Source organism: Rubrobacter marinus, assembly GCF_011492965.1.
Lineage (GTDB): Bacteria > Actinomycetota > Rubrobacteria > Rubrobacterales > Rubrobacteraceae > Rubrobacter_F > Rubrobacter_F marinus.
Map to the genome: position 1 here is coordinate 172583 of NZ_CP045122.1, position 54895 is coordinate 227477.

Genomic DNA, 54895 nt, shown 5'->3' on the forward strand with positions numbered 1-54895 from the left:
AGGCCAAGACTTCGTACGTGTTACCAGTAGCGTCCCAATCCAAGCACCCGTAGGCTTTGAGGGTCGGCAGGTAAGAAGTAGTAAGCTCCGGACCACCAATACCGCAGTTCCTCGCGTGCGTCTTGACCCTACGGAGGCTTAGCTGCTCCGTAGTATCGCCCGACAGCGTGATTAATAGGTTGCCACACTTCCCCGCAAAGTCGATGTTCTCCAGATGTGATAAGCCGGGGTGGCTCGGGTTAATCTCCGACAGGTGCTTGCTTGTGTTGACTATCCAAGCCCCACGCCTTGAGGGGGAGAGGTCCATAACATTAGTATAGCTTAGACATATTCACGCAGCCGAGGTGGGCCCGGAACTGCTGCTTAGAAACGCGTCGCGCTCCCGGGCCTCGGCGACGAGGCACTCGACCAAGTTCGTCACGGAGGTGTTGCTGTTCTTCGGCAGCTCCGTGAGCACGACGACCGGGATGCGGCCCTCCTCGTCGTAGATCCTTACGCGGCATACCCCTCCCGGGCTTCAAAGTCTGAAGAAGCCGTGCTCGTAGTCCATGATCTTCTTCATCTCGGGTCCTCCGCCTCTTGTGCGCTCACCGGAAGACCGTCCGGAACCCCGACGGGTGAAGCGAAGGAGGGGGGTGCCGGAGCCCCGGACGATCGCCCGTCTGGGCGTCCGGGGCCACGGCCCCGCCGGGCGGATGTCGCTGCCCGCCCGGGGCCTGTTGGGTTTAGGCGGCCCGCCGCCGACGTCGCTGCTTGCGCGGCGGGGCCTCGGTCTCGAAGGGCGCGGGGTCGAAGAGGGAGACCTCCTCGAAGGGGCCAGCCGGGATCTCCGAAACCGGCCTGGGCCGACGCGCGGGTGCTGGGAACGCCCGCGGCGTCTCCGCGCTGGTGCTCGAGGCGGCGCCGAGCGCGGCGAGGAGGGGCGGCATCTTTCGCCAGGCGGCCAGGACCTCCTCCTCCGGGACGAGGTCCTCGGCGGCGTTGAGGCCAATGCCGCGCCGGCGCATCTCGCGCAGCTCCTCGTTCCAGTTGACGGGCTTCTCGTCCCTGGGCAAAAACTCGCCGTCGAAGGCCAAGTCGCTGGAGTCGCCCTTCTTCTGCAGCACGCCCCACTTCGTCTGGGCGATGCTTTGTCGCGGGATGATCACGTAGATGTTGACGGGCTTTTCGCTGGTGAGGCGGTGGACCCTCTCCACGAACTGATCCAGGACGAACCACGAGTCCGGCAGGCCGAGCAACGCGACCGAGGAGGCCGCCTCCAGGGAGTGCCCGAGCTTGAGGGCCTGCACGCCCGCGCACAGCACCTGCGCGTCGCCCTCGGCGAACTCCCGCACGGCGCGGGCCCGCTTCTTCGGGCTCTTGGTTTGGGTGGTGCGCTCGGCCCCCTCGCCCCTTACCTCGGTGATGTGGTTGGCGCACACGCCCTTCTCCGCGAGCGCGCCCGCAACGAACGGGCCGAGGTCCTTCAAGCAGGAGCCGACGAGCACCTTCTCGCCGCATCCCGCGCGCTCGAGGACGATCTCCAGGAGCTTGAGCATGGCCGGGGTCCAGTTCGACGGTTCGCCCAAAGTCGCGCGCGCCGCGGGCCACTCCAGGGTGGCCGGGTCCCACCCGGGCATCGTCGCCGCGGCCTCCAGCCTCCAGCGCTGGCCGAGGCCCGCCGCCCACTTCTCCACGAGGCCTTCCCTGACCAAGGGGTGTCCAGGGTAGCGCCACGCGAAGTAGTCGGGGAAATTCTTCAGCCAGTAGGCGTGCATCTTCTGCTGCAGGACCCCCATCGGCACCTCTATCGGATGGTACGTCAAGGGGACCAAAGGCTCGCCGGTCTGCTCCTTGCGGCAGCGGCTGACCGACGGCTGGGTGATGCGCCAGAACTGGGAGACGTTCGTGAGGATCGGGAGGGTCTTCTTTCGGACCTTCAGGTGCTCCTCGCCGTCCTCCCTGCGGCCGTGCAACACCTCCTGGACGTTGAACTCCTCGGCGTAGCGCTGGCTGCCGTCGTAGCCGTAGGGGAAGGCGACGCTTCCGCCGCCGAACGCCCACCAGAAAGCCCAGAAGGTGTCCTTGGCGTAATTTTTCTGCGGCGTGCCGGTGCCGCCGTAGTTGTGGGCGCCGCCCTGGCGCCTGGTGCCGCGGGCCAGAGCCCTCAGGGCCTCGGACTTCTGGGAGTCGCCGCTTATCTCCGTGAGCTCGTCGACGCACTTGACGCCGTCGCGGAAGGCATTGGTGAGGTGGGATGCTGCGGGCTTGACCCTGAGGCGGGTGTGGACGTAGCCGCAGCCCTTGAGGACGCATCCGGCGCCCCCTCCCCCGGACTCGCACGCGCGACCGTGGGTGACGCAGTACTTCGTTGCGGTGCAGACCTCGCCGTTCCAGCCGGCGTCGGTGTCGGCCGCGCACTTCGGGCAGCGGTCGTGGGTGGTGACGGCGGCGGCGAGGTCCGGGTCGTCGAGGTAGTGGACGTAGGGATCCGCCTCTTCGTGGCCCTTTGCAGCGTTCTTTGGGTCGGCCTCGGGTTGGGCCGCGCGTCGCTTCTCCTGCTTGTAGTCGTACAGGCGTAAGGCGAGGGCCGTGCGCCCGTCGACGATCGCCTCCGGGAGCGTCTCGCGCTTGCGCCCGACGCGGGAGAGGGCCTCGAAGTGCGTGATGAAGCAGCGGGTCTCTTCGGGGTTGTCGCGGATCTCGCGGGCCACGCGGCGGGCGTCCTGAGGGCTCCCGATCACCTCGAAACGCTCGCCGAAGAACTTCTCCCGCTGGGCCTGCCATTGGGGTATGAGGTCTTGCGGGACGCAGAAGAGCTCCTGCGGGGCGGCGCCCAGGCGGATCTCGGCCTTGGAGATCGTCATGAGCTGGTAGCTCTTCCCCAAGCCTTGCTTGTGTCCGAGGACGCCGCGCCTCTTGACCAGGAGGCGCGAGTCGTGGTCGAGCTGGAAGGGCTTGAGGGCAAGGTCGGTGCCCTCGAGGCCGTAGTCGCGCTGAATGTCCGCGAGGACTCGGCGGTTCTTCTCGACGAGCTCGGGGTGGCGGCTCGCAACGCAGCCGGGGTCGGGCAGCTCGAAGTGCTCGAGGAGGTACGCCGCCGATTCTTTCGACTCGTCGAAGGTGTGGGCCCGGTTGCCGGAGTTGTCGTGGGTCCCTATGGTGATCTTCAGGAGGCGCCGGATGAGGGTGAACTTCCGCTTCTCGGGGTGCCGTCCCTCTTCTCGACGATCCTCTCCTCGACCTCCTCTTCGGGGCGCGACTCCGTCCTGAGGTCGTACTCCTTCCCGGCGACGAAGCCGTGCTCGGGTCGTCCTTGGTGCAGCGGATCTTCTCGAGGTCCGTGAGCCAGCCCAACCTCATGTGGCTTCGGACGGGGAAGAGGGGCGTGTTGATGCGCAGGGCCTCGGCTACGGCGCGCTCGGCGCGGGCCTTGAGCTCCGGGGAGAGGGAGAGGACGCCCTCGGCCTCCAGCTCCGCGAGGGCGCGGTAGCTTTTCGGGTTCTGGCCAAAGTAGCCCGCGTTCTGGCCGTGGAGGTGCTCGACCTCGTGCTTGCGCTTCCTCTCGGAGAGGACGAGCCTCGCGTAGGGACGGGGGAGGGCCACCACCTTCTGGCCGCGCAAGGAGACGTCGTGATCGCCCCTGAGGGCGTCCCTCCCCTCGGCGTCGGCGCGGGTCCTCCGGCGGGCCTCCTGGGCGACGGCGCGGAAGGCGGTGGGGAGCCCTTCGTCCCCGTTGCGGAGGACGATGCCGCAGCGCTTGGCCCTCGCGGCGGTAACGTCGTAGGCCAGGTCCGGAAGGTCGTTTTTGGGCGCCGAGAGGCGCAAGGGCTCGGGCCGCACGCGGTTGCCGGGGGGCACGAAGAAGGCGATCGAGCACGGCAGCGCGACGCCGTCGAAGAGCGCGCCACTCACGTCGACCACGGCGTAGATGCCCCGGGCCTCCGGCAGGGGCATGATCTCCCGCGCGAGGCGCTCGGTTCCGAGCACGATCGCGCCCTGGCCCAAGGGCGCGAGCAGGTCCAGCGCCCAGAGGTAGGCGAGGATCGTGGAGTTTTTCGCGGCGGCGGAACGGGAGGCGTCGCGCCAGGGGAGGCCGAACGGGGGGTTGGCGACCACGGCCGGCCAGCGGAGGCCCGCCGCGCGGAGCATGGGAACGACCCTCTGGACGTCGCCCCAGGCCGCGCGGTAACGGACGCCACGGGGCTCTCCCGCACCTCCCTGGTGCGCGTCCGTTTCCCCCGTCCTCCGGGTGCCGGCTTCCGCCGTCGCGGCTCGGACGTGGTCGCGGTCTATCTCTATGCCGTAGCGGGCGCGCACGTCGAAGTGTGCGAGGAGGTTGCCGGCACCCGCGGTGGGGTCGAGGACGGCGTCGACGGGGCCGAAGACGTCGGCGACGAGCCGGGCGGCGGGTTCCGGGGTAAACCACTGCTGGAGGCCCACGGTCGAGGAGCCGCCGCGGTGCTTCTTCAGGACGGAGCGGGAGGAGTCTAAGACCTCGTCGGTCAGGGCGCCGCCGAAGAGCGAGCCGTGCTTCTCCGTGGGACGCTCCGGTTGCGGGGACGTTTCTTCGTGGGGGACGGGGTCGAAGGCGCGTTGGGTCATCGGGCCGGGTCGCTCCTTTCGCGAAGTCGTGGGGTGCTCCTTGCGCGAGAACGGAGGCCCGAAGGGCCGAGCGTCCTCCCCTTTCGGGGACGCTCGGCCCGGGGTCGATGGGGGACGGGTTGTTGCGGGATCAGAAGAGCATCGGCTGGGCGCCGTCGCGCCCGTCGGGCGGCCGCTCGCGAGGCTTGGGCCGCGCGGCGGCTGGGCGCCGCCGGGTGGGGGCAGGACCGCTGGGCGTCGAGGCCGGGTTTTCGGCGGGCGCGCTGCGGGGGCCCACGCCACCTCGGCGGCCGGCGACGCGCGAGGTGTGGTGGACCGGGTTCTCCACGTTGCTCAGCGGGCTCCCGGAGGGGGTCAGGCACGGGGATCCGGGTGCCTGCCCGCAATCGGGACAAGCCCTGGTTCGGGGCTCGTGGCCTGCTTGGGGCCGTTCTTCTTTTGCGCTCATCGGGGGGAAGTCTCCTTCGGCGGGTGGGACGGGACGTCGGGCGAAGTAGCTCCGGCGGCGCCGTAATACTCCGGCTTCTCCCGAAGTGCTTCGGCGTAGAACAGATCGGCGAAGAGGGGGTACTTCTTCTCCAGACGGGCCTTGAGCCTCTTGCGCCTGATGCTCTGCTTCGAAGCCAAAGGGAGCTCGCGCCGCGGCGGCTCGACGAAGCCCACGCAGTGGGACCAGCCGGAGCCGAGGCCGCCCAGATTCTCCAGCTTCTCGAGGATGGCGGACGGGGTGGAGGAATCCTCGTAGGGGACCTCGACGTAGAGTTGTTGCCGTTCCATCCCGTCGGGGGGGTCGGTGTAGGGGTTGCCCCATTCGACCGCGTGTTGCCGCTTGAGGGTCGTGGCACGGCGCTCTACGGGACAAACTCGGGTAGATCCCGCGGGTGCGCGCCCAGGCGAGCAGGTCGCGCAAGGGTCCTCGGGGCCAAACACGTAGACCTCGACGTCCCAGTCGTCGAAGTGCACGGTGGTCTTGAGGCCGCGGGCACCTGCCTCGTCGAGGAGGTCGGCTTGCTTCTTCGCGTTCTCGGCGATCTCCCGGGGCTGTTCTCCGAGAACGCGCATGGAATGGAAGAGCGCACTGGGCACGGTGGGGCTACTCCTTCGGTTCGATGGCGGCGCTTGGATCGATCGTCTCGTCGGTCGGGTTCTCCACCTCCAGACGCTCGAAGACCACCCCGAGCTCATCGAGAGCGAGCCGCGCTTCTACGACTGCCTCCTCGGCCGAGTAGTAGGAGAAGCCGACGAGGGCCGAGAAGGACTTGCCGGGGAGGAGGATCTCCGCCTCGTAGGGGTGCGAGCCGTCCGACAGCATCTCGCCGACCCTGACGGTGGCTTTGAGGGTTTGTGCGTGCACGTTATGTGCTCCTCTTCGTGCCGGGGACCGCGGACGTCGTCGCGGGCGTGACACGGTGCTCCGGGGGAACGAACTTCTTGGCGGAGGTCCCGCGTGGCCGCGGGCCGGCCTGCGTGCCCTTCGTGCGGCGGCAGCGGGATCTGCTGCGCCTGTTGAAGCGGGCGAGGGCGCAGACGTGACGGGTCGGCGTGTCCCCCTCGGCCCCGGAGACGACGTGGGGACCGGAGAGCCAAAACTCCGTCCCGGAGCCGTCGGAGCCGAGGTAAGCCGCTCTGGGCCGCGCCGTCGCGGGCGACCCCTTTCGTGCGGTTGCATCGGGAGGGAACTTCGGGGACCCCATCACGGCCCCACGCGCCCGAGGAGCGCCTTGGCCTCCCTGGCGGCGACGTCGAGGTTCGCTCGGGCCTCGGTGGCCTGCATCTGCAGGAGCTCCTCGTACTCGGCGACGTTCTCCTTGAGCTTCCTGACGCGCTCGACGAAGCCGCGCCCGCGCCGCTCGGAAACGGGCTGATCCTTCTTGAGGAGCGAGCTCATCTCCTTGATGAGGCTCTCGGCCTCCTTCTTGACGAAGAACTCGAGGCTCTCGGCCAGGACCTCGCGGTACTCCTCGCGGTCGACCAGGGGCACCTTCATAGCCATCGAGGCGCGCGCCGTCCTGGTGGGGGCGTCCTCCGCGCGGGAGCGGACCTCCTCGACGAAGAGGAGAATCTTCTTCGCGTAAGCGGAATGGTCGCGGGGGACGAAGTACATCCCGCCGGAGTTGCGAAGGGGCACCGCGTTCGCCTCTAGGAGAACCCTTCCTAGGACCCGGCGCGCGGCCTCGCCGTCGTGGCGCCGCCTCTCGAAGTCGTAGTAGCTCTTCAGGTTCGCGATCGCGGCCACCTCGACATCCAGGAGCTCGTCGTCGGGGACGTCCCCGTCCTCGTAGCGGCGCTCGACGAGCACGGTCCCGTCCGGGGTGCCGTTGCGGTAGCGCGGGGAGACGCGGGCCACCGAGCGGTACGAGAGCCTGGCGTCGTCCGCGTCGAGGATCTCGGTGACGAGCTGCTTGACGCCGCGCGAGGCCGTCCGGAACAGCGCGTTCGCGTAGAGGGCGGCCTCCGCGTTTGCGGAGTCGTCGGGTCCGGCGCAGCCACCCGGGATGCGTCGGTGCTTGGCCTCGGCCGCCTCGGCGGCGCGGCTCAGGGCCGAGGACGGGTTGGGCAGGTGCGGCGTGAGGCGCTTCGCGTCGAGGTTCGCCGCGGCGATGGCGGCGGCGAGGGTCTCCGGGGTGAGCCGGACGGCGTCGGAGACGGAGTACCAGACGAGCTCCCCGAGGAGGACGTCTTCGGAGGCGGAGCCCGGCCCCTTGCCCTCGGGCTTCGAAAGACCGTCGCGTGCGTTGGGACCGAGGGCCACGAACCCCGAGTCGTTGTCGGGGTTCTGGCTCGTGTCGAAAAGGTCGAGGGCCACCTGGTTCATGGCGCGAACTCCTTTACTTGAGGGTGGGGCCGTGTCCGTGCTCATAAGGCACGGCCCCACCGCGGTCCTCAGGATCGGAAACGCGGGGTCGCGCAATCGGCCGGCGGGTGCTACAAGCTGTCGAAGACCTCGCCGGCGGCGTCCCTGGCGCCGCTCGCGCGGGCGAGGTCGTGGGCCTCGACGACCTTGTCGCTGAAAGGCTCGACGGAGCCGGCCCTCGCGTCCTCCCCGACCAGGACGGTCACGAGCTTGAAGCCGCGGGAGGTCTTCTCGGCCTCGAGCCCGGAGACGTCCTCCTCGGCGAGTTCGCACCTGCCGTCGGTGACGAGCAGGAGGTCGGGGATCCCCTCGCCGGGCTTGGGGCCCGCGGAGACGAGCTCGAGGGCCCGGGAGACGGGGGGCTCGTACCTCGTCCCGCCGTCGGCCTCGACGGTGCCCAAAGCGAGGAACTTCCTGACGTCCTTTTCTCCGGGGGCGAGCTCGGCCTCGAGGACTATCCGGGCGTTGAAGAAGATGGCGTGGACGCGCCGGGCCGCAGTTCCGGCCCTGCCGGCGGCGTGGGCGAGCGCGAGCGCGACGGCCGACGCCCACTCCATCGGCGAGCCGCTCATGGACCTACTCGAGTCGATCATCGCGATCACCGGCCCGCGCCCGACCGGCTCGTCGGTGGATAGGGAGTAGGAGGGGACGCTCCTCTCGGAGAGCCTGCGGTAAAAGTCCAGCTTCCTCAGCGGGTTCTTCGTGCCGAAGGCCGCGGCGAGCTCGGAGGGGAGAGCGCGGGCCATGTCCCCGGAGGTCTCTATGCCGTGGATCTGGTCGCGGTTGGCCCTAGTCTTGCGGCGCTCGGACGCGCGGCGGTGGTTACGCATCCTGCCGAGGAGGTCGGCGAGGTCGCGCATCCTTTTCGTCCGGAGCTTGCGCGCGATCTCGAGCCTCTCGCCCAGGGGCACCGTCCGGAGGTCGGCGGGCTTGAGCCCCCAATCCCTCAAGGCCCGCGCGTGTCCCGCCGCCTCGGCGCCGGAGGCCTCGACGGCCGCCCTCGCGAGCGCGCGGAGCCCCGCGGCGAGCCCCGCCGGCGCGTCTTCGTCGCCGGGGCCTCGTTCCGCCTGGCGGTCCATCCACCCCTTGAGCTCGGGGCGGTTAACGAGCTCTTCCAGAAAGCGCCTCGCGGCCTCGATCGTGGCCAGGGCGCTCGCAACCTCGTCGGTTGCGGTGTCCAGGCGCGCGATCATCGTCCCCTCGTCCTCGCGCAGCCGCTCCAGGAACGGTCGGTTCGAGCGCAGGTGGGCGGGGTCCACCTCCGACGGGTCCACGAGTTCGGGGACCATCTTGAAGAAGGAGGCGAAGAGGTCAAGGAGGAGCGGGGCGAAGGTTACGGGGGCGTCGTCTCCGGCCCTCCCCACGAGCGCGCGGAGCTCGGCTTCGGCGTCGAGCATCTCCTCGAAGAGGCGGGCGTCGTAGCGGTCTATCGCCACGTTGTTCTTGACGAAGCCCGGCGCCTCGCCGCGGCGCTCGGAGAGGAACGCCCGGAGGCGCCCCAGCTCGTCGGCCCCGTTCAGATCCCTATGCACTTCTGGGTCACCTCCTCGTTCATGGCGGTCGTCTTCTGGAGGAGTTTCGATATGGCGGCGGGATCCGCGCCCGAATCCTTGGCGGCTTCCTTCAGCTCGAAGAGCCTCCTCGCGGCGTTCTTCAGCGCGGTGATGGCGTTCATGCCGGCCGTCGTCTCGTCCTCGCGCGCCTTCTCGGCCTCGGGGGTCTCGGCGTCGCCGTGCGCCTTCGCCGCGCGGTGGGCCTTCATCGCGGCCGTGTAAGAGTCGTGGGCGGCGTCGAAGAGGCGGTGGGCGTGCGCCGCGTGCGGGTTGGCCTCCTTGAGGACGATGCGGGTTACCTCGGTTATGTGGTCGGGGTCCTCCCAGAGGGCGTGGGAGAGCACGGCGAGGTCGCCCCGGACGGCCGAGGTGCGTCCCTCCAGGTACGCCTGGGCCTTCACCAGCGGGACGAGCGCGGCGCGCCGGCGGTCGGACGGGACGATCTCCCGGTCGGCGAGGGCGACGAGGATGTCGTCGATCGCGTCGAAGACGGGGGAGACGTCGACGCCCCTGGCCTGCTCTGCGGCCTGCTCGATCTCCTCCTCGGTGACGATGGGGGAGAGGGGCGCCCGCCGCTCGTTCGAGTTCGCCCGCTCCATCATCTTGCGCTGGCTGGCGCGGTCCTTGAGGTAGGAGACCTCGTAGCGCAGCATGAAGCGGTCGTGGAAGGCGTCGAGGTTATCGTCTCGGCCGTCGGGGAGCTCGTTCGAGGTCCCGACGACGAGGCGCAGGGGGACCGCCCTCTCCGGCTCGGTTCCGTTCTTGAAGACGCCCTCGTTCAGGAGGGTGAGGAGCCGACTCAGGACCGTGGGGTTGGACTTGTAGATCTCCTCGAGGAGGCCGACCTTTGCCTCGGGGAGCATGCCGGCCGTGTTGCGGCGGAAGGTGTCCTCCTCGTAGCCCTTCGCGGAAACGGGCCCGAAGAGCTCGTCGAGCACGGAGTCGCGGGCGAGTTGGGCGCGGAAGTAGGGGTCCTGGCCCTCGGGGACCCCGGACCATGCAACGGCGTCGCAGAGGAGCCTTGCCAGGGCGCTCTTGGCCGCACCCTTGGGGCCGAGGAAGAGGACGTGGGCGCGGGCGATCAGGCCGATCAGGAAGCCGCGTATCTCCTCTTCGCGCTCGAAGACGCGCGAGGAGATCGCGCGTTCAAGCTCGAGGAGCTTCTCGCGGGGGTCCTTGTAGTCGTCGATGCTAGCCGGTTGCATGGGGCGTCCTCCTCGTGGTCTCGTGATCTCCGAAGAAGCCCGCCCGGGCCGCGCTTGGTGGGAAAGGGGAAATGGGTGATGTAGGAGGGGTGCGCGGTGGCCGGGCGGACGCCCGCAAGGCGGCCGGCCAGCCGCGCAGTTTCGGTAGTGGTAAGGCGAAAGGGGCGCGGGGACTTGCCCAGTTCCGGCTCCGGAGCTCAGGCGCCGCCTAACGGCGGCGCAGAACCGAGACGATCCACTCGGAGTCGGCGACGGTCACCGATCTCGTGATGGGAAAGAAGTCGGGGAGGAGGGTCTTGTAGGAGCCCTCCCCGGCGTCGGGCACGAGGGGGACGTGCAGGCCGAGAGCCTCCAGGACCTCGCGGGCCCTTGCCGGCGGTGCGGGGAACCCGGCCTCGCTCGAGACGACGCTTATGAGGTGCGGCGGGTCCTCCTCCGCGAGCCACTCGACGGTCAGGTCGTCGTAGCCGTGGGCCCTCAGACGGCGCAGGACGAGCCCGACCCTGGTCTCGTCGGTCCCGGAGATCACCAGGTCGACGTAGTCTCCCTCGGAGTTGGCGTCTTTCCCGTAGCGGAAGGCCAGGGCCTCCGGGTCGTGTGGGTCGGCGTGCTCGCGGGCGATCTGCTGGGCGACGGCCTGGCGCGTGGCCTGCTCTATGACGTAGAGCGGATCGTAGGACTCGGTGCGGGTTACTGTGATGGTGAGCACGGTCGGGTTCCTCGCAATCCTTTCGGGTAGGGTGCGGCCGCGGCGTCCGGTCCTCGTGTGTTCAACGTGGCCCGGAGCGCAGTTCTTCCTCGGCCCGTCGCCCGGAGAGGATGATGGCCGCCTTCTGCCTGGCGGCCTCCTCCTCGCGGGCCTTGTGGTTCGCGTGGTGGGGGAGGGGACCGCCGAGGGATCGAAGCCCTCCAGGGGTGCGGCAGTGACCGGGGCCCGCTTGACGGAGACGAAGGGCGGGGCCCCGCAGTGGGGGCACCGCACGTCGCACGGGCCGAGTCCTTCCCTTTCGATCCTGGCCGCCCGCGCCACGCGACGCTTCAGCTCCTTGCGTCGTCTCCTCGCCTTCGACGCCGCGCCGTGGAAGTCGAGCTCGGGTTGGGTCGGGAGATCGGGGCCGTCTTGCCCGCGCATCAGCACCCCCGGATGGTGGGCTCGGCCTCGCGCTTCTCACGGTCGTAGGCGCCGTTGGCGACGGAGCGGACAGCCCCGAAGGTGCGATCGAGGTGGTCCAGCACCTCCCCGTCGCGAGCATCCGGGGTGCCTTCTTCGCCCGCCAGGACCTCCGGCAGCTTCGCCCTGGCGAGTTCGAGGTGGCGCACGAGGTCCTCGGCAGCGAGCATCCTGCGTCCCTCCGCCTGGGCGTCCTCCAGCTTGTCGAAGAGTACGACCGCGGGCTCGTAGCCCAGGCGGCGGAAGCTCGCCTCGAGGGCAGCGACGGCGGCCTCCGGCGTGGCGCCTTGCTCGACGCCCATAAGGAACGGCATGGCGCCCCAGACGACGCCGGCGCTGAAGTTCGGCGGATCGCCGTGGATCTTGTGTACGAGCACCCCGAGGGTTTTGGGCTTGCTCATCCCTGTCCCTCCCGGCCGCTGGCGGCGCGCGCTGCTGCTACGACGTAGGCCGCGACGTCGCTGTTCTCGGGGTAGGCGCGCGCGAGCCGCTGGAGCGCCCGCTCCTGGGTGTCCTCCTCGCCGGGAATCTCCAGTCCGAAGGCCTCGGCGTAGGCGCACAAGGCCTCCTCCGCGCCGGCGTGGCGCTCGGGGCTTGGGGTGCCGTCGGAGAGCGTGGCCTCGTGCCACGCGAATCGCGCATGGACGATCCCCTCGCGGAGCTCTCGCGCCTGCCGGAAGCGCTCCGCGCCGGGTACGTCCCCGTCGCGCGGGGCGGGGGGCACGGTGGGGTCGTGCTTGCGGTACGGGGCGTGGTCGTCCACCTCCTCCGGGAAGACGTGGCTCTCGAAGTCGTCGGCGAAGCGGACGAGGAAGGTGAGGGGGACGTCCCGGTCGAGGTCGAGGTCGTAGCCGACGACGGCGCAGGCGTGGCCACGGCGGTCGGCGAGGACGTGATCTTTGCCCACCGGCCGAAAGACGCCCGTGAAGTGGTACTCGGTGGGCCGGAGCGGGTTGTTTTCTACGGGCATGCGTAACCTCCGCGGTGGATGGTCGAGTGGAACGGCTCGCGAGGGTGCCCTGCAGGGCGACCGCACCGCACAACTACTAAAGTAGGCCCTGCGCCTTCATGCTCAGATAGCCGTCGCCGACGATCAGGTGGTCGAGGATCTCTATACCGACGACCTCGCTTACCTCGACGAGCCTGCGGGTTGTTTCGCGGTCCCCGTGGCTCGGCCGAAGGTGCCCGGAAGGGTGATTGTGGGCGAGAATCACGGAAGCCGCGCTCGCCTTTATGGCGGCTTGAAGACCTCTCTGGGGTGGATGGAGCAGGAGGACAGGCCGCCGACGGCGATCGTGGGGCTCCCGATCACCTCGTTTTTCGTGCTCAGAAGGAGGCAGACGAAGTTCTCCCGGTCGAGGTCCTGGAGGCGGTCCTTGAGCAGGGGGTAGGCGTCCTCGGGGCAGGAGATCGTGGGCCGTCCGGGCTCCTTTCGGGCCGATGCCAGGCGCTTGCCGAGCTCCACGGCGGCCAGGATCTTGGACGCCTTCGCCTCTCCCACTCCAGGCGTCTCGAGCAGGTCGTGCAAGGAGGCTCCCCGGAGCCCGACGAGCCCCCCGCCGGGGACCTCCGAGAGGACGGAAGCCGCGAGATCGAGCGAACGGCGGTCGGCCGCCGCCCCTCCAAGGACGATCGCGAGGAGTTCCGCGCTCGAGAGCCCTCCTGCGCCGACCTCGAGGAGGCGCTCGCGCGGGCGAAGCTCGGCCGGAAGTGCCCCCGAAAGCCGAGGCTCTAAGGCGGCTCGCGCCCCGCGCGCCCGGTCGTTGCGCGAGGAACGGGCGGGGACGCTCTTCGGCGCTTCGTCGCCCCCGTACGCGAGCGCTAGGGCCTCCTGGACGTAGTGATAATCCTGGGCCCTCGTCGGGTACTCGTTTTTCGGCATGTTGTCCCTCCCTTTCTTCGGCGGCCCTCGCCCGGGTTACTGCTGGCTAATTCATGGCTCTACTCTGCGCAGAGCGGCGCGGGGTACCCCCCGGCCGCCCTCGTCCGGGAACCGGGCGACCGGGGGGTAGCGTCTGCCTCGCCGAACCGCCAAGCCCACCCGCGCTTGACGCGCCCCGTCCTCGGCCTTAACATTATGTTTCGATATTCGTTCAAATATGGGAGGATACTCATGGTCGACAGACCGGCCGAAGGGCACGGCGAGGTGGATCGGATCGCGGGCGAGGGCGTGTGCGAGGTGGACCTGATCCATCCCGGTGCGGTCCTTCGCGTGCGCGAGGCGCTTCCCGACGAGGGGGCGACGCGGCGGGCGGCCGAGGTCTTCGGGGTGCTCGCCGATCCCACGAGGGCGCGCATCGTCTGCGCCCTCGCCATAGAGGAGCTGTGCGTGTGCGACGTGGCGGCGGTGGCGGGGCTTTCGGTGAGCGCCGCTAGCCACCAGCTCAAGAGGCTCCGGGACCGCGGGGTGGTGGGCTACCGCAAGGAGGGCCGCCTCGCCTTCTACCGCCTCGTGGACGATCGGGTCCGGGGCCTCATGGAGGAGGGCGTGGGGCACGCCATGGCGGGTGCGGCGTCCGGCGCCGCGGCGCGGGGGGCCTGAAGCGTGGCGGGAGCGACGGCGGTGGGCAGGCGGGAGACGCTGCACCGCAGGGGCGTGCGCCTGGAGGTCTTCACCATCGCCTGGAACGTGGTCGAGGCGGTGGTCGCCGTGGGCGTCGGCATCGCCGTGGGGAGCGTCGCCCTGGTGGGCTTCGGGGTGGACTCGGGGATCGAGGTGATCTCGGCGGTGGCCCTCCTGTGGAGGCTGTTGAAGGCGGGTCCCCACGCGAGCGTCCCGGAGGAGAGCGCTGCCGAGAGGAAGGCGCTGTACCTGGTGGCGGCGACGTTCTTCCTCCTGGCCCTGTACATCCTCTACGAGGCCGTCGGCGCGCTCCTCTCGGGCGAGGGGCCCGATAGCTCGACCGTGGCGCTCGTGCTCAGCGTCCTGTCGCTCCTCATCATGCCCATCCTCGCTTACCTGAAGGGCAAGACCGGCCGCGAGATGGGGAGCCGCGCGCTCGTGGCGGACTCCAAGGAGACGTGGGTGTGCTCGTACCTGTCGCTGGCCCTCCTCCTGGGCGTCGGCCTGAACGTGGCCTTCGGGTGGTGGTGGGCCGACCCGGTGGGCGCTTTGGCGATGCTGCCGGTGATCGTCTGGCAGGGGTGGGAGACCCTCGGGGAGGCCCGCGAGGTGGAAGAGGACGACGACGATGACTAGCCGCCTCCCTTTCGGCCGGGGGACGCGCCCGTTCCCCTCGGCCGTCGGGGCACTCGTGCTCGCCGGCGGTGCGGCCCTCCTCGGGTACGCGATCTGGTGGCGAAAGAACCCCTCGGCCTGCCCGTACTCCCAGCGCCTCTGGGTGGAACTGCCTCATCCGTTCATCACCCGGGCGCGGCTGGGGGAGGCCCTCGCTCTCGAACCGGGCGAGCGGGTTCTGGAGGTCGGTCCCGGCACGGGCTACTACGCCGTGCCGGTTGCCGGATGGCTCTCCGAGGGCGCACCCAAAGGCACGCTCGACGTACTCGACCTCCAGCAGGAGATGCTCGACCACGTGGCGGCCAGGGCGCGCGAGCGCAGCCTCTCGAACGTCGTCCCCACCCGCGGGGACGCGACCGCGCTCCCGTACCCGGACGCGGCCTTCGACGCCGCCTACCTCACGGTGGTCCTGGGCGAGATCCCGGACCAGGTGGGCGCTCTGCGCGAACTCGGGCGCGTCCTCAAGCCGGGCGGCCGGCTGGTGGTGGGCGAGATCCTCGTCGACCCGCACTACGTACCGTTCTCCGCCCTCAACGAGCGGGCGGAGGCGGCGGGCCTCTCGTTGGAGCGCAAGATAGGCGGCCCGCTAGGCTACTTCGCCCGTTTCCGCCCGCGAGGATCGTGAGCGTGAACCTCCCGCGGCTGCTGCTCGACGCGCGGAAGGCCCGGAGGGGAGGCCCCGCCGCGATCGCGCTTCGGCGCCGCGCCCGCCTCGCCGAGATGGTGGCCTTCGCGCGCGAATGTTCGCCCCACTACCGCGAGCTCTACCGGGGCCTGCCGGAACGGGTCGAGGACGTCGCGCTGCTGCCGGTCACCTCCAAGGGGGATCTGATGGCGCGCTTCGACGGCTGGGTCTCGGACCCGGAGGCGACGATCGAGAAGGCGCGCGCGTTCGCCGACGACCCCGGCCTGGTGGGGGAGCGGTTCCTGGGCAAGTACCTCCTGGCGACCACCTCGGGCACCACCGGGACCCGCGGGATCTTCCTCGTGGACGACCGGGCCGTCGCCGTGCGAAACGCCCTCCTCCTCTCCCGCGGGGTCGGCGCTTGGCTCGGGGCCCGAGACCTGGCGAAGATCCTCGCCGGCGGCGGGCGCACGGCGACCGTGATCGCCACCGGCGGCCACTTCGCCGGCCTCGCCGGCGCGTCCGGGACCGTGCGCGGGGGCGGCCGGTGGCGCGGCGACGCGGTCCGGGTCTTCCCGGTGCACGCGCCCCTGCCGGAGTTGGTGTCGGGTCTCAACCGCTTCCGGCCCGCGGTTCTCGCCGGCTACGCGAGCGCAATCGCGCTTTTGGCCGGGGAGCAGGAGGCGGGGCGACTGCGCATCGACCCGGCGCTGGTGTTGCTCGCGGCCGAGGGGCTGGCGGAGGGCGGGCAAGAGAGGATCGCGGGGGCGTTCGGCGCCAAGGTCGGCAACGTATACGCCGCCACCGAATGCCTGCACATCGGCCACGGCTGCGCCCACGGGTGGCTGCACGTCAACGCCGACTGGGCCGTGCTCGAGCCCGTGGACGCCCACCGCGACCCCGTCTCGCCGGGCGAGTACTCGCACACGGTCCTGCTCACGAACCTCGCCAACCGGGTGCAACCGGTCCTCCGCTACGACCTCGGGGACGGCGTCCTGATGAGGCCCGCCCCCTGCCCGTGCGGCGACCCGCTGCCCGCGATCCGCGTGGAGGGCCGCGCCGCCGACGTGCTCACCTTCCCCGCCGGCCCCGCCGAAGGAGTCGGGAGCGTCGCCGTCCCGCCGCTGGCGTTCGGCTCCCTGGTCGACCGCACCCCGGGCGTCGAGCTGTTCCAGATCGTGCAGACCGCGCCGACGCGCCTCAGCGTGCGCCTCCTGCCCGCCCCCGGCGCCGACCCGGAGCGGGTGTGGCGGGCGGTGCGCGCAGAGGTCGCGCGCCTGCTCTCCGAGCACGGCCTCGGCCACGTCGCGGTAGAGCGCGCGGAGGAACCGCCCGAGCAGTCGCCCGGCGGCAAGTACCGCACGATCGTCCCGATGACGTGACGCCGCGGGACCTACGGCGGGTTTCGTCGAGGTCCTCGACGACGGGAGCGACCCCTACCGCGAACGCTTCGACACCTCAGCGCGGCGAACGGCGACCTTCGGGCGGGAGCACGGGGCGCGTCCGACAGCCACGCTCCCACCCGCGCGAAATTGAGGGACGCGGCGGCGAGCGAGTGCTGCAGGTGCGTCTTCTTCAAACCCCTGTAGCGCGAACGCCTCAGACCGCAGGACCTTACCGCTCGCGAGATCGTGCCCTCTATCCCGCTTCGAAAGGCGTACTCCTCGGCGTAATCCGGGTCCTCCCCCCGATCGCGGGCGAGCCTGAGGGCCTCGTAGTGCTCCCGGGACCCGATCGTCAAACGCCTTCGTGGGCGCCCATGGTTCGGGGTCCCGCCCCTGGTACCGACGCACAGCCGGTTGCTCGGGCATTCGCCGCAAACCGACCTCGAGAAGGTGATGTCGAGCACCCTCTGCGCCCGCCTCGTGCGTCGTTTCCAGGTGGAGCTCTCCTTCCCCTCGGGGCAGGTTGCCACCTCCCTCTCCCAGTCGATCTCGAAGCAGGCGAGGTCGAAGCCCGTCTTTTGCCGCGCCTGCCAGCCGTAGTTGGACCGCGGCGGGCCGAGCAGGTCCAGCCCGTAGCGGTCGTGCCCCTCGAGGATCCACCTCGCGTCCATGTAGCCGGAGTCCACCACGTGCCTCGCCGGCAAGAGGCCTTTCCCTTCGAGCGCGCTATGCACCGCCGGCGTCGCCGCGACGTCGGGTACGGGCGCCGCGGTGGTCTCGACGTTGGTGAGGAGGCTCGGCGCCCCCTCGTCGCAGGTTTCAGTCAGGTGGACCTTATAGCCGAGCCAGCCGCCTCCGAACCGCCTTGCGGACCGGCACTCGGGATCGTGGGGCGACTCGACGCGCACGGCGGCGGGCGGCAGGCCGTCCTCGTCGTCCCTGAACCGAATGCCCTCTCCGACGCGCGAGAAGTTCTGCAACCAGACGCGCCTTAGGGTCTCCACGGCCGGCACCTCGCGCAGCCACGCCGGGGAATCCTCGCCGGCCAAGGCCTTCGGGAGCGCGTCTCCGTCGAGCCCTACTTCCTCCGCTTCGGCCCGGCGCGCCGCCTCGCCCCTGGGCAGTCTGAGGTCGTCGAAGCGCCTGGCGTAGCGCTCCGCCCACTCGGGCCTCGCGCGCTCGCTCAACCACCGCGGGGCGACGACGGCCAGGGCGTTCAGGGCGAGCCTCATCGTCTCGCCCACGAGCTCCAACCGGCTCAGGAGCCTCGCCGCCGAGAGCACCCGCGTGGAGTCGGTGCGCTGGCGACCGCGTCCCTTGACGAGGCCCATCCCCACGAACCGTTCCAGGAGCGTGTCGAAGAGGAGCCCCTCGGCCCCCTGCTCGACGAGCCTCGACCGGAATTCCGAGAGCACCGAAGCGTCGAAGCCGGGGTCGTCCAGCGGCATGGAGAGCGCGTCCTTTCAGTCGATGCGCCCCCTCACGGCGTCTGCCGCCTGCCTGTCCGAGAGCCCCTCGGCGAACTGCATGATGGTCACAAGCGCGAGGCGCCAGGGCGAGAATGCGGGCCTTCCGCGCCTCGGGAACAAGAAGGCGAAGGTTTCGTCCTCGAATATGGCGCCCAGATCGTCCCTCATCTTCATGTAAGTGTTGCCCTTCGAAAACGCGGCGCGGGCGACATCGGCGGTATCTTTGGGGACGGGCTCCACGGGGCTCGGGTGCAGGCACATGAGTTTTCCTCCGACGAGCTGACTTTTGCGGGTGCGCCCTCAACATGGTGAGGCGCACCCGCGCAATTCGCCAGCAACAACCCCGGGAGGGGCCGCCGACGGGGGGGCTCGAGGACGGTAGGGGCGGGACGCATACTTGCGCCCGTTTCTCCGGCAGATGCGCCCGATGGCGGCGAGGAGGACTCCTGATGCGCGAGGCGCTATCCTCCCGGCCACTTCGTTCCGCCCCTCGCCGGCGGCGCCTAGGGCTCGGGGTGGAGCGTGTCCACAAGTCTCCTGCCTCGTCGGCGAGCGCTCACACCGCGACCTGGTCGAGCTCGTCGATCGCGGCGTAGCTCTTGACGTACTTGCGCCGGGCGTCGAAGAAGCTCGATGCGTGCAGCACCGTCCCGTCCGAGAGTAGGTCCTGCAGGTAGTCGTAGATCAGCGCCGCCGCCCACAAATTCGTGGCGTGGCGCTGGGGGCTGGAGACGACGATCTGGCCGCACGGCACCTCGTCCGGGACGCGGTCCTCGGGCCCTCCCGCGGATTCTATGAGGTCGGGCATGACGTCGGCGGGGAAGTGGAGGAGGGTCTCTCCGCCCTTCCTGACGCCGCACACGACCTGCCCGCTCCACCCGGACTCGCGTATCTTCCTGAGCTCCGAGCGCGAGAGGGCGGCCGGGTCCTCGGGGAGCTCCACCCCTGCGTTCCCGGCGTCGACGTAGACGACGTCGTCGTAGGAGGAGAGCTTCTCGTGGAGGATGCGTCGGGTATCGGCGTTGTCGACGCAACCGACCACGATCCCGCCCTCCGGCGCGAGCTGCTTTAGGTCGGTCCCCTCCTTGACGTAGCGGGGGTAGGCGCGCACCTCGAGCCCGTAGGCCGCCGAGGCTCGGTCGGCGAGGACGATCGCTTTCGGACGGCCTACGTCGGCGGCGACGAAGTCCTGCCGGACGATGTTTTTCCGCTCCACCGCGTCGCCGTCGCACAGGAGGATCTCGGGGACGTGTCCCGGTAGGGTCTCGCCGAACAGCGGCGGTACGCCTTCTGCGGCGCGGCGCTGTTCCTTGAGGCCCCACACGAGGCGGCAGGCGTTTTTAATTACAAAGCCGCCCGTGCCGCCGCATCCGACGATGGTCAGTTGGGTCTCCGCTTCGGGGTCGAGGACCCGCACGGGCTTCGCTCCTTTGGCCAAGGCCGCTCCTCCTCTGCGTGGGTCGGCTTCTTTAGGCGTAGGGCTGGTCGATGATCGACCAGACGGCGGGGGCGGGGGTGAAGATCTCCTCGGCCCGTAGGGGCAAAAAGCGGGTCTCCCCGGAATCGAGGCGGCCACAGGGGTAGCGGAAGACGCCGACGGGCCTCTCCCGGTCCACGTGCCCGACCACGCCGTACACGCCGAGCTTCTTCTCCGAGGCGTCGTCGTCGCGGCTGAAGAATGGGCTCATGGAGTGGTGGGAGTGGATCTCGGCGTAGACGAGGTAGCGCTCGTCGTCGGGCAGCGGCGTGTACTCGACCCTCCCACGGTCGGCGACGTCCCCCTGCCAGACGAGGTGGTACTCGCCCTCCTCCGAGTCGTAGACCACGATGACGAGCGCCTCCTTGTCCGGGCGCTCCTTGAAGATCTCGACGATCCTCTTCAGGTGCCCGGCCGGGCACGGCGGCACCGTCGGGAAGAAGCCCTCCGTGAGGCTCGCCCCGCCCTCCACGCGCGCGCAATAGCTGCCGAGCGGCGAGGAGCGGACCTCGTAGACGCCGTCGAGGCCGAGGATCCTGAACACGGGCGGGTACGGGCCCGCGTCTTCGTCCGGGGCTTCCAGCAAGACCGACAGGGCGGAGCGGGGGCCCACGGCCCCCTTTTTCTGGGCCTTCCTGACCGGGACTAGGCGGTTCTTCTCCTTGTCGTAGCGGAGCTCCGTCTCCTCGTATTTGAGCTCGGGGAAGTCGTCCTCGCTCATCCAGTCGAGGACCTCCTTGGCCGTCATCTCCTTCGGGAGGGTGAGGGTGTGGCGCTGGTAGCGGACCTCCGTCCCCTCGGCGTACTTCGTCGGGGAGGCCGATGTCGCCTTGGACGCGCTCTTGCCTGCGGCTGCGCCCTTACCCTTCTCGGGCTGCTTCTTTTCGGGCTGCTTCTTCTCGGGTTCGGGCTTCTTGGGCGTCATGTCGAAGAGCGCTTCGGGCTCCATCGTGCCCTGGGGCGCGCCCTGGGCGGTACCCTGGTCCTTGTCTTGCTCGCTCAACTCTTTCTCCTTCTCTGCTCGTGCAGGTCCTTGAGGGTCATGGCGCACGGCTCCAGCCAGTCGTGGAGGATGCCGCCCCGTTCCTCTATCCTTTGGAGGAACGGGCGGTAGCCGGCGACGGGTGCGTTTCGGGAGAGGTCGCGGGTGTAGCCGTCGGCGTTGTTGGGGACCGAGACGAAGCCTTCTACGGCCTTCTCGGGCACCTCGGCGAGGTCCATCTCGAGAAGCCTCATCGTCGGCCAGCAGACGCCCTCCAGGACCTCCCGGTTCGCGCCGTCGATGTTGAAGGTGAACGCCGAGTACACGTTGCTGAAGGGCCACCTGAACAGCTCCGTTTCGGCGTTCGGCTCGCCCTGGAGGTCCGGCGAGCAGAGCGCTAGGGAGAGCGCCGAGAGGCGGCGGGTGCGGGAATCCCAGACCGCGCGGTAGGCGATCGCGGGGAGCCTCACCTCGTGGGTGGTCGTCTTCTTGCCGCCCTCGACGACGACGAGGTGCTCAGAGGGCCGCGTGGCGCCCGAGACGACGTAGGAGGAGCCGGATGGGCGCTCCACGACGTCGAGCAAGACGGCGCCTTCGGGCAAGCCGGGGATCTTGAGCGTCCGCACCGGCTCCTTCTCCAGCTCGGTGACGACCGCGGAGCGGTCCAGGGCCGTCAAGAGATCCACGTAGTCGACGACCTTCGCGGTCACCACGCCCCTCGAATCGGTCACGAGCGCGCGCGGCAGCCGGCGCGGCTTTATGAGGAGCACGACGGAGGGCTCGACCCCTTCGCCTGAGATTCCTTCGCCGCAGAGCGCGAGCTCCATCTCGGTCCTGAGGCCGCGTTTGAGCTTTCCTGCGTCCATGCCTCACCTCCCATTCCTGTATGAGCCACTCGAAGAGCTTGTAGTGGACGGCGTCGTGCCAGGCGCCCATCTCGGCGGCGAGGACGAGCAGGAACGCCCCCTTGGGCAGGAGCTCCCGCCCGCGCTTGGCCTCGGGCTTGTAGTGGTAGAAGCGGAGGTCCGGGCGGAGCCGCTTCAGCCCGCGCCTCAGGCGGGACAGTTCGAGCCAGTCCCCGCGGATCTCCGCGACGAGGACGTCTTCTGTGTAGCCGCCCTCGTAGTCTTCGGAGGTCAGGGGCTTGCCGGTGGGGCAGAGGAGGTCGGCGAGGATGCCGTCCTCGTCCAAGGGCTCGTCGTAGACGTACTGGTGGAAGAACTCCCCGTCGAGGTCCCACCCGAGGGTCGGAAGAACCGAGCGGAGCTGGCCGTCGAAGACCGCGACGGGGTCGCCGCCGGTCCAGGCCATGTCCCCCCAGGCCCATCCGACCTCGGAAAACCGCTTGCGCTCCTCCGCACCCACGCGCCGGAGCATGTCGCGGGCGAAGCGGAAGTCTTCCACGGCCGCCGACAATTCGCCCTGGGCCTCGTCCCAGAGCCCCAGGAGCTCGGCCCTCGCGTAGTGGGTCACGGGAGCTCACCCCCTGATGCTACGGAGGGGTCCTCGGCGGGCTCTGTCTCGAGGAGCGCGTCTCGTATGCCGGCGAAGGTGTCGTCGTCGCGCACGTGGTCGGTGAGCCTCAAAAGGGAGTTCAGCCTGCGGCCCTGGGGGTCGGGGTGGTACTCGTCCGGCGGCTCGTCGTAGGCCTCGTGGGCGAGGATGCGGTGGGCCTGGTCGAGCGCGGCGTCCGTGAGGTCGAGGACGCAGCTTGCGAGATCGCCCGGGGTGCCCGCCGGGGCGTCGAGGTCGACCTCGCCGTTCGTGAGGTCCAGCAGGAAGTCCGCGCCTTCCCCGAGCCTTGCGAGCTCCCCTTCGTCGCCGGGTTCGGGGACCGCGAGCAACTCTTGGACGAAGCGGTCGAAGCCGAAGGTGAGCACCCGGTCGGCCTGGCTCCCCGGTCCGGTCGCCCCGGAGACCGCGACGCGTTCGGTCCGTCTCTTTGGCTTCTTTTTGGGCGCGGCCTTGGCCCTGGTTGGCATTGCGATCCGATCCTCCTCCCCGCGGCTACTGCGCCGGCGTGGCCGTCATTCCCTTCGCGGCGCGAGGGGGGAATGACGGCGCGGGCTCCGGTTGTAGGGCCGCAGCCACGTGCGCTGCTCCGTGACGGTTCGCGGGCGTGGCTCCGTCAAAGAACCACGGCCATGGCCACGCGCTCGAGCTCGGCGAGGTCCTCGTCGAAGGCGTCCTCCTCGACGCTTTTCGAGGTGTAGCTCGTGCGGCCGTAGGTCTGGAGCTCCTCGCCGGGGATCGCGTGGACCAGGTTCCACTTCGTGCCGTCCCAGAGCCTGGCCCTTCCCCACGGCTGGAACACGTGGGCGTTGTGCTCGACCTCGTACTTGAGCTTTTTCCCCTCGACATCGAGCACGACCTCGCGGAACCAGCTCTGCGAATGCCTGTACGTCTTGTCCGGGATGGGTCTACCGCGCAACTCCACTGCCGCTCCTTTCCCGATCGGGGCGTTGGGGGTCGGCGCCGTCGCTAAACGCTCACGCGCGGGAGCCCGCCCTGGACGCGGCGTTCCCTGCTGCTCGTCGCCTCGTCGGCGCGGCGCGTTCGGCACCTGTAGCAGTAGTCGTCCTTGTTGTGCCTGCTGAGCTTCTCGGGGCGGCCGATCTCCGCCACGGCCGGGCAGTCTTCTCCGCTCGCGCACCTCTCGGCCTTCTTGCGCGTTTCCTTCATGCTGCTCCTTCTCCCGGATCGGGCCTGGGTTTGGGGGCTCGGGGACCGTCGCGCTCCTATCCTTCGTCCGGCGACCGCCGGGCGAGTTGCCCGTCGAGGTCCTCTTCGGGGACCCCGAGCCAGCGCGAGAGCGACGCCCTCGCCCGTTCGACGGCTCCGTATTCGTCCTCGATCGGCTCGATTACCGTGGTGGGGCCTGTCGCCTCCAGCCTCAGGCGGGCGACGGGCTCCAGCATGATCGCCGGGAGTATGGCCCGCTCGGCCGTGGGAATGCGGTTCCTCAGGCGGGCGGCCGCGAGGGCCGCCCGGGCCGCGTAGGGCTTCGGGAGGTCCTTGTCGTTGCGGGCTTCCCCCGCGACGTAGTAGACGAGCAGCCTGTCGCCTATGCTTCCAGGCTCCTCCCCCACTATCGCGCTCCCCGGAACCAACGGGGGTATCGTGCCGTCGGCGAGGACGCCGGCTACCGGGACGAACAGGACGAGTCGCTCGTCGGCGGCCGCGCCGGCCGCTCCTTCCCCGCTCCGCTCGGCGGACCCCATTCGCAACCGCGCCTCTTCGGTCTTGCGCCGCATGAGGGCGTCGAAGGCGCTCCCCGCGAAGTCATCGAGGGCGCCGACGCGACCCCACACCTCGTAGAGGTGCTCGCCGTAATCCCCGCGGAGGACCAGGGTCGTACGGGTCAGCAGGTTCACCCACGCGGCGACCGCCGCGAGCCCGGCGAGCAGGAGGTGCCAGGGGGCCTCGGGCCGGTAAGCGACGAGTGTTGCGGCGAGCGCGGCGCACTCGAGGGCGGCCAACCGGCGGGGCGCGGTGGCGTAGGTGTACGGGGGTTCGCTCGAGGCGAGCGGCAGACGCTCCCCGCGCACGATGATCTCCTCCGATGTGAGGACAATGCCGCCGGCGGAGTCGAGAAGGATCGTGCGGCTAATCGGGGGATCGTAGCGGGCGAGTGTTCGGAACGGGGGCTTATCGGTCACGAGGCTCCTCCTGCGGGGTAGCGTTCGTTTACGTACTCTTCGTCCCTGGACTCCTCGATCATCACGTACACCCGGAGCCCGGTCGGGGACTTGACCTCCATGTCGAAGAAGGTGCCGTTGCTGTAGCCGTGGCCCTTGACGATCTCCAGGCCTTTGCTCTCGGCCTTGTCCGCGAAAGCGTCTCGGAGGTCTTGCATCGTCAGTTCGTCCATGCTTCTCCTCTTTCGGGGGCATGCGTTTACGGGCCCGCTGGCGACCGCGCGGGCCCTCGGCTTCCGCACCGGCGCGCGTGGAAGGGACCGGGACGACGCGCCGGGGTCTCGTGGGACGATGGGGCTATCTGGCCGCCGGCTCGAACGGCCGGCGGCGCTTAAGAAGGGGTCGCGCTAGCGGGGTCGGCGGCCGCTGGGATCCAGGGGCTCCCAGCGCGGGCCGGGCAGCTCGGGGTACCGCTCGAGCTCGGGCCAGGCCTCGGCCTGGATGCGGATCCAGGCGCGCAGCACGTCTTCCGCGATCGTCGCCCCCGTCCCCTCCATCGGGGCGAGGAACTCGTCCGCGAAAGCTTCGGCGAGCCTGAAGGCGGTGCGGCTGGTGGCGTTGCTCCGGCAACGGACCGCCTCCTCGCCGTCCTCGCCCGGAGGCAAAAAGAGGGTGAGTACGTTGAGCGCGAGCTCCAGGCGCTTCTTGGGGTCGGCCTCGGGGCCGAAGTCGTAGTGGAGCTTCGCGCCGCGGGGGAGGTTGTGGGCGACCGTGCGCGGGACGTTCGCGTGCACCCTAAGGGGTCGGGTCGGGTCGCGGTAGAGCAAGACTTCGGTCAGGCCGTCCATCACCGGGGCATGGTACACGTTCTCCCATGTGCTTCCCACTGCGCGCTTCCCTCCTTTCCCCTTTCCGTCGCGAGCCATGCAGGTTCGGTCGCCAGGCCGGTTGCTCTTCGAGGTGCGATCTCCTCAGGCCTTCTGCCGGGACGGATCGCGCATCGGCATGATCAGGTACGAAAACCCCGCCGCGTCGAGCACGGCGTTCGTCGTCGTCGCCGTGCTCGTTTCGCTCTCGGCGCCTTCGCCCTCCTCCTTCTCGCGGCCCGGCTTCGCGCCGCTCGCGCCTTCGGACGCGGCCTCCCCGGGCCCGTCCGCGCCGCACAGGATCGCGGTTTTCTCGGGGTCGTTGAGGCGGAAGAGGACGCGCTTGGCGGGCACCGACGACGCCCCGTCGAGGAGGTAATGGGGGTTGAAGCAGGCGGTGAACTCCTTGCCCTCCCCGACCTCCGCGGCGACCTTTTCCACGGCTCCCCCCGTCTCGGAGCTCTCGACCGAGACGGAGAGCTCCCCTCCCGTGAGCGTCCCCTCCGGGTGGGAGAACGAAAGCCTTATGGGCACGGGCGGGGTTTGCCGTCCGGCGAAGAGGTTGACGCGCTTGAGGGAGTCCAGGAGCGCGGCCCTCTCCACCGAGAACTCCTCGGCGAAGGCGTCCGGGAGCATCCTTCGGTACTCCGGGTAGTTGCCGTCGATGAGGCGGGTCGAGAGGGTTACGCCGCCCACCCCGAACATAGCCGCGTTCTCGGTGACGGCGACCCGGACCTCCTTGGCGAGGTCCGAGAGGCGGGCGACCTCCTTGAGGGCCCTCCCCGGTATGATCGCTTGGCCGGCCTCGCTCGATGCCCCCTCGAGCCTTGCGGCGTTCATCGCCATGCGGTAGGCGTCGGTGGCCACCATCCTGACGCGCCCGTCCTCGAAGGATACGAGGACGCCGGTGAGGACCGGGCGCTGCTCGTCCTTGGAGACGCAGGGGAGGACCTTCTGGACCGTGTCGGCGAGGTCGCCGATGGGGACGGCGAACGAGGAGCCTCCCTTAGCGCCGCCGTCCCCGCTCGGGAATCCCTGCGGGACGGGGAAGTCCTTCGGGTCGTAGGTGCGGAAGTCGTAGACGTTCTTCCCGTGCGCGAGCGTGGCCTTGCCGTCCTCGGCCTCCAGGGAGATCTCGCCGTCGGGGAGGGAGCGGACCACCTCCAAAAGGACGCGGGCGGGGATCGCCGTCCGGCCTTCCTTCTCGATCTCGGTGCGCCCGGCGACGGAGATGGAGAGCTCCGTGTCGGTGGCGCTCATCTTGAGGAGCCCCCCCTCGGCCTCGAAGAGGACCGCGGAGAGGATCTGTATCGTCGAGCGGTTCGAGACCGCCCTGGTCACTATCTGCAGAAGCTTGGCGAGCACGCCCGCCTGCGCCTTGATCTTCACCCTGCTCGTCCCTCCCGTGAGGTCTCTGTGCGTTTACGGTCCCTGCGTGGCGGCGGCCGTTCGCCGGTGCCCGGCCGCCGCCTCGCCCGACGAAGCTCGGGCGGCGGCCAGGGGCCCCACGCCGCCGAACCTGCTCTGGCCGACGGGTTCGAGCGGCGGGACGAGCGAACCCTGGGCCCCCTTGAAGTTGTCGCAGGCGGCGCCCGGCAGGGACCTGAGGTATGAGAGCTCCCCCCGGGACTCGAACTCGAGGAGGAGCGACTGCGTCGCGCCGTAGCCGTCGAGCGCGAGAACGAGCCCAGAGAAGGCGCGCCTCCCCTCGGGCCCGTCGGCCTCCAGGAGGAGGTAGAGGCCGCCGTCGGCGCTCCTCATCCTGGCGTGGGGCACGCCCTCTTCGCCGGCGAGGCGTTCGGCGAGCTCGAGCCGCGCCAGGCGGAAGGCGCGTGCCTCGGGCGGCTGCTCGTCGGGGTCCTGGTAAACGTAGGCGCGTATCATCGCCAACCTCCTCTGGGGACTCCCATCCCGAACGTCCTAACCCGAGGCCGAGGTCCGCACCACGCCTTTCGGCGTGAGCCAGATGGTGAGCGGGTCGTAGTCGATCTCTATCAACGAGCCGTCGACGGCCCACGAGTAGCCGAAGCCGCCGGCGTGCGGGTTGTCGATGTCGCCGTCGCCCACCATCACGGCTTCGAGGATGGTGGCGAGGGGGCGTTCTTGGCCTCCTGGCGCTCGTCGTGGCTCATCTCCTCGTTGGCGTTGCACGCCGCGAAGTAGTCGCCGAGGACGTCGAAGTCCCGACCGTTGTTTATCTCGACGGCCGTGAAGTGGACCGGCTTGCCTCGCTTGTCCTTGAGGGCGGGGAGCTCGCGGACGGCGAAGGTCACCTCCAGGCAGCCGTAGCGGCCCTCGTAGACCTCGCGGTGGTGGAACGTGGTCTCGTCTTGGAGCATATCGCCTCCGTTTTGGTCGGGGTTCTCACACGTCGTAGCGGTAGACGCGGCAGGGGGCTTCCACGTCGACGCTATTGTCCGCCCGGGCGTAGTCCCCGGAGAAGAACCAGAAGCGTCCGGGTCGGACCTCGCCGGTGGGCGAAAGCTCCGTGGTGGGCATCGTGGGGTTGAGCGCGCCGGAGAAGCTCGCGTAGCCGTCGCCCCCAGGTAGAACGATCCTTCGGGGGCGGTCTGCACGGCGCCTACGCCCTCGCCCCAGTCGTGGGCGATCCTCTCCTCGCGGAAGCCCTCGGCGCCGAAGGGTCGGGGAAGATCACGAAGTCTCCGACCGACGGGCGGTCCGCTTGGCCGCGCTGTTTGCTCCTGCGGGCGAGCAGCTCGTCGTTGGAGATCACGGGGGCCCTCCTCGGGTCGTAGTTGCTTTTGGACGGTGACCGCGGAGCTTCGGCCCGCTCACGCGGCCGGGAACACGTTTGGCGCTCCTCTCTCTAGCGGATGGGGGCCGGGGAGTCGGGCTCGACGTAGCCGGCGTCGTAGGCCCTCGCGTAGCGCGGGTCGTCGCGCTTCACGTAGACGCCCGGGCAGGGCGCGAGTCGGTCGGTGTCGAAGACGAAGAACTCGTCGGGGGTCTTGAAGGTTGCGGTGGAGGAACCGCCTCGGTGGCCCTGGACCATGACCAGGTGCTCGCAGCGGGCAGCGATCTTGTTGCCGCTCATCCGGACCGGATCGCCGCAGTATGGGCAGAGAAGTCGATCGTCAGGGGCGGTTACGTCTTTGGGCACGGCTCGGGCTCCTTCTCTTCGGCGGCCTTCGGGGCTTCCCCCCTCAGGGGGCCCGACGGCCGCCGCGCCGCCCGAACGTGGTCCGCGCGGCGCATATGGGCGCGGGCGTCTCGGGTGAAGCGGCGGGGGGCGTGCGGGATAATCGGTATCCGCTCGCGCGATGGTCGAACCCCGGGCGGGGAGCGAGCTCGACGGGAACGACTCCGAAAGGCTGGTTGGCATTTTGCTCGACGGCAGACCCCTATCCCGGCAAACCCTGGCGGACGTCGAGGCGTTCTTGACCCAGGGTCGTGCGGAGGACCTGACGCTGGACTACAAGCGCGAGATAGGCAGTTCGCCGGGCGAACGGGCCGAGATGTGCAAAGACGTTTCCGCCCTCGCCAATTCGGAGGGCGGGATGATCGTCTACGGGGTGGACGAAAAACCCGACCGGACGCCAAAGATCCCGTTGTTCGGCACGGCCCGCGCCTTCGGCCGGCAGAACGTCGAAGAGTGGGCGGCCCAAGTTCTGCAGGGCGGGGTGCAGCCGCGCATGGTCCTCGATGTTGAGGCGTTCCCGCTTTCGGGCGACCCGAGCCGGTGCCTGCTCGTGGTCAGGACGCAGCCGAGCCCTTCCGCGCCGCACATGGTCACGCTCAACGGCGACAACCGCTACTACGGCAGGTTCTACAGGCGGGGCAACTTCGGGAACAGGATCGCCGAGGAGTACGAGGTGAGGGAGATGATGGAGAGGGCCCGCAGGTTGTACCTGGGACTGGAAGAGGAGCTCTCGCGCAGGGGGTACGGCGACCCATCGTCGGCCACCTTCGGGGACAGCCCCTACAACCGCCGGCTCGCTGCCCGGTCCCCAGAAGGAAGAATGGAGGCCGCGACCCGGTGGGCGAGTTTTCTCCTGCTGCCGACGTCGCCCGGCGGCACGGCCCTCGCCGACCGCGCGGGACTCGTGGACTGGCTCGACCCCAACGAGCATAGGTACGAGCCGCATCCTAGGGACCTGTACCTCCCCACGGCCGTCCCGAGGCCCGTGCTCGGCGGGGTGGCGAGCCTTAGCATCGCCTACGAGGACGGGAGGCCAGTCGGTGGCCGGGCAAAAGACTACGTGCGGGTGGGGTTCGACGGGTCCGTGGAGTACGGGTTCGCGCCGGCGAGCGTGACGGCGCTGCCGGACGGGACGGAGGTACCGTACTTCATCGGGACCAGGATCGCGGCGAAGCTCTGGCAGACCCTGGGCTTCGCCGCCGCCGTGAGGTCGCAGCTCTCGCTAGCGGCGCCGCACCTCTTGAGCGTCAACCTCGCCCGGACCGAGGGCGCCATCCTCGCCGGTTTCGCCGACGGTTGGGAGGACCCCAGGGGAGACTTTTTGGAGCTGCAAGAAGCGCCGAGGTGCCTGGAGCCGAACGCGCAGATCAGGCGGGAACTGCGGGCGGAGGACTTCGCGGAGATCTCGGCCGCGACCGCCACCGACCCTCCGCCGCAAGTGAGGGAGCTTGCCGAGGAGGTCTGCTTCGCCTTCGGCATACCGCAGCCCGTGCTGTTTCCCCGGGCCTGAGCGAACTTTGGGCGGCGATCGGGGCTCGATCCCCTCGCGGAGGTACTCGACCTCGCGGAGGAGCTCTTGCATGCGCCTCGCGCGCCGCACGACGTCGGCGTCTCATCGGGCGAGTACCTCCGGTTGACGGCGCCTTTGCGGCGCGTCTGCGGGGGCCGCTTCCTTGGTTACACAGTAACGGTCGGCGCCGACGGGTCCGGGCTCAGAAGGGCAGGTCGTCCTCGTCCTTCGGTTCCCAAGAGATCTCGACGGCCTCCCCGTCGTCCTCGGGGCCTTCCAGCGCCCGCTCGGCTACATCGGGAACCTCCACGCAGACGGCGTGGGCGAGCTTTGCAGGGCGCTCGAGACGACAACGCCCGTAGTCCAGAACATACGAGAGCGCGCCCCGAAGCTCGACCATCCTGCGTACAAGTTCCTCCGGGGCGGGCTTGTGGGGCCCGGGCTCGGCGTGGTCGAGCGCCTCTCGGCAGATCCGGGGCCACTCCTCGTTCAGGAGGCGCGCGTGCGCCCCGTCGTCGTACCCGGGCGGGGGAAGATCACCGGCGCGCTTCGCGGACACCACGATCCGGACGAGCGCCTCCTCCAGGAGTACCGCCGCCGCGGGGGTGGCGCCGTGGTCCAAGACCTCCCGGCGGAGTTCCTCCCCGCGGTAATACTCTTCGGCGTCCTCTGCGCTGTAGCACTCGGACGAAAAGTGCGGCCCCGGCATGCAGCACCGCGCCCCCAGGACGCAGCCGAAGCCCTCCGCGTCGTCGTCGAAGGAATCGTCGTAGAGGTCCTCGTGCTCGGAGCAACCCGGGACCCCGCAACACTCGCACTCGGCGTCGCCGTAGGCGACCTCCACCGCAGCGGCCTCGTCCTTGTCGTCGTTGGATCTTGCGAACATGAATCCTCCTCGGGCCGGGGCATAGCCCCGCATTTCTCCGCGCGCAGCTGACTCAGCGACCGAGCCTATGCCACCCGAAGGTCCGCCGCGTCTTTGTTCCGTAGTGCAGCTCGTGGCGCCTCCGGCGGATGGCGTCCTCGCGCCGCTTCCGTTTCCCGAGCCTTCTCGCGTCCTTCTTGTACGAGGACCGCTTCATGGGGGCCACCCCCGGTCCCCTCAGGCCGCCCCGGCGAGCGCCGGGGCGTCGACGTCGGGACGGGCTGCGTTCGGTCCCGCGAAGAACTCGCCCGGCTCGATGGGGAAGAGGACCCTCACCTCGGTGCCCGGGGATCCTTCGCCCGCGAGCTCGAGGGCGCGCCGGATCGAGGGGGCGCTGACCTTCGCGGTGCGGGTCGAACGACCCGTCCTTACCTCGACCGAAACCGTGATCATGGCGGCCACCTTCCTCTCGTCGTTCGTCCCCGCCGCCTACGACGACGTCGTCGTCCGGCGCCACGGGGTGTGCTTTGCCCGACAAAGCGCGCACCCCGCGGCGATAAAGCAGCGCCTCACGCAGCCTCTTCGTCGTCCTCGAGTTCCCGCTGGAGTTGGTCCCAGGCCGCGGCCGGGATCCTTCTCATCGCGGCCCGATGTCCCGGCGCGTACCACAGGCCGGTCAGCTCCTCGACCTCCCGCTGGGTGAGCCCCGAGCCGCGCTTCTCGGCCGCCTCGGCCTCCTTGCGCCCGAGGTGCTCCAGGCAGCGGGCGTACTCTTCGTTGCCGTCGGGGCGCCGGCGGTGGGGCCGGTAGTATCCCCGGCTCTTCTTGCGGGCCCAATCGAGGAGCGCTTCGGGGGGGTCGGCTTTCTTGGAGGCCCAGGCGAGTATCCCGATCGCCTCCTCACCGGCTCGAACTCGCACGCCTCCCTCACCTCGACCACGGAGAACGCGGGGAAGTCCTCCGCGAGGACCTCCGCCGTGCGGTCGTCCACGCGGACGCGGCGGCTGCTGCCGCGGAGCCGACTCGTGGGCCCGTCCCCGGATCCGACTCGTCGCTGCACGGTCGCGCACCTCCCCTTTCCGGAAGATCGGCGCCCGCCCCAACGACGAGACGGGCGCCGCCGGGCGGCCCCCGGCGAAGCCGACCGCGGGGGCCGCCCGGCGGCCCCTTCGCCCGTCAGCATGCGCGGTGGAAGACGAAGGTCGATTCTCGTGGGGCGTTGCCGTAGGATTGCCTAAGGAGAAGGCAGGCGACTCGAGCGACGCGAGGGAGGACCGGTCGGGATGGCCAATCACCCATTGAGGCTTCGAGACGTGCCGGACGGCGGCGACAGTTCGGGGGTCTACTACGGCGACGAGGGTTCCCAAGACCCCTTGGAGAAGTGGGACGCCCGCAGCCCGATCGGGGACTTCTATGACTTCGCGCTCTACTACTTCGGCCGAGCCGTTCGCGACCGCGCCGCGGCCGAGGCGCGGGACGGGGAGGAGGTCGTGGCGAGGTTTCGGGAGCCGGAGGACCGCGCCGCGCAGGATCGGGGCTCCTGGACGGAGGAAGACGAGCGGCTCTTCGAGAAGGCCGTTCGCGAGGTGACGGCGGAGTTCTTCCGGGGTTGTACGGACCTGGTGTGGATTGCGCCCGGCCTTCGTGTCGAGCGCGGATCAGAACGTCGATGAGAGAACGGGCGAACCACCACCGCTACGACGACGTCGTAGGAGGCATAGAGCCCATGAACCCCAAACTGACGCCCGAGGACCTGGCCGTGCAGGCCTTCGGCCCCGGCGCGGCCGACTTCGGCGCCGGCTGGCGCGCCAACACGATCCAGGCCCGTCGCACGATGCGCAGGTCCTTCCTCGACGCCGACCAACTCCGCCTAATCGACGAGCTCGGCCTGATGGTCGGCGTGCTCGCCGACGACGTCGAGGCGCTGCGCGAGGACCTCGCGGCGGCAGCCGCCGGCGAGAGGGCCGTGCTCGGGTACATGCACGGGGAGAAGCCGTCGCGCGAGGGGACCGGGGCGGGGGAGGAGATCCTCGTGGTGCGCCGCCCCGCCGGGTATTGGGCGCGCTTCGCCGCCGGGCGAACCCGCCGCGAGATGCTGGAGCGCTTCGGCACCGACGAGCTTTCGCTCCCCTTCGGGTTCGGCGCCGACCCGGGCTACGCGCTGAACGACGTCCGCCGGCGCAACCCCGGCGCGGCGGTGGAGCTGACCGAGGAGGCGACCGACCGATGAGCGAGGCGGCGGCGCATGATCCGCGGACGGTCGAGGCCGCGGCCGGAGAGCTGCGCCGGCTCTACGACGAGGAGGGCGCAACGCTCGACGACATCCTCAACGGCGAGGCCGGGGCGTGCTGGCCAGGAGACCTGCGGCGGAGACGAGGCCCTCGCCACGCGCGCCTTTATGGCCGTCCACCCCGGCGCGGTTGCCTTCGCGCCCGATCCTTCGGGCAGGGATCGGGTGGGGGTCCTCTTCCGCCGCGGCCGGAAGGGGGAGAGGTCCTGAGCGACCGAGGCTACGGCTACGCCGGGTGCCCGCACCCCTCGGGGCCGTCGTTGCGGGTCCGAACCGAGAGGGAGGCGAGCGCGTGAGCGAAGGAGAGGGGGGCCGGGACCCGACGACCCCGACGAGTGGCAGGACGCCGTGGACGCCGCCCGCGCGATCGTCACGCTGGATGCCGCCCGGGCTTACGGGCTCGTCCGCGGCGGCGCCGAGGTGGACCTCGAGCGCTGCTTGTGGATCCTGGAGCGCGGCGAGGAGTTGGGGTACGTCCCCTCGAGCGTCGCCGTCCACACCGCCATGATCGAGTATTTGGGGATGGAGTACCGGGGGCCGACCCCGTGATCGGCCGGCTCGATCGCCGACTCGCCCGCCTCGACCACCGGATCTGGGCTGCGCACGGGAGGGTCGAGACGGCTTACGCGCTGAACCTCGACGAGGCCCATAAGCAAGAGGCGTTCCGCGCCCTCGACGCCCTGCTCGCGGAGCGCGACGCCCTGCGGCGGGAGTGGTCCGCGCCCGTCCGACGTGAGCGCCCGCGTCCTCCGGTGAGGGCGCTCTTCGGTCCCGGTGAGGATGAGGTGCCGGTATACGACCCGGGGGCCCTCGTCCTCTGACGCCCTCCTTCGGGGGCGGTAGGGGTGGAAACCGGGCCGAAAATAGCGCAACGTATCGCTTTGGTGCGGGCCCGAACGCGCATCGCTACCCCCGTTGTCCTCGTCCCGCGCCGGATCGCCATCCCGCTCCCAGGACGTCGAGCACTACGCCGAGGAGGGCGGCGGCCTCGCGTTCGAGGCGCTCCAGATCCTCCCGCGCCTCCCCAAAAACCGCGCGCGGGGGAGGGGCCAACAGCGCGGCGCGGATCACGAGGCGTGCTCCGACGAGGTCGTTGGCGACGAGGTCGAGCAGGGCCTCGTCGTGCGGCCCGCCCTGCTCGAGGAGGTCCGCGACGTCGGCGCGGCGATCCTCGATCAGCCGGAGCTGCTTGGCCAGGCGGGGTGAGTGTGCGGTGTTCTCGCTCATGGAAGTCACGTTACCGGAGGGGGTCGGGAAGAGCGTCATACTGTAGGGAGGATCTTGGAGGCGTCGGGAGCATTCGAGGTGGGAGCGAAACTTGGGGTAGTCATCCTCCATAATGCGCGTAGTATCGTTTACGAGATCGGCTGCGAGTGGAGGGGCGACAGGCTTCCGGCTACGCGGAGAATGCATGGCTTTACCTGGGCCTCCCGTGCTCCGTAAGTGTTGCTGATACGAGGTCGAGAATCAGTAGGAGGATAATGAGGTCGGGAGATCGAGATCTTATCGGTACCTCAGAATCGAGCAGCGCGCCCGCCAGTAAGGTAGAGGCGCCGCCCACTGGGGCGTCCCGCTCCCGAGTGCGAGGAGCCGGGTAGGGCGAGTATTCGTACGAAGCTTACCGCCTCAACATGGATACATACGAACAGCTAAGTCTCTCGGGTACGGTCGCACGCGTGCGCGTAGTCGAGGACGACGGGCGACGCCTCTACCTGGAGTTGAGCAACGGCAACGTTGTCACCGTCACCAGGCAGGAGCCCTTTGAGTTCGAGGTGGGATCCGTGGTGTTCGTTCGGCTCGAGCAGGGTCAAGAGAACATAGGGGCTGCGCCCGACGAGCTCTGGCCGGAGGAGTCGTGGGTCGGGGTGGTCCGCCTAGTGCTTGCCGATAAGATGGTCGTTGACGCCAGCGGTCGCTGGAGGTTGGTGCCGACGCCAGATCACGTCGAACTCCGCGAGGGGAACACCGTCGAGGTACGGGAATCGAGCGGGGTCGTCCGCGTCCTCTCGGAGAAGCCGGTCAAGTACCTCGATCCGCCGACCGTCGACGACGCCGTCATCGATAAGTTCAAGCGCAAGAAGGGGGCCAAGCGGGAGACGTTCGACGACTTCGGTGGGCTCGGGGACGTGGTCGCTCGCGCCCGAGAGCTCATCGAGGTACCGCTTCAGCGCAAGGAGGAGCTCTCCAAGATCGGCGCTCGACCGATCAAGGGGATCCTCTTCACCGGACCGCCCGGCACGGGCAAGACCCTGCTGGCGAGGATCATCGCGGACAACACGGACGCGGAGTTCTACGAGATTAGCGGGCCGGAGTTCCTCAGCAAGTGGTACGGCGAGAGCGAGGAGATACTCCGCAAGATCTTCGAGGACGCGGCGAAACAGGAGAGGGCGATCATCTTCTTCGACGAGATAGACAGCGTCGCGGGACAACGGGACGACGGTTCGCACGAGGCCTCGCGCCGCGTCGTCGCCCAGCTTCTCACGTTGATGGACGGCTTCACTTCGAACCGCAACGTCGTGGTCATCGCCGCCACCAACCGCCCTCAAGACATCGACGCCGCGCTGCGACGGCCCGGACGCCTCGACTGGGAGATTCATTTTCGTCCCCCTGATCGCGACGATCGTGAGGCCATCCTTCGGTCCACGAGCCCGCCGTCTACCGCTCCCCTCCTTCCCCACGCGTGGGTAGCGGAGAACACCGAGGGGTGGTCGGGAGCGGAGCTCACGGCGATCTGGGGCGAGGCCGCCCTGCTTGCCGCCGCCGACGGAAGATCAACGATCTTCGTCGAGGACTACGTCGAGGGGTTCCAGCGGATGGCGGCCCGGAGGCGTTGGGTGGCTCAAACGTCATCGGGCGGCGACGCGGCATGAGCATCGTCGACCGCGTCAAGCTCTGGTTCCGGCGGTGGAGGCGCAAGCGGGCGTTCGAGAAAGAGAAGTCGCCGCTTCGGGAGTTCGTGTACCTGGACGAGGTGAGCGTCTTTAGCCTGGTTGCGTCGAGGCTCGGCGCTATCGCCACGGAGTTCACGGATAAGGAGACCGCGTCCCTGCAGAGCGAGATCAAGGCCAACATCAGCGCGGGCGGAACGGGTGTCGCCAAGGCCGGTCTGGACTCCCGCCTAACGTCCGGGCAGACGCAGGAATCGCAAGTGGTTCGGAAGTCGATCGTGCAAACCACCTTCAAGGAGTTCTACGAACACGAGCGGGACTCCCTCGCCGTGCGTCTGGTGGCAGAGGACGGCGAGGTGCCCGAGGTGAAAAGCCTCGATGACTTCGACAGCAAGGTGAAGGGGTTAGAGAGCGGCGGCTGGATCACGGGTGCCGAGAAACTCGCGCGGGGCCAGTTGGTGGAGGCCGAAGTTCAGCTCGAGGCGGAGAACGTCTTTCGCATGAGCGCCGTAGTCTCGGCAATTCAGGACATGGTCCAGGACGACGCCGAAATGTTCGGGCTCGATGGTAACGAGGGGATCGTCCAACTCAGATCCATCAGCCGCGTCCTGGAGAAGCTTCTGGTTGGTCTCGTCCCTGTTCGTGGGTGCGTCGTGGATTACGAGGTGGCCCAGATCGGGAGACGGGAGTTGATCGTTCATCGCGGGCTCCTGAACCAATTGATGAGCACGGAACACGTTTCGAGCCGCCCCTTGTACGTGGTCGGGGTCACCGAGCAATCGCTGTTCTGGAAAGACATCCGACGGGTGTTGTTCTCCAACGCTCGCTTTCGGGTGCTATGTAGAATCTCTCAGGGCGGCCTGCAAGACTCGTGGACCCCGGTCAAGCTGTTTCAGGTCCTGCAGTCGGTGGTACCACGCCTCGCCGACCCGCTCGAGGAAGCCCTCGGATCGGGCGCAGCCGCTTTGGCTGACGGTGGAGAGCCTAACCAGAGCACGGATCAAAAAGGACAGCTCATGCGCGAGGCGTTGGTCTCGTACGCTTCGTCTTTGGCTGATCACTACGGTTTTAACCTCACCGAGCAGGATTCGGCCGAAGTCGATCTTCTGGCCGGGCAGCACTGTGCTTCTTTTGGCACCCTAACGGAGAGACGCCAGGCGTTCGGCGCGATCACGTCCTTCCTCCACGAACGCTTCGACTTTCCGCGAGAACCCGACACCGCTGCCGCGTACCGTGGGGTCGCGCTCAATGACGCGGGCTTCCGCTACTCCGGGCAAGTTTCGCCCCTGGCCGCATCCGAGGACGTATTACGGACCGCCGCCTCTGCTCGAGGGCGTTTTCTCGATTCCGAGTTCGTGGCGATCTACTGGTGAGCGTACGTCCGAGGTAGGGGAGCAGGCGATCCTTCTGTCTTGTTTGCTCCGTGGAAGATCGAACAAGCCGGAGGTCGACGACGTGATCATGCCGCAGACGCTGGTCTTAGACTTGTTCTTGGGTCGTGTGCAGGGGGTCGGGCGTAGGGCGGCGCGAGCGCGCCCAGTATTCGGCACCTCGACCCCGTAGTATGTTGGCGGTCGTGCCGACGAGCAGGGGAGTGCGGATGGAGCTGCGGTACCTGAGCGACGCCGAGATCGCCGAAGCGGACGGGGAGTACTGGTCGGAGGGATACGGGCGCAAGACGCTTTACGAGCGGGCGCAAGCGCGCGTCTTCGTCGAAGGCCGCAGGGTGCACACGCCCTACGGGTTCACGGTGAGCGTGAAGGCCCCGCGAGGGAAGCGTCAACGGTTCCCGGTCGAGGCCGAGGCGATCTCGGACGAGGAGATCCGGGACTTTCTGTACGCCCTGGGGGACGAAAGGCGCAAGGGGAGCGAGGTCACCGTGGAGCACGAGGTAGACGGAACCTTGGCCCTCTATCGCGTCAAGGGCGAGAACGCCGCCGGGTTCGCCTGCGAGCTGGCCTCGGGGGAACCCGTGGTCTTCAGGCAGGGCGAGCGCGTGTCGCTCGACTCGGTCTAGAGCGCGCCGGGGAACGATGGCTAAGCCTAGGAACTACTCGTGGTGCCTGCACTGCGAGCGCGCCGCTCCGAACAAGGACTGGGGATTCAAGGAGTGGCCGCGATGCCCCTACCCGGACTGCGACGGGGGTTTCGGCGATCGTTGGGAGTGGGAGCGCGTCCGGGAGGTGAACCCCGAGTACCCGCCGCTGCCCGAGCGGGGGGTCGCCTACGGCATGTACGGCCCGTAAGGGCTACGGGCGGCGTGACGGCCTGGCAGGAACACTCTTCCCGGTCGATCACGCTATCCTCAAGGTCGCCGACGACGTCGAGTAACGGGGGCGGCGTTTGATTCGCCCGCTGTCCGCTCGAAGATCCTTAGCCGGCCTTGCTGCCCGGTTCGCGTCGGTTCAAGGCCGCCTCCCGCGCCCCCGATCGGGCGCCCTGGAGAGCCCGGGCGAGGGTTCCGATGCGCTCGACGAGGAAGGAGAAGCCGCGCTTCTCGTCCTGCTCCACCCGTCCCTCTAAGAGGTACGCGTCCGTCCCGTACAGGACGTGCCCGAAGCGGCGGTAGCAGCGCTTGAAGATGGTGCTCTGCAGGAGCCCCGACTCGTCCTCGGTCAAGAGGAAGTGCACCAGGGCTCCGCTCCTGGTCGGCGGGGCCTGCAGGCACTCGAGGACGCCCGCGGCCCTGGCCCGGGTGCCGTGCGGCAGGTCCCTGAGCTCTTTGCCCGGCACGACGCCCAAAGCGGCGAGGGCCTCGCGGTGGGCGGCCAAAGGGTGGCGGCGTAGGTTCAACCCCAGGACGCGCGACTCCTCCCGCTCGAGGTCCCCGCCGTCGCCCGGCCGCGGGAGGTAGGCGACGCCCGATCCCCTGCCCTCGCGCGACTCCCACCAGCTCGCGGGGTGGGGGAGGGGGAGCTCGGCTTGCGCCCCTCGCCGGCGCTTCGCGGGCAGGCCGCGCGTCTCCTCGAGGAGCGCCACGCGGGCCTCGCCGGGATGCTCGCGCCGGTGTCTGAGGCGGTCGAGGAACCCGGCCCGGATCAGGTTCCTTAGGGCGTCGCGTTCCACCGAGGTCCTGCGGTAGAGGTCGGCGACGGAGGCGAAGGGCGCCTTCTCCCGTTCGGCCAGGATCGAGGCGAGCGCCTTCTTCGATAGCCCCCGGCAGTACGAGAGGCCGGGCCGCAAGGCGCGGCCGTCTTGCTCCACCGAGAAGCCCTCCGCCGAGCGGTGGAGGTCGGGGGGGAGCACCCGTATGCCCTTCCTGCGGGCCTCGTTGAGCAGAACCCTCGGGGAGTAGAAGCCCATCGGCTGGGAGTTCAGGATGCCGGCGAGGGTCTCGGCCGGCCAGTGGGCCATCATGTAGGCCGATCCGTAGGCGATCTCCGCGAAGGAGGCGGCGTGGGCGGCCGAGAAGCCGTACCTGCCGAAGCCCTCCACCCACCTGAAGACCTCCTCGGCCTTGGCCTCGGGCACGCCGCGTCCCGCCGCGCGGCGGACGAAGGCGCGCCGGACCTCGCGCATCGCCCCCGGCCCGCGGTCCTTGGTCATGGCGCGCCGCAGTTGATCGCCTTCCGCCAGCGAGAAGCCGGCGACGGCGCGGGCGACCTCGAGGACCTGCTCCTGGTAGATCAGCACCCCGTAGGTCTCCCTGAGGACCTCCTCGATCTCCGAGAGGGGGTATGAGATGCGCTCCCGGCCTTGCTTGCGGGCGACGTAGGAGGTGACGAGGTCCGCCTCCAAAGGGCCGGGCCGGAACAGGGAGATCCCGGCGACGACGTGGGGCATCCTCCTCGCCCCGAGCCTGCGCTGCAGCGCCATCTGCCCGGGGCTCTCGAGCTGGAAGAGCCCGACGGTCTCCCCGCTCCGGATCAGGCGGTAGGCTTCCTTGTCGTCGGCGGGAAGTTTGAGGGGCTCTATCTTCCGCCCGAGCCTGGCCGACACCGTCCGGGCGGCCTTGTCGAGGGCGGTGTGGGTCTTGAGGCCGAGGAGGTCGAGCTTCGGGAGCCCCACGAGCTCGAGGTCGTCCTTGTCGAACTGGCACCTGATCAAGCCCTCCTTACCACTCGGTTCGAGGGGCACGATCTCCGAGAGGTGCACCCCGGCGGCGCCGAGCACCAGGCCGCCGAGGTGGGTGCCCGGCTGGTGGAGCTTCCCCTCCAGCTCCCCCGCGAGTTCCAGGAGCAGGGCGTGGCGCTTCCGGTCCTGCAGGGGGTGGCCGCGCATCGGCGGCGAGGAGAGGGCGGCGTCCCACTCCGACTCGTAGTTCACGAGCCTGTCGCGGTCCCTGATCCGCCTGGGCACGTTCCTCGCCAGCGCGTCGGTCTCCGAGGGGGAGTACCCGAGGGCCCTGGCCGCGACCCGGACGGCGCCCCGCAGGGAGAGCGTGTTCGCCGTGGCCGCCACGGCTGCCCCCGCCGATCCGTGGCGGCGCATCAGCTCGTCGCGCACCCTGTCGCGCCTCTCGCTGCAGAAGTCGAGGTCCACGTCCGGGGGGTCGGTCCTGTGCTCGTGCAGGAACCTCTCGAAGAGCAGGCGGTGGGCGAACGGGCAGGGGGTGGTGAGCCCCAAACAGCGCGCCACCAGCGAGTTCGCCGCCGACCCACGTCCGGTGACCGGCGTCCCCAGGGAGCGCGCGATCTCCGCCGCCTCCCTCGCCACGAGGAAGTAGCCGGAGAAGCGGTGGGCGGCGATAACCCCGAGCTCCCTCTCGAGGCGGCGCCTCACCTCGGCCTTGGAGGGAAACGCATCCGTCCCCCCCCCGAACGCCGCAGGGTACAGCCTCCTCGCGCCGGCGAACGCCAGGCGGGCCAGAGCGCCGTCCTCCGTGGTGCTCCCCCCAGGGAGACGGGCGCTCGGGACCAGGACGCCGCGGCCGAAGCCGCCGAGGATACCCACCGACCCCGCGCACCTCTCCGCGATCGCCAGGGCGTTCCTGACGGCCTCGGGCCTGTCGGCGAACAGGCCCGCCATCTCCTCGGGGGGACGCAAATAAAGCCGGTCCGTGGGCCGGTAGCCGGGCGGCGGGAGGGGGAGAGGGCCCTCGCTGCGGCGAGGGCTTCGGAGAGGCGGTGGTCGCGGGGGCCGAGGTACGTGACCTCGCCGGCGGCGACCGTCGGCAGGCCGCACCGCGCCGCCAGGTGCTCGACTACGCGCATCCGCCTCCTCGACCCTTCGGTGCCGTCGTCGGAGAGCTCGACGTAGACGTTGCCCCGCCCGAAGGCCTCCGCGAGCCCGGAGAGGACCTCCGCGGCCCTCGCCCTAAGAGCGGGGTCGCGCGAGAGCACGAGGGAGGGGACGAGGCCGAAGGGGACGGCGCCCGTGAGGCAGACCAGTTCCCCCCCGGCCGAGCCAACGTGCTCCAGGAGGGCACCGAGGCCGCAAGACGGGTTCCTCCTCTCCGCGGCGGACGGCCAGGGCGCGCCCTTTCGGGGCAAAAGGTAGCCCGTCAGGAGCCGCGACAGGGAGCGGTACCCCCGATCGGAGGCCGCCAGGAGCACGACGTGGCCGCGGTGCTCGGCCTCGCCGTGGCCCCGCTCCTCGAGCCGCACGCCGACCTCGACGCCGACCATCGGGGAGAGGCCGTGCTCGCCCGAGGCCCTCAAGAACCTCGGCACGCCGTAGAGCCCGTCGCGGTCCGTGATCGCCAGGGCCCCGTAGCCCATCCTCGACGACGCCTCCACGAGTTCCTTGGGCGTCGCAGTCCCCAGGCCGTAGGAGAAGCCGCTCCTCACGTGGAGGTGGGCGAACCCCAGGCGGCTGCCTCCCCGGGGACGGCCCGAGCGCGTCAATCGAGTACCCGCACCAGGGACCAGGACCCGGCTTTGGGGCCCGAGCGGTCGAAGGCGAGGTCCACCGCCGCCTCGCCGGCCTCGCCAGCACCTCCCAGGAGCACCCTGAAGCAGAGCCGGTGGGTACCGCCGTCGGGCCGCCACCAGCCGCCGACCTCCCGCCAGCGCTCGATCACGCCCCGCACCCGCCGCTTCCTCGCCCGCACCCCCCAACGGCGCCGGCGGCACCCCGCGCCCTTGGGTTGCACGCGCACCAGGTACGCGCTCCCGTCGGGCCTTTCGAGGACGTGGCAGGGCTCCCCGGCCGGTCCCCTGACCCGGGCCTCGCTGGCCTTCCTCAGCCAGGACGCGCTCTCCCTGATGTGCTCCGCGATCTCCTTCTTGGCCGCCCGCCCCAAGAACAAGGGCTCCTCGAAGCCCTCCGGCCTCAAGGGGTGACGCCTGATCTCCGAAGTCGTCGCTCGTTCCCCCAAATCCCTCCCCTCCTTTCGGTTCAAGGAGGAGCGCCGTACCGTCCCGCGACCCTTGCGCGTCGCGGGTGCGGGCCGTTTTCGGGGTGAGAAGCCGTGCCCTTCCCGGTATAATCCAGGGCGAGGGCAGGCGTCTCCGTCCCGCTCTACACCTCCCCGGGACCGGCATGGTTGGTGGCCGGACGGTCCTCGGGGGCCCGGGGTGGGGCGCTCCTCTCGTTTCTTACCGTTTTCGCTTCCTCACTGTAGCGCCGCCCTAGTCCCCGCGTCAAGCAACTGTTTGACCAAGGACGCATTCGTTGCTATGGTGCTCGTCATGGGAGAAGGTTTGCACCCGAGCCGGCTGAAGGTCCTGGAGTACCTGGCCCGCACGAAGCGCGGGGGCGAGGAGACGCCGTCGGAGAGGGAGATCGGCCGCGCGGTGGGCCTCAAGAGCTCGCAGACCGTCCACCACCACCTCAAGGCCCTGGAGGCGGGAGGCTACGTCGAGCGTACTTCTTCGGGAGAAACCAAGGGGCGCACGACGAAGAGGCGGCCGATACGGATCACCCCGAAGGGCTGGGGGGCCGTGGGGACGGCGCCGCTCTTGGGTCGAATCGCGGCCGGGCGGGGCCTCGAGGCGGTCGCGGACGAGGAGGCTTACTCTTTGGCGGCGGAACTCCTGGGGTCTCGCTCGGGGAGGCGGCGCTATCTACTCCGGGTGGTGGGCGACTCCATGGTGGACGGCAGGATCTCCGACGGGGACCTCCTCGTCGTCGAGGAGGACGAGGATCCCGAGGACGGCGCGGTGGTCGTCGCCCTGCTAGGGGGCGGCGAAGAGGTCACGGTCAAGAAGCTCTACAGGGAGGGCGACTCGGTGCGGCTGAAGCCGCAAAACGGCGAGCACGAAGACATAGTCGTGCCGGCCGCGGACGTGGTGTTGCAGGGGAGGGCGGTCGGGGTGATCCACTCCTTGGGAAGGGGGCTCTGATGTTGACGGCGGGGACGATGAAGGAATGAGAGGCTCGAGACCGAAGCCCGAGTTGGCGTTGGCGTTCTCGCTGCACTCCGGGCCGGGCACGTACGCCCTTCTGCTGGGCTCCGGGGTTTCCAGCGCCGCCGGCGTGCCGACCGGTTGGCGGGTGACCCTGGACCTGGTCCGCAAGCTGGCGGCGGCCGAAGGCGAGAACCCGGCGGATCCCGAGGCTTGGTACCGCGAACGCTTCGGCCGGGAGCCCAACTACTCCAATGTCGTGGACGAGCTGGCCACGACGCGGGACGAGCGCAGGGCGCTCCTGCAGGGCTACTTCGAGCCCGACGAGCGCGACCGCGAGGAGGGCAGGAAGATGCCCACCCAGGCGCACCGCGCCGTCGCGCGGCTGTGCGCGGGAGGTCACGTGCGCGTGGTCCTCACGACGAACTTCGACCGGCTCCTGGAGAGGGCGCTCGATGAGGAGGGCGTCTCCCCGGTGGTGATAGGCACGCCGGACGCCGTCGAGGGGGCGCCGCCCTTGCAACACTCGGGCTGCGTGGTGGTAAAGGTCAACGGCGACTACCTCGACACCCGCATAAAGAACACGCCCGACGAGCTCGCCGAGTACGACGAGCGCATGCAGGGGTTGCTGGGAAGGGTCTTCGACGAGTACGGCCTCGTGGTCTGCGGGTGGTCGGGGACCTACGACACGGCCCTAGTAGACGCGCTCAAGCGCGTGGGGGGCCGCCGCTACATGACCTACTGGGTTTCCCGGGGCGAGCCCTCCGAGACCGAACGGGAGCTCACGTCCTTCCTCCGTGGCACGCCGGTCGAGGCCGAAGGGGCGGACCAGTTCTTTGCCGACCTCCTCGAGAAGGTCGAGGCGCTCGAGACGTTCGGCGGCGAGGACCCGCTGTCGGCGCCGGTGGCGATAGCAACCGCGAAGCGTTACCTCGACGACCCGGTACGCCACGTCCGGCTCAGGGAGCTTGTAACCTCCGTCGGCCGAGAAGCCAGGGAGGGGCTGTTGGGGGACGGACGCTTCGCCCTGGACTGGAGGCCGGAGGCGACCGACCGGGAAGGCGAGATGGCGGGGTTCGCCGCGGAGATGAAGAGGCGCGTCCTCTCCTACGAGGGGGCCTGCGAATCTGCGGTAGGGGTCGCGGCCGCCGGGGGGTACTATGCGGACGAGCGGCAAGCCGGCGCCTTCCGCGAGTTGCTCGAACTGATCTCCAACCCCCCTCAGGACGGTGCCCGCATCGATTTGTGGGACGGTCTGGAGCTTTACCCCGGGTTGCTTGTGCTTTACGCCGGGGGCGTCGCCGCCGCGGGCGCGGGGAACTGGCCTTTCTTGAAGGCGCTCTTGCGCGATTCGGTGTTCGTAGACATCCGGGGCACGGTCCCGCTGGTGCTGAAGGTCTACCCGTGGGCGGTCGATAAACACAAGACGATTACCAACGCGGCGCTGTTTTCCGGCGTGAGCTACCACGAGCCCGTCGCCGAGCGCTTGTACCTGACCCTGCGCGAGCCGCTCAAGCAGTACCTGACCCTGGACTCCAGGTACGAGGAGGCCTTCCACAGGTTCGAAGCGTTGCTGGCCCTTACTTACGTCGACGTCCAGAAGGAGCGAGAGCCCGACGATTGGGTTCCCCTCGGTCGCTTCGCGGTGCTGGACAGGACCCGCCACGGGGGGGACTCGGAATACGCCGCGCTCCGCAAGGAGTACGGCGAGCAGGGTTCGGGGTGGGGTCCCATAGAGCACGCTTTGTTGAAGCAGCCGGTCTCTTCGCACGGGAGGGGGGTACCGTCCTCGGAGACGGTGGGTCACGACTTCGGCGTCGTCGACGCGATGATGCAGAGGATCGGCCGTCGCCTCTAACGCCGACAACGGATCGTCCGACGCCGGCGTGCCGAACGGCGTCGGGGAAGCACGTGGCTAAGAGACCGAAGGTCTACAACGACCGCTGGGAAATCGTCGGGGACCTGGGCGAGGGGGGGCAGGCGCACACCTTCAGAGTGCGCGACCGGCGCGACGGCTCGGAAGGCTGGGTGCTGAAGCGGCTCAAGAACCATACCCGCCTCGACCGCTTCAAGCGCGAGATCCAGGCGCTCGAGGCCCTGGACTCGCCGCACATTCCCGGGACGGAGGACTTTTCCCTCGAGGAGCCCGCCTACCACGTCTCGCGGTACCTCGGCCCCGGGCTCAACAAGCAGGTGCAAGACGAGCCGCTGGACCTGGACCGGGCGCTCGCCCTCTTCGAGCAGGTCGTTACCGCGGTGCGAGACGCCCACGGCGCGGACGAGGCGGTGGTGCATCGCGACATCAAGCCTAACAACGTCGTCGTTGCGCCGGACGGCGGATGGGCCTTCCTGATCGACTTCGGGATCTGCCAGCTCGAGGACGGCGAGCTGACGACGCTCACCACCGGGGAGGAACCCTTTGGGAACGCCGCCTTCGCGGCGCCCGAGTGCCTGTTGGGGCGCGAGGAGGAGCCCGGGCCGCCGTGCGACGTCTACAGCCTCGGGAAGCTCCTCTACTGGATGGTGTCCGGGGGGAGGCATATCAACCGGGAGACGATATCCGAAGGCGTGCTCGGGCGCATCCGGACGGACAACCGGCTGGTGCGCTCCTACGTCGCTCGCCTGCTGCGCGGGACGGTCGTCGAGGCCCCGGCGAGAAGGTGGACGGCCCAGCGGCTCCTCGAAGAGGTCGCGAGGACCAGGAGGCTCGTCGCCCGCCTTAAGGAGTACGAAGCCGGCGGGCTCATCGTCCTCGCCGACGGCTTCGACCTCGACGATGCGTACGACGGACGCGGGCCGCAGGCCAGGAAGGGCGAGCCGGCCTACCCTGCATGGGTGCACGTCATACGCGTGGGAGGTGGCGATCAGCCCCACGAGGTCGAGGTTGGGGTCACGTTCGAAGGCCCCGCCGGGGGGGACGCGCGCCTGGAGGGGATCGACCTGGCGCTCGAGCACATGGCTGGGGAGGACGAGGCCCTCATAAGGATTGCCCCCGACCGCGACGGGAGGCCGGACGAGGGCGGGGTGCTCGAGTCCCTCCGGGTGGAGGGACGGGGGGACTTCTCGACGAGGGTAGAGCGCTTGCGTTCGCGGGCCAGGCCCGTGCTGCGCGAGGATGTTCGCTACTGGATCCTCGTCTCCGTCCCCCGCGATGCCAGCGAGGCGGCCCTGCGCCTGGCCCCGACCGACTTCGCGCCACAGGAGGTCGGCTCCGCCGAACGCTTCGACGGCCGCGAGTGGGGCGAGGTCAAGTCGGCCAGCAGCCCGGGGTACGCGATCCGCGTCACCGCGCGGGGCGAGCCGGGCGCGGAGGGCTAGCCCGTGGAAACGCAGGGGCCCCAGGGCGCCTCGCTCCTCCTGCCCGAAGGACGCATGCCGGAGGCCGAGGTCGCGGCACGGTTCGCCTTCTGGCTCCTCGGCCATCCCGAGGGCGGCCGCGAGGTCGAGGTGGCCGTCGACGGTGCCGGGGTCGAGGTGCGGGGGCGCACGATCTTCGAGCTGCGCCGTTTCCTCAAGCTCCACGGGTGGGAGATGGATCCGGCGGGGCCCCCGGACCGTTGGCGGGGGACGTACCGCAACGCCGAGCACCCCGATTCCAGCCTCAGGGTCCACTCGCGCCCCGGCGTCGGGGACGTTGTGGGTACGGTCGGCGAGAAGAGGGTGAGGGCCGAGTGCAAGAAGGGGCCGCTGGCGAGATCCCGGAGCGGTTCCGAGATCAAGCTCCTCAGGGAGGCTTTGGCCCAACTCCTGACGGTCGGGGAGGTGGGGGAGGAGGACGTCCTCGTGGCGGCCGTGCCCGACACCCCGACCTTCCGGCGCCACGCCTCGGCCTGGAGGGACGCGCCCCTCATGCGCCGGGTCGGGCTCCGGGTGGCGCTGGTGGGTCGGGACGACGGCGTGAACGGCCTCGACCTTTGAGCCGGGCGCGGAGGGCGAGGTAGCCTGGTCAGACCGGTGCTGGTCGAGCTTCTTACGAAACCCGGTCGGCCTGCACGACGTAACGGGCGCTCCAGTCGGGCCCTTCGGACCATAAGTCCCCGAAATCCTCGATGCAGGTCTGCAGGGAGAGGACGTCGCGCCCCGGCACGGGGTTGGTCACCCACGTGTCCAAGGGCCCTACCTCGTGGGTCTCCGAGACGGCGTAGGAGTAGGAGTTGCCGTAAGCGTCGGCGATCGTCACCTCGTCGCCGGGCTCGAGTAGTGGGAGGCCGTGGAAGAGCCGATCGCTCGGGGTGCCGGGGAAGCCGATGCGGTGCCCGGAGACGTAGGTGTTCGCCCCCGGCTCCCAGGGGTAGCCGGTCTGGGGAAGGTGGATGGCGCCGAACTCCATCGCCGCGTCCGAGTCGGTGTCGAGGACGGGCGCGTCGCGGAGGCCGAGCTTCGGGACGGTCAGGTACATGGTGGTGTCGTTCGCCGCGGGTAAGCTCGCGGCACCGGCGCCCTCCGTGGCGGGACCGGCCGGTGCCCCGGTCGTCTGCGCGCCCGCAACCACGGGAGGCGGCGACGAGGCCTCGCCAGGTAAATCCGCGACGGGGACCGCGACCGGATCCGGCTCCTCGGTCGCGGTCCCCGGGGTCTCCGGAGGAGCCGGCGGGTCCGGGAGGGACTCGTCGGGAGGCCGGGAGGGGCCTCCGCCGATACCGGGCGCGCCACCGTCCGGGAGGTCCTCCCCGGCCGGCTCGCGGCCCGAAGGCGCGGGGGCTTCGTCCGGGTCCGTGGCAGGCTCGACGTCGCCGGGAGCCGGGGCCGGATCCGGGACCGCGGCGAGGCCTTGCCCCGCAAAGCCGCTCGGAGCGGGTGAGCCTACTGATGCGGGGCTCGGGGGTTCGTGGACGTCCGCCTCCGGGGGAGCTTTCTGCTCGGGGCGCGAAGCGGGATCGGGCGGATCGTCCTCGTGCGCGCCGCGACGACCGACGTGGCCCGTGTCGAAGCCGTGGTTAGGCTCGGCGGTGGCGGCGGCATCGTCGCCGCCACCGAGAGCGGCGAGGTCGGCGGCCCGGGACGGCCGATCCCCCGTGTCGAGCTCCCGCCGCTCGGGGCCGGAGAACAAGAGGAAGCAAACGACCAGGAGCGGTAACCCGAAGACGACGAGTACCAACGTTGCCATGCCTCGCGTCCGACGCCCGTCCAAGTCCTTGCCGCTCCTTCTTTCGCCTTCTCCTTTTCGTTCGCCGACCGCTTCGCCTAGTGCGCGGAATTGTAGCGCGAACGCCGCCGACCGGCGAGAAGCCACCGCGCGTCCTCGCGGTCTGCGCTAGATTACCCGGCATGGAACGGGGACCGACGCCATGAGACAACTGCCTTCCGATCTCGCCCCTCTGTTCGAGCCGACCGTGGCGCGGGTGCTGGGAGCGGAGGGGGCGGACTTTCTGCGGGAGCTCTCGCACCTCGTCGTCGAGGGGTGGCTGAGGAACGGTCGGGTCGGGCCGTTCGTGGGCGACATGATCGAGGAAAGCGCCAGGCGAAGGGGGGAGTACCTCGGCCGCCTGCGCCAACACCACCGCGAGCCGTTGCGGATCCTCAAGGAGGGCATGCTGCTCGCGCACCCGGAGCTCGAGGACCCGAAGCAGTTCCCCGAGATCCGGGGTCGGCCGCACGCCGAGTTCTCCCCGAAGACGTTCGACGGGTTGCTCGCGCGGGACGACGTCTCGCGCGAGGAGTACGGCCCGGCGGTGCGTTCCTACCTCGACCCCTACGACCGGGAGCGCTCGGTGGAGGGCTACCTCGTCGCCGTCCTGAGCGAGTGGGAGGTCGAGCTCAGGAAACTTGACGACGGGTGGGGCCGCGGCGGCGAGAGCCGGAAGCTGGAGCAAGCCCTCACTGACGCCCGGGAGGCGTACCTGCGCGACGTGCGCGCGTACGTGGACTGGAAGCTCGTGGCGCCGGAGGTGGCGATGCTGGACCTCTGCGTGGGGCTGCAGGGCCTCAACCCGATCCCGGAGCTTGCCGAGCTGGGCCTGGATGAGGAGGACGTCCTGGAGGCCGCATTCCTCGCCCGGATCTCCTGGCCGCTGCACGGGTTGCTCTACGAGCCCAACACCCTAGACCCCGGGCAACGGGGGAGGGCCTCGGAGGAGGTAGGGAACCTCAAGCGGCGCCTGGAGCGAGCCTGGGACGGGCTGCGGGTGAGGTTCGCCTCCACGCTCGCGGCCCAGACGGTGGTCGAGCGCTACAAGACGCGGGTCGAGGAGTACGACCGGGAGCGGACGCGCGGGATCGCCGACCGCGAGATCGCCCGCGTCGAGGAGGAGAGGAAGAAGGGCAACAGACCGAAGAGCCGCCTCGAGGACGTCCTGACCCGCGACCTCAACCTCTACCTCTACGACGAGGGCTACCGGGTGCTCTACCGGCTCAAGCTCGACGACCTGGAGCCCGACGCGCTCTCGCTGGGGGCGAGGCCGCTGCTCGTCGAGGCTAAGGCCTACAGGACCAGCCGGGGCGCCAGGGAGGACATTCGGGACGGCTTCGCCCAGTGCGTCTCCTACCTCAGCGTGCTCTCCTCCGTCGCCGCCGGCGGCCTCTACGAGGCGCACCTCGTGGTGTTCAGGCTCGGAGGCCCGCTCTACGGGCTGCCCAAGGTGTTCCGCTACGGGGACTACCGCGTCTACCCGCGGCTGGTGGACCTGGCGCCGACCGAGGAGCGCGGCCGGAAGCAGGCGCGCGCCAGGGTCGACGACATCACCGAGGAGGAGATCCGCGAGCACGTCGCCGAGAGCTCGCGGGACGATGGCGGGGCCTAGAACCGGCGCCCGGGCGGTCGAACCGCAGGCGCCCGCGGGGTCCTCTAGGCGCTGCTGGCCCCGCGCCGGCGGGCGAGCGAGCGGAAGTGCTGGCGTATCCTGCCGGCCGTGACCCTCGTGCCGGTCTTCGGCACGGCCTTCTTGCTGGTGTAGACGCCGTTCTTTTCGGAGACCGTGCGGTTCGGGTTTCTTTTCGCGTGGGATCCCATGGGACACCTCCGGGGCGTTCGGTCGGCGGGACGAGTATACCCCGCCTGCGTTCGCAACGTTCGCTTCAGCTCATGATGTAGGAGCAAAGCTCGCTTATCTCCCCGAGCACCTCCTCCTGCTCCTCCAGGAGGGAACGCCGGTCCGGGCCCACGAGGGTGTTCCGGTAGAAGTCGTAGGCGCCTCCTCGCTTGCTGTCGACGTTGACGACGCCGACGATCTCGTCCGTGAGGGCGAAGGTGCCGTCGTCTAGCTTCCTGGCCCTCTTCACCGGCATGCTCATGACCATGGTGAGGCCGCGGGTCTTTGCGAGCTGGTCGGCGTCGAGGCCGAACGTCGGGCCGCTCTCGAGCCCGAGGTCGGCCGCCTTGAAGGCGCCGTCCGCGACCGCCTGGCCGCACACCCCCGTCGCAGCCGGAGGCGGAGGTCCTTGTCCTCGTCGCCCTCCATCCCGAGCGTGTAGACCGGCTCGAAGGAGCCGAAGCGCTCGAAGACCTTGCGGTCCACCTCCATGATGTTCAGGCGCGCGGTGGGGTCCCGGCGGCGGAGGTCCTCCAGCGCGGGCTCGCAGGCGCTGGCGAACAGGTAGGTCCGCTTGTCGGCGAGGCTCAGCTGCGGCGCCACGCTCCTCTGGTGCTCGACGTAGCCTGCGAGCAGGGCGACGGCGAGCGCCACGGCGACCTGCCAACTCAGCGCCAGCTCGGGGAAGGCCCGGTAGACGACCGGCAGGAAGGCTATGAGGGCGACGAGCGCCGTTATCCTGTACCTGCGGAGCGTCCTCATGCCGGGTGCCTTTCTTCGCGTCGGGCGCGATTGCGGACGTCGTCCGCGCGGCCGATGCCACGGGCGACGACCGAGGAGGTCCTTCGCCTCGCGCGCGGGCCCGCGGGGCGGGCCGGGGTTCAGAGCCTTCCACCCCGGCCCGCGCCCTCTCGGCCTCCACCAGCGCGTACTTGGTCACCTGCCGGAGGTCGGAGTGGCCCATGAGCTCGGCGAGCTCGAGGTGCTGGCCCGGGTTCTTCTGCAGGTACCACGTCCCGAACGTGCGCCTGAGGTCGTGGGGGGAGAGGCCGGACTTCCGGATGCTCGTCCTCCTCACCCAGAGGTAGAAGCGCCTCCTCACGGTGTTCTCGGAGACGCGCGAGCCCTTCTCGTTGAGGAACAGGTCGCCAGGGTCTCCCGCGACCAAACCGAGCAGCGCCGAGCGGGCCTTGAGGTAACGCCGCAAGCTCCTCCTGAGCCTCGGATTCATCGGGACGATCCGCTCCTTGTTCCCCTTGCCACGCGCGACCCTCACCTCTTCGGCGCCGCGCGAAAACGAGAGGTCCTCGACGCGCAAGGAGGCGGCCTCCTCGATCCTCAGGCCCGCGTAGACCATCACCGAGAACGCGGCGTGGTCCCTCAGCGCCAGGGCCTCCAGCACGAGCGGGTCCCTGCCCCGGCCCGGCTTCTTCCCTGCGGCGGCGCCCGCCCCGGCGGCTTCGTCGGCGGAGCCTCTCAGGGCCTCCTCGGCGCCCTTCTCGATCTCGGCGAACAGCATCCCCGCTTCGCGCTCGGTGAGGTAGCTCCTCCGCGGAGCCTTCTCGTGGAAGCGAACGTCGTCCAAAGCCGCGGTGGGGTCGACGGCCCCGAGGCGCCGGTGCAGGGTGTCGAAGAAGCTCCTCAGGACCGCCAGGTGGTTCTTGCGGCTCGCGTCCGAGAGGCCGCGCTGCTTCGTGTGAACCGCGTACGCCTCGACCTCGTCCGGGCCGACGAGCTCCAGCGGCAGGTCCACCTCGCCGTCTCCTTGGATCCTAGGCGCCGCCCAGCGCTGGAACAGGTCGAGCTTCTTTCGGTACTCGTCGATCGTCCTCGGGCTCCGCCCGCTGGCGCGTTTGGCGTTGAGGAACAGCCCGATGGCGTCGCCCAGGTAAAGCTCGTGGTCGGGCTCCGGTCCATAGGAGACCTCGGCATCGTGGGCGGAGTTCACGTCACGGACCATCCTCGCCCTCCTCCCGTTCCGCGCGCATGAGGTACTGGGGGGATACGGGCTCCCACACCTCGTTGAGCTCCGACCCCTCGATCCCGTCCAGCGAGTCGGGGGAGGGCGGCGGACCGTCGCCGGCCTCGAACGCGGCTTGGAGCTCGTGCATCCTCTCCCACACGCGTTGGCTCGGGGGCCAGTATACGTGGCCCATGCGCACGCGCGGCGCCCGGACCCTCTCGACGGTCAGCGAGACCGCCGCGCGGTCGGCCTCCAAGAACGCCGCCAAGTCCTCCTCGCCGGAGAACTCGCGGACGGGGTACTGGCCCGGCGCGACGTCGAACCTCGCGCTCGCCTTGAGCTTCTGCGTCGCCCCCGTTTCGGGGACCACGAGGGAGTGGTGGGTAGCGGTGCCGGGCAAAACCACCACGGCGCCCCGCACCTCCACCGTGGCTTCGGCGGAGAGCACCGGCACGAGCCTGTCGCCCGCGCGGTGGTGCCAGCCGTCGGCCTCGAGGGTCAGGGTGCGCTCCCCGAGCTTTGAAGGGGGGACGCCGTGCAACCACGCGAGCCAGACCAGGTCCGGGAGCACGCCCATCGGCTCTCCCTCGCCGTCGTAGAAGACCATCGTTTCGGCCACCTCCAGGGGGCCCTCGGCCTCGGAGGAGACCACAAGCCTGGAGATCCCCAGCACGGCGAAGACGATGCGCTGCTTGGCCTCGTGAACCACCGGATCCAGGCGGTCCTCCGTCAGCCCCTTGAGCTCGAAGATCTTGAGGCCCAACGAGCGGGCGCGGCTTTGCGCCCCGGCTCCGATTGTACCCGCGGATACGAGCACGCCCTGGCGAGGCCCGTAGCCCACGTCCTGTAGCTCCCCGTAGAAGGCGTCCACATCCTTGACGTTGATGTTGCGCCCGTAGTTCTTGCACTCGATGAGGAGCACCGTCTCGTACCCGGCGAAGGTGCCCAAGACCACGACGTCGAACTGGCGGATGCGGCCGCTGCCGTCCGCCGCCGGAAGCTTCTGGTCGCGCAGCACCTTGAGCCCCGGCTTGCGGTGCATCATCTGCACGACCCGCTCGACGATGTCGCCCTTCTCCTTGCTCGTCGCCTTGCGGCCTTTCTTCTTGCCCGCCAATCCATGCCTCCCGAACCCCGGGTTCTTCGCGTCGGATAATCGCCGTTATCTTACACGTAGGAGGCGGCGTTTTCGGCCCGGAAATCGGGTTTCCGGCCGAGGCGCCGCGTTCGCGCAATTATCTTACACGAGTTGGGGCGCCTTTTTGGTGGGAGCCCTAGGAGGCGCGCTCGGTTTCCCTTCGCCTCCCAGGGACTCGGCACACCGCGCTCGACGACCCGAACGTTCCGAGCACAGCCCTCGGGAGGGTAGTCGGGGCCGCTGCGAACGCTCGTAACCCAGAACCCGAGCATCACGAGTCGGTGTGCTCCGACCTCGACGGTGGCGCAACGGTACCGAAGTCGTCGTCCAACTTGTTTATCATCGCAAGCAGGTCCGAAACCTCCTTCTGCTTGGCGAGGTACTCCTCGTAACTCTTGCGAGTGTCTTGTATGAGCTCGTCGTAGGTGATGTGTCTGGCGCCCACCTGACGGAGCAGATTGATGTTTTCCGCCGCGTGATCGGTGTCGTTCGGCGCCGGAGGCGAGCCCAGCACGCAAATCGTCTCGATCAACCTCGGCTCGTGCGGGAATTTGGTCCGCAGGCACTTGTCCAAGGCATCCCTATACTTGCGGACCTGTGCGACGAGATCCATCGCGTCCACGGAGCGGTCGTACTTCTTCAGCTCTATGATGACGTGCTTCCCGGCAGCCGTCCTGTACCTGATGTCGATGCGCCCTTTTCGCTCCTCGGGCGTCAGCTTCGCGTCGAGGTCACGGAACTCCTTCGTCACCGCCTCTTCGATCCTCTGATTCGAAGCGGCACGCTCCCACGAGGGGTCTAGCAACCAGAGATGGTCGAAGATGTAACGCTGAAGCAACTTTTCTTTGGCGTCCGGTAGCACCTCTTCGAATTGCTTGACCACCTCAAGCCTGCCCCTGGCTATCTCGTAGTAGTGGACGGCTTCTATCTCGTCGACCGTGCCGAAGAGCCGCGAGAGCAGCTCTAGCTCCTCTTTGGTCTCCAAACCTTCGAGGGTACTGAGCGAATCGTTCAGCGAAAGTCTTTCGAAAGCGAGCATTCCGGACTTGTAGAGCTCCTTCTTCGCCTCCGCGTCCGGCATGTTCAGCGACTCGATCCTTCCGAAGAGCTTCTGCGCAGACTTTCTCCTGTCGCCTTTCAACCTCCCGTACCAAGCTTGGATCGTCGGGTGCCGCAGGGCACGTTCCGTGCCGACTTCGTTGCGCAGTCCGGACCACTGATTCTCGATGTTTTTGAGGATGGTCCGCACGTAGGCTTTCAGTTTTCCGTAGCGTTCGTCGTCCTGGTTGACGCTCTGCCTATCGCTGGTGACTATGTCGGGCAGGTCGCTGGCATCCATGAAGTCGGCGTATATCTCTCCTATCAGGTATTTCGAGTAGACCCCGCCCTCTTTCAAGTCCTTCAGCACGTCCTCGTGGATGAGTTTCCCCCGGGCGAGGACGACGATGGTGTTGTTGTCCTCGTCTATGCTTTTCTGCTCGTCTACGGTCCCTATCCACCCGTGCGCCGTCCAACCTTCCTCCGCGTCGACCATGCCGCTCACTTCAAAGTGTTTCCTTATGTTCCCGCGGAGTCGACGGCCGTTACCCTCTTCGAAAAACCCGTCGTCGAGTTGCTCTAGCTCCTCCAGGTGCCAAAGAAACTCGATCTTGTCGTAGTAACCCCGGTCCTTCGCCGCTATCGGAGCGCCGTTCAGCACCACCTCGAAGCCGTGGGCCGCCCCTATGACGCTGAACCGTCTGGCCAACCTCCGCCTCAGGTACTCCGCGGTTCTGGTCAGCCCTTTCTTGAGGTCCTTCAGGACGATCTTGGTGCCTTTGTCGAAATCCACCAGACC

Annotated in this window: 60 protein-coding genes and 3 pseudogenes (2 of these 63 cut by a window edge); 22 read left to right on the plus strand and 41 right to left on the minus strand. The window is 69.3% G+C overall.

Features of this window, described 5'->3' with window-relative positions; translation table 11 throughout:
* Positions 1–307: the 5' end (the start) of a hypothetical protein gene (locus GBA65_RS22075; RefSeq protein WP_166398780.1), read on the minus strand. The gene continues 974 nt to the left of window position 1, outside the view; only the first 307 of its 1281 coding nucleotides appear in the window; it begins with the start codon at positions 305–307; its stop codon lies off the left edge, out of view.
* A 418-nt stretch (positions 308–725) separates the two neighbouring features.
* Positions 726–2867 carry an SWF/SNF helicase family protein gene (locus GBA65_RS22080; RefSeq protein ID WP_166398781.1) on the minus strand — a complete coding sequence of 714 codons (2142 nt, stop codon included), beginning with the start codon at positions 2865–2867 and terminating at the stop codon, positions 726–728.
* A gap of 51 nt (positions 2868–2918) precedes the next feature.
* Here GBA65_RS22080 and GBA65_RS22085 point away from each other — a divergent pair, with 51 nt between their 5' ends.
* From GBA65_RS22085 to GBA65_RS22090, 3 genes are all read left to right on the plus strand, one after another.
* Positions 2919–3326: a hypothetical protein gene (locus GBA65_RS22085; protein ID WP_166398782.1), complete on the plus strand. Its 408-nt coding sequence runs from the start codon at positions 2919–2921 to the stop codon at positions 3324–3326.
* A gap of 461 nt (positions 3327–3787) precedes the next feature.
* Positions 3788–3910 (plus strand): hypothetical protein, encoded by a 123-nt coding sequence (locus GBA65_RS25700; RefSeq protein ID WP_266096629.1) that lies wholly within the window; start codon positions 3788–3790, stop codon positions 3908–3910.
* 350 nt (positions 3911–4260) lie between these two features.
* Positions 4261–4473 carry a hypothetical protein gene (locus tag GBA65_RS22090; RefSeq protein WP_166398783.1) on the plus strand — a complete coding sequence of 71 codons (213 nt, stop codon included), beginning with the start codon at positions 4261–4263 and terminating at the stop codon, positions 4471–4473.
* A 241-nt stretch (positions 4474–4714) separates the two neighbouring features.
* Here the strand turns inward: GBA65_RS22090 and GBA65_RS27040 are convergent, their stop codons facing one another.
* The 10 genes and pseudogenes from GBA65_RS27040 to radC all read right to left on the minus strand — a co-directional run bounded on the left by GBA65_RS27040 (position 4715) and on the right by radC (position 13249).
* A complete protein-coding gene (locus GBA65_RS27040) occupies positions 4715–5032 on the minus strand; it encodes a hypothetical protein (RefSeq protein ID WP_456115083.1) in 318 nt (105 codons plus the stop codon).
* Positions 5029–5670, minus strand: coding sequence for a hypothetical protein (locus GBA65_RS22095; protein WP_166398784.1), 642 nt, complete (start codon positions 5668–5670; stop codon positions 5029–5031). The genes GBA65_RS27040 and GBA65_RS22095 overlap by 4 nt, the downstream gene beginning before the upstream one ends.
* Before the next feature lie 7 nt (positions 5671–5677).
* Complete coding sequence (locus tag GBA65_RS22100) at positions 5678–5938, minus strand: hypothetical protein (protein ID WP_166398785.1); 261 nt, start codon at positions 5936–5938, stop codon at positions 5678–5680.
* A gap of 339 nt (positions 5939–6277) precedes the next feature.
* Entirely contained in the window at positions 6278–7399 is a 1122-nt protein-coding gene (locus GBA65_RS22105; RefSeq protein WP_166398786.1) for a DUF6744 family protein, read from the minus strand.
* 110 nt (positions 7400–7509) lie between these two features.
* On the minus strand, positions 7510–8970 hold the full coding sequence (locus GBA65_RS22110) for a vWA domain-containing protein (protein WP_166398787.1): 1461 nt from the start codon (positions 8968–8970) through the stop codon (positions 7510–7512).
* Complete coding sequence (locus GBA65_RS22115; RefSeq protein ID WP_166398788.1) at positions 8955–10196, minus strand: AAA family ATPase; 1242 nt, start codon at positions 10194–10196, stop codon at positions 8955–8957. Before GBA65_RS22115 ends, GBA65_RS22110 begins: the two co-directional genes overlap by 16 nt.
* Positions 10197–10404: 208 nt before the next feature.
* Complete coding sequence (locus GBA65_RS22120; protein WP_166398789.1) at positions 10405–10905, minus strand: hypothetical protein; 501 nt, start codon at positions 10903–10905, stop codon at positions 10405–10407.
* A gap of 422 nt (positions 10906–11327) precedes the next feature.
* Positions 11328–11768: a hypothetical protein gene (locus GBA65_RS22125; protein ID WP_166398790.1), complete on the minus strand. Its 441-nt coding sequence runs from the start codon at positions 11766–11768 to the stop codon at positions 11328–11330.
* Positions 11765–12337, minus strand: coding sequence for a WecB/TagA/CpsF family glycosyltransferase (locus GBA65_RS22130; protein ID WP_166398791.1), 573 nt, complete (start codon positions 12335–12337; stop codon positions 11765–11767). Before GBA65_RS22130 ends, GBA65_RS22125 begins: the two co-directional genes overlap by 4 nt.
* A 76-nt stretch (positions 12338–12413) precedes the next feature.
* Positions 12414–13249: pseudogene (gene radC, locus GBA65_RS22135) on the minus strand (RadC family protein).
* 231 nt (positions 13250–13480) lie between these two features.
* Between radC and GBA65_RS22140 the strand changes: the two are divergent.
* The 4 genes from GBA65_RS22140 to GBA65_RS22155 are packed head-to-tail and all read left to right on the plus strand — an operon-like array spanning position 13481 to position 16612.
* Positions 13481–13909 carry an ArsR/SmtB family transcription factor gene (locus GBA65_RS22140; RefSeq protein WP_166398792.1) on the plus strand — a complete coding sequence of 143 codons (429 nt, stop codon included), beginning with the start codon at positions 13481–13483 and terminating at the stop codon, positions 13907–13909.
* Positions 13910–13912: 3 nt separating this feature from the next.
* Positions 13913–14566, plus strand: coding sequence for a cation transporter (locus GBA65_RS22145; protein WP_228282049.1), 654 nt, complete (start codon positions 13913–13915; stop codon positions 14564–14566).
* Entirely contained in the window at positions 14559–15230 is a 672-nt protein-coding gene (locus tag GBA65_RS22150) for a class I SAM-dependent methyltransferase (RefSeq protein ID WP_166398793.1), read from the plus strand. The genes GBA65_RS22145 and GBA65_RS22150 overlap by 8 nt, the downstream gene beginning before the upstream one ends.
* A complete protein-coding gene (locus tag GBA65_RS22155; RefSeq protein ID WP_166398794.1) occupies positions 15227–16612 on the plus strand; it encodes a phenylacetate--CoA ligase family protein in 1386 nt (461 codons plus the stop codon). The genes GBA65_RS22150 and GBA65_RS22155 overlap by 4 nt, the downstream gene beginning before the upstream one ends.
* An 11-nt stretch (positions 16613–16623) precedes the next feature.
* Here the strand turns inward: GBA65_RS22155 and GBA65_RS22160 are convergent.
* The 17 genes and pseudogenes from GBA65_RS22160 to GBA65_RS22235 all read right to left on the minus strand — a co-directional run bounded on the left by GBA65_RS22160 (position 16624) and on the right by GBA65_RS22235 (position 28102).
* Positions 16624–18345: pseudogene (locus GBA65_RS22160) on the minus strand (IS1182 family transposase).
* Between the two features lie 295 nt (positions 18346–18640).
* Positions 18641–19522: a ThiF family adenylyltransferase gene (locus GBA65_RS22165; protein ID WP_166398795.1), complete on the minus strand. Its 882-nt coding sequence runs from the start codon at positions 19520–19522 to the stop codon at positions 18641–18643.
* A 31-nt stretch (positions 19523–19553) separates the two neighbouring features.
* Positions 19554–20564, minus strand: a complete 1011-nt coding sequence (locus tag GBA65_RS22170; protein WP_166398796.1) for a Mov34/MPN/PAD-1 family protein — start codon at positions 20562–20564, stop codon at positions 19554–19556.
* Positions 20561–21409, minus strand: coding sequence for a hypothetical protein (locus tag GBA65_RS22175; RefSeq protein ID WP_166398797.1), 849 nt, complete (start codon positions 21407–21409; stop codon positions 20561–20563). The genes GBA65_RS22170 and GBA65_RS22175 overlap by 4 nt, the downstream gene beginning before the upstream one ends.
* A gap of 603 nt (positions 21410–22012) precedes the next feature.
* Positions 22013–22525, minus strand: coding sequence for a hypothetical protein (locus tag GBA65_RS22180; protein WP_166398798.1), 513 nt, complete (start codon positions 22523–22525; stop codon positions 22013–22015).
* A 146-nt stretch (positions 22526–22671) separates the two neighbouring features.
* Positions 22672–22974 carry a hypothetical protein gene (locus GBA65_RS22185; RefSeq protein WP_166398799.1) on the minus strand — a complete coding sequence of 101 codons (303 nt, stop codon included), beginning with the start codon at positions 22972–22974 and terminating at the stop codon, positions 22672–22674.
* A gap of 50 nt (positions 22975–23024) precedes the next feature.
* Positions 23025–23225 carry a hypothetical protein gene (locus tag GBA65_RS22190; RefSeq protein ID WP_166398800.1) on the minus strand — a complete coding sequence of 67 codons (201 nt, stop codon included), beginning with the start codon at positions 23223–23225 and terminating at the stop codon, positions 23025–23027.
* A 56-nt stretch (positions 23226–23281) separates the two neighbouring features.
* Entirely contained in the window at positions 23282–24202 is a 921-nt protein-coding gene (locus tag GBA65_RS22195; RefSeq protein WP_166398801.1) for a hypothetical protein, read from the minus strand.
* Positions 24199–24414, minus strand: a complete 216-nt coding sequence (locus GBA65_RS22200) for a hypothetical protein (protein WP_166398802.1) — start codon at positions 24412–24414, stop codon at positions 24199–24201. Before GBA65_RS22200 ends, GBA65_RS22195 begins: the two co-directional genes overlap by 4 nt.
* A 174-nt stretch (positions 24415–24588) precedes the next feature.
* The gene (locus tag GBA65_RS22205; protein ID WP_166398803.1) at positions 24589–25047 is read right to left on the minus strand and encodes a hypothetical protein; all 459 of its coding nucleotides are present in this window, start codon (positions 25045–25047) and stop codon (positions 24589–24591) included.
* 105 nt (positions 25048–25152) lie between these two features.
* Entirely contained in the window at positions 25153–26436 is a 1284-nt protein-coding gene (dnaN, locus tag GBA65_RS22210) for a DNA polymerase III subunit beta (RefSeq protein ID WP_166398804.1), read from the minus strand.
* Positions 26437–26469: 33 nt separating this feature from the next.
* Positions 26470–26931, minus strand: coding sequence for a hypothetical protein (locus GBA65_RS22215; RefSeq protein WP_166398805.1), 462 nt, complete (start codon positions 26929–26931; stop codon positions 26470–26472).
* Positions 26932–26967: 36 nt separating this feature from the next.
* On the minus strand, positions 26968–27117 hold the full coding sequence (locus tag GBA65_RS22220; RefSeq protein ID WP_166398806.1) for a hypothetical protein: 150 nt from the start codon (positions 27115–27117) through the stop codon (positions 26968–26970).
* Positions 27117–27386 (minus strand): hypothetical protein, encoded by a 270-nt coding sequence (locus GBA65_RS22225; protein WP_166398807.1) that lies wholly within the window; start codon positions 27384–27386, stop codon positions 27117–27119. The genes GBA65_RS22220 and GBA65_RS22225 overlap by 1 nt, the downstream gene beginning before the upstream one ends.
* 25 nt (positions 27387–27411) lie before the next feature.
* Positions 27412–27546, minus strand: coding sequence for a hypothetical protein (locus GBA65_RS25710; RefSeq protein ID WP_266096632.1), 135 nt, complete (start codon positions 27544–27546; stop codon positions 27412–27414).
* A gap of 82 nt (positions 27547–27628) precedes the next feature.
* Positions 27629–27781: a hypothetical protein gene (locus GBA65_RS22230; protein WP_166398808.1), complete on the minus strand. Its 153-nt coding sequence runs from the start codon at positions 27779–27781 to the stop codon at positions 27629–27631.
* 93 nt (positions 27782–27874) lie between these two features.
* The gene (locus GBA65_RS22235; RefSeq protein WP_166398809.1) at positions 27875–28102 is read right to left on the minus strand and encodes a hypothetical protein; all 228 of its coding nucleotides are present in this window, start codon (positions 28100–28102) and stop codon (positions 27875–27877) included.
* A gap of 343 nt (positions 28103–28445) precedes the next feature.
* Here GBA65_RS22235 and GBA65_RS22240 point away from each other — a divergent pair, with 343 nt between their 5' ends.
* The gene (locus GBA65_RS22240) at positions 28446–29717 is read left to right on the plus strand and encodes an AlbA family DNA-binding domain-containing protein (protein ID WP_166398810.1); all 1272 of its coding nucleotides are present in this window, start codon (positions 28446–28448) and stop codon (positions 29715–29717) included.
* A gap of 202 nt (positions 29718–29919) precedes the next feature.
* On the opposite strand, the gene GBA65_RS22245 is transcribed toward GBA65_RS22240, so the two are convergent.
* From GBA65_RS22245 to GBA65_RS22255, 3 genes are all read right to left on the minus strand, one after another.
* Complete coding sequence (locus GBA65_RS22245; RefSeq protein ID WP_166398811.1) at positions 29920–30603, minus strand: hypothetical protein; 684 nt, start codon at positions 30601–30603, stop codon at positions 29920–29922.
* Between the two features lie 216 nt (positions 30604–30819).
* On the minus strand, positions 30820–31035 hold the full coding sequence (locus GBA65_RS22250) for a hypothetical protein (RefSeq protein WP_166398812.1): 216 nt from the start codon (positions 31033–31035) through the stop codon (positions 30820–30822).
* A gap of 116 nt (positions 31036–31151) precedes the next feature.
* The gene (locus GBA65_RS22255; protein ID WP_166398813.1) at positions 31152–31502 is read right to left on the minus strand and encodes a hypothetical protein; all 351 of its coding nucleotides are present in this window, start codon (positions 31500–31502) and stop codon (positions 31152–31154) included.
* A 363-nt stretch (positions 31503–31865) separates the two neighbouring features.
* On the opposite strand from GBA65_RS22255, the gene GBA65_RS22260 reads away from it, so the two are divergent.
* The 4 genes from GBA65_RS22260 to GBA65_RS22275 all read left to right on the plus strand — a co-directional run bounded on the left by GBA65_RS22260 (position 31866) and on the right by GBA65_RS22275 (position 33693).
* On the plus strand, positions 31866–32255 hold the full coding sequence (locus tag GBA65_RS22260) for a hypothetical protein (RefSeq protein ID WP_166398814.1): 390 nt from the start codon (positions 31866–31868) through the stop codon (positions 32253–32255).
* On the plus strand, positions 32252–32812 hold the full coding sequence (locus GBA65_RS22265; RefSeq protein WP_166398815.1) for a hypothetical protein: 561 nt from the start codon (positions 32252–32254) through the stop codon (positions 32810–32812). The genes GBA65_RS22260 and GBA65_RS22265 overlap by 4 nt, the downstream gene beginning before the upstream one ends.
* 408 nt (positions 32813–33220) lie before the next feature.
* On the plus strand, positions 33221–33421 hold the full coding sequence (locus GBA65_RS22270) for a hypothetical protein (RefSeq protein WP_166398816.1): 201 nt from the start codon (positions 33221–33223) through the stop codon (positions 33419–33421).
* Positions 33418–33693 (plus strand): hypothetical protein, encoded by a 276-nt coding sequence (locus tag GBA65_RS22275; protein WP_166398817.1) that lies wholly within the window; start codon positions 33418–33420, stop codon positions 33691–33693. Before GBA65_RS22270 ends, GBA65_RS22275 begins: the two co-directional genes overlap by 4 nt.
* An 85-nt stretch (positions 33694–33778) precedes the next feature.
* Here GBA65_RS22275 and GBA65_RS22280 read toward each other — a convergent pair whose 3' ends face one another.
* Complete coding sequence (locus tag GBA65_RS22280; protein ID WP_166398818.1) at positions 33779–34099, minus strand: hypothetical protein; 321 nt, start codon at positions 34097–34099, stop codon at positions 33779–33781.
* Positions 34100–34548: 449 nt separating this feature from the next.
* On the opposite strand from GBA65_RS22280, the gene GBA65_RS22285 reads away from it, so the two are divergent.
* The 4 genes from GBA65_RS22285 to GBA65_RS22300 all read left to right on the plus strand — a co-directional run bounded on the left by GBA65_RS22285 (position 34549) and on the right by GBA65_RS22300 (position 38006).
* Positions 34549–35742 (plus strand): ATP-binding protein, encoded by a 1194-nt coding sequence (locus GBA65_RS22285; protein WP_166398819.1) that lies wholly within the window; start codon positions 34549–34551, stop codon positions 35740–35742.
* The gene (locus tag GBA65_RS22290) at positions 35739–37133 is read left to right on the plus strand and encodes a DUF6414 family protein (protein WP_166398820.1); all 1395 of its coding nucleotides are present in this window, start codon (positions 35739–35741) and stop codon (positions 37131–37133) included. Before GBA65_RS22285 ends, GBA65_RS22290 begins: the two co-directional genes overlap by 4 nt.
* 227 nt (positions 37134–37360) lie before the next feature.
* The gene (locus GBA65_RS22295) at positions 37361–37777 is read left to right on the plus strand and encodes a hypothetical protein (RefSeq protein ID WP_166398821.1); all 417 of its coding nucleotides are present in this window, start codon (positions 37361–37363) and stop codon (positions 37775–37777) included.
* 16 nt (positions 37778–37793) lie between these two features.
* Complete coding sequence (locus tag GBA65_RS22300) at positions 37794–38006, plus strand: hypothetical protein (RefSeq protein ID WP_166398822.1); 213 nt, start codon at positions 37794–37796, stop codon at positions 38004–38006.
* A gap of 127 nt (positions 38007–38133) precedes the next feature.
* Here the strand turns inward: GBA65_RS22300 and dnaE are convergent, their stop codons facing one another.
* From dnaE to GBA65_RS22310, 3 genes and pseudogenes are all read right to left on the minus strand, one after another.
* Entirely contained in the window at positions 38134–40728 is a 2595-nt protein-coding gene (gene dnaE / locus GBA65_RS22305; protein ID WP_166398823.1) for a DNA polymerase III subunit alpha, read from the minus strand.
* Positions 40729–40952: 224 nt separating this feature from the next.
* A pseudogene (locus GBA65_RS24855) lies at positions 40953–41489 on the minus strand (PHP domain-containing protein); the annotation flags it as partial.
* Positions 41490–41542: 53 nt separating this feature from the next.
* Positions 41543–42019: a hypothetical protein gene (locus tag GBA65_RS22310; protein ID WP_166398824.1), complete on the minus strand. Its 477-nt coding sequence runs from the start codon at positions 42017–42019 to the stop codon at positions 41543–41545.
* Between the two features lie 301 nt (positions 42020–42320).
* On the opposite strand from GBA65_RS22310, the gene lexA reads away from it, so the two are divergent.
* From lexA to GBA65_RS22330, 4 genes are read left to right on the plus strand one after another with little or no spacing between them, the layout of a single operon-like run.
* Entirely contained in the window at positions 42321–42986 is a 666-nt protein-coding gene (gene lexA / locus GBA65_RS22315) for a transcriptional repressor LexA (RefSeq protein ID WP_166398825.1), read from the plus strand.
* Between the two features lie 25 nt (positions 42987–43011).
* The gene (locus GBA65_RS22320; RefSeq protein WP_207956399.1) at positions 43012–44847 is read left to right on the plus strand and encodes an SIR2 family protein; all 1836 of its coding nucleotides are present in this window, start codon (positions 43012–43014) and stop codon (positions 44845–44847) included.
* Positions 44848–44900: 53 nt separating this feature from the next.
* Positions 44901–46307 (plus strand): serine/threonine protein kinase, encoded by a 1407-nt coding sequence (locus GBA65_RS22325; RefSeq protein WP_166398827.1) that lies wholly within the window; start codon positions 44901–44903, stop codon positions 46305–46307.
* A 3-nt stretch (positions 46308–46310) separates the two neighbouring features.
* Positions 46311–46907: a hypothetical protein gene (locus GBA65_RS22330; protein WP_228282051.1), complete on the plus strand. Its 597-nt coding sequence runs from the start codon at positions 46311–46313 to the stop codon at positions 46905–46907.
* Between the two features lie 52 nt (positions 46908–46959).
* Here the strand turns inward: GBA65_RS22330 and GBA65_RS22335 are convergent, their stop codons facing one another.
* Positions 46960–47481 (minus strand): sortase, encoded by a 522-nt coding sequence (locus tag GBA65_RS22335; protein ID WP_166398828.1) that lies wholly within the window; start codon positions 47479–47481, stop codon positions 46960–46962.
* Between the two features lie 336 nt (positions 47482–47817).
* Between GBA65_RS22335 and GBA65_RS22340 the strand changes: the two genes are divergently transcribed.
* Both GBA65_RS22340 and GBA65_RS22345 read left to right on the plus strand, forming a co-directional pair.
* Positions 47818–48066 (plus strand): hypothetical protein, encoded by a 249-nt coding sequence (locus GBA65_RS22340; RefSeq protein WP_166398829.1) that lies wholly within the window; start codon positions 47818–47820, stop codon positions 48064–48066.
* Positions 48067–48277: 211 nt separating this feature from the next.
* Entirely contained in the window at positions 48278–49729 is a 1452-nt protein-coding gene (locus tag GBA65_RS22345) for a hypothetical protein (protein ID WP_166398830.1), read from the plus strand.
* A gap of 44 nt (positions 49730–49773) precedes the next feature.
* On the opposite strand, the gene GBA65_RS22350 is transcribed toward GBA65_RS22345, so the two are convergent.
* The 4 genes from GBA65_RS22350 to GBA65_RS22365 form a co-directional block, all read right to left on the minus strand.
* Positions 49774–49938 carry a hypothetical protein gene (locus tag GBA65_RS22350; RefSeq protein ID WP_166398831.1) on the minus strand — a complete coding sequence of 55 codons (165 nt, stop codon included), beginning with the start codon at positions 49936–49938 and terminating at the stop codon, positions 49774–49776.
* Positions 49939–50003: 65 nt separating this feature from the next.
* Positions 50004–51917 (minus strand): tyrosine-type recombinase/integrase, encoded by a 1914-nt coding sequence (locus GBA65_RS22355; RefSeq protein WP_166398832.1) that lies wholly within the window; start codon positions 51915–51917, stop codon positions 50004–50006.
* Entirely contained in the window at positions 51907–53037 is a 1131-nt protein-coding gene (locus tag GBA65_RS22360; protein ID WP_166398833.1) for a restriction endonuclease, read from the minus strand. The genes GBA65_RS22355 and GBA65_RS22360 overlap by 11 nt, the downstream gene beginning before the upstream one ends.
* Before the next feature lie 292 nt (positions 53038–53329).
* Positions 53330–54895 carry the 3' portion of a BbrUII/HgiDII family restriction enzyme gene (locus tag GBA65_RS22365; protein WP_166398834.1) on the minus strand. The gene runs 438 nt beyond the window's last position, so only the last 1566 of its 2004 coding nucleotides appear in the window; its start codon lies off the right edge, out of view; its stop codon occupies positions 53330–53332.

What these genes read in the sequence shown, in the direction of transcription:
- GBA65_RS27040 (WP_456115083.1), bottom strand. Translation starts at nt 5,032, where the DNA reads ATGAGCGCAAAAGAAGAACGGCCCCAAGCAGGCCACGAGCCCCGAACC.
- GBA65_RS22105 (WP_166398786.1), bottom strand. Translation starts at nt 7,399, where the DNA reads ATGAACCAGGTGGCCCTCGACCTTTTCGACACGAGCCAGAACCCCGAC.
- GBA65_RS22115 (WP_166398788.1), bottom strand. Translation starts at nt 10,196, where the DNA reads ATGCAACCGGCTAGCATCGACGACTACAAGGACCCCCGCGAGAAGCTC.
- GBA65_RS22125 (WP_166398790.1), bottom strand. Translation starts at nt 11,768, where the DNA reads ATGAGCAAGCCCAAAACCCTCGGGGTGCTCGTACACAAGATCCACGGC.
- GBA65_RS22130 (WP_166398791.1), bottom strand. Translation starts at nt 12,337, where the DNA reads ATGCCCGTAGAAAACAACCCGCTCCGGCCCACCGAGTACCACTTCACG.
- GBA65_RS22140 (WP_166398792.1), top strand. Translation starts at nt 13,481, where the DNA reads ATGGTCGACAGACCGGCCGAAGGGCACGGCGAGGTGGATCGGATCGCG.
- GBA65_RS22150 (WP_166398793.1), top strand. Translation starts at nt 14,559, where the DNA reads ATGACTAGCCGCCTCCCTTTCGGCCGGGGGACGCGCCCGTTCCCCTCG.
- GBA65_RS22175 (WP_166398797.1), bottom strand. Translation starts at nt 21,409, where the DNA reads ATGGACGCAGGAAAGCTCAAACGCGGCCTCAGGACCGAGATGGAGCTC.
- GBA65_RS22180 (WP_166398798.1), bottom strand. Translation starts at nt 22,525, where the DNA reads ATGCCAACCAGGGCCAAGGCCGCGCCCAAAAAGAAGCCAAAGAGACGG.
- GBA65_RS22190 (WP_166398800.1), bottom strand. Translation starts at nt 23,225, where the DNA reads ATGAAGGAAACGCGCAAGAAGGCCGAGAGGTGCGCGAGCGGAGAAGAC.
- GBA65_RS22200 (WP_166398802.1), bottom strand. Translation starts at nt 24,414, where the DNA reads ATGGACGAACTGACGATGCAAGACCTCCGAGACGCTTTCGCGGACAAG.
- GBA65_RS22215 (WP_166398805.1), bottom strand. Translation starts at nt 26,931, where the DNA reads ATGATACGCGCCTACGTTTACCAGGACCCCGACGAGCAGCCGCCCGAG.
- GBA65_RS22220 (WP_166398806.1), bottom strand. Translation starts at nt 27,117, where the DNA reads ATGGTGGGCGACGGCGACATCGACAACCCGCACGCCGGCGGCTTCGGC.
- GBA65_RS22225 (WP_166398807.1), bottom strand. Translation starts at nt 27,386, where the DNA reads ATGCTCCAAGACGAGACCACGTTCCACCACCGCGAGGTCTACGAGGGC.
- GBA65_RS25710 (WP_266096632.1), bottom strand. Translation starts at nt 27,546, where the DNA reads ATGCCCACCACGGAGCTTTCGCCCACCGGCGAGGTCCGACCCGGACGC.
- GBA65_RS22235 (WP_166398809.1), bottom strand. Translation starts at nt 28,102, where the DNA reads ATGAGCGGCAACAAGATCGCTGCCCGCTGCGAGCACCTGGTCATGGTC.
- GBA65_RS22245 (WP_166398811.1), bottom strand. Translation starts at nt 30,603, where the DNA reads ATGTTCGCAAGATCCAACGACGACAAGGACGAGGCCGCTGCGGTGGAG.
- GBA65_RS22250 (WP_166398812.1), bottom strand. Translation starts at nt 31,035, where the DNA reads ATGATCACGGTTTCGGTCGAGGTAAGGACGGGTCGTTCGACCCGCACC.
- GBA65_RS22260 (WP_166398814.1), top strand. Translation starts at nt 31,866, where the DNA reads ATGGCCAATCACCCATTGAGGCTTCGAGACGTGCCGGACGGCGGCGAC.
- GBA65_RS22265 (WP_166398815.1), top strand. Translation starts at nt 32,252, where the DNA reads ATGAGAGAACGGGCGAACCACCACCGCTACGACGACGTCGTAGGAGGC.
- GBA65_RS22280 (WP_166398818.1), bottom strand. Translation starts at nt 34,099, where the DNA reads ATGAGCGAGAACACCGCACACTCACCCCGCCTGGCCAAGCAGCTCCGG.
- GBA65_RS22290 (WP_166398820.1), top strand. Translation starts at nt 35,739, where the DNA reads ATGAGCATCGTCGACCGCGTCAAGCTCTGGTTCCGGCGGTGGAGGCGC.
- GBA65_RS22295 (WP_166398821.1), top strand. Translation starts at nt 37,361, where the DNA reads ATGGAGCTGCGGTACCTGAGCGACGCCGAGATCGCCGAAGCGGACGGG.
- GBA65_RS22300 (WP_166398822.1), top strand. Translation starts at nt 37,794, where the DNA reads ATGGCTAAGCCTAGGAACTACTCGTGGTGCCTGCACTGCGAGCGCGCC.
- dnaE (WP_166398823.1), bottom strand. Translation starts at nt 40,728, where the DNA reads ATGGCGGGCCTGTTCGCCGACAGGCCCGAGGCCGTCAGGAACGCCCTG.
- lexA (WP_166398825.1), top strand. Translation starts at nt 42,321, where the DNA reads ATGGTGCTCGTCATGGGAGAAGGTTTGCACCCGAGCCGGCTGAAGGTC.
- GBA65_RS22320 (WP_207956399.1), top strand. Translation starts at nt 43,012, where the DNA reads ATGAGAGGCTCGAGACCGAAGCCCGAGTTGGCGTTGGCGTTCTCGCTG.
- GBA65_RS22345 (WP_166398830.1), top strand. Translation starts at nt 48,278, where the DNA reads ATGAGACAACTGCCTTCCGATCTCGCCCCTCTGTTCGAGCCGACCGTG.
- GBA65_RS22350 (WP_166398831.1), bottom strand. Translation starts at nt 49,938, where the DNA reads ATGGGATCCCACGCGAAAAGAAACCCGAACCGCACGGTCTCCGAAAAG.
- GBA65_RS22355 (WP_166398832.1), bottom strand. Translation starts at nt 51,917, where the DNA reads ATGGTCCGTGACGTGAACTCCGCCCACGATGCCGAGGTCTCCTATGGA.